The organism is Kitasatospora sp. NPDC085895 (assembly GCF_040702125.1).
GTDB classification, from domain to species: domain Bacteria; phylum Actinomycetota; class Actinomycetes; order Streptomycetales; family Streptomycetaceae; genus Kitasatospora; species Kitasatospora arboriphila.
This window is the reverse complement of sequence record NZ_JBFBJY010000018.1, coordinates 1-56,301: the sequence shown is the minus strand read 5'-3', so window position 1 is coordinate 56,301 and position 56,301 is coordinate 1. Positions and strand designations below refer to the sequence as shown.

General features: G+C 74.8%; 47 protein-coding genes (1 of these 47 only partly in view). 12 read left to right on the top strand and 35 right to left on the bottom strand.

What is annotated here, in order from left to right:
* Both AB0442_RS14380 and AB0442_RS14375 read right to left on the bottom strand, forming a co-directional pair.
* Nucleotides 1-1,983, bottom strand: the 5' portion of a protein-coding gene (locus tag AB0442_RS14380; RefSeq protein WP_366162942.1) for a DUF5682 family protein. It extends 366 nt beyond the left edge of the window; 1,983 of the gene's 2,349 nt are visible here — the first part of the coding sequence; the start codon lies at nucleotides 1,981-1,983; its stop codon lies beyond the left edge, outside the window.
* Between the two features lie 58 nt (nucleotides 1,984-2,041).
* The gene (locus AB0442_RS14375; RefSeq protein WP_344626880.1) at nucleotides 2,042-3,148 is read right to left on the bottom strand and encodes an AAA family ATPase; all 1,107 of its coding nucleotides are present in this window, start codon (nucleotides 3,146-3,148) and stop codon (nucleotides 2,042-2,044) included.
* 259 nt (nucleotides 3,149-3,407) lie between these two features.
* Here AB0442_RS14375 and AB0442_RS14370 point away from each other — a divergent pair, with 259 nt between their 5' ends.
* Entirely contained in the window at nucleotides 3,408-4,727 is a 1,320-nt protein-coding gene (locus AB0442_RS14370; RefSeq protein ID WP_366162940.1) for an SWIM zinc finger family protein, read from the top strand.
* A gap of 61 nt (nucleotides 4,728-4,788) precedes the next feature.
* Nucleotides 4,789-6,402 carry a DUF5691 domain-containing protein gene (locus AB0442_RS14365; protein WP_366162938.1) on the top strand — a complete coding sequence of 538 codons (1,614 nt, stop codon included), beginning with the start codon at nucleotides 4,789-4,791 and terminating at the stop codon, nucleotides 6,400-6,402.
* 25 nt (nucleotides 6,403-6,427) lie between these two features.
* On the opposite strand, the gene AB0442_RS14360 is transcribed toward AB0442_RS14365, so the two are convergent.
* The gene (locus AB0442_RS14360) at nucleotides 6,428-6,835 is read right to left on the bottom strand and encodes a cobalamin B12-binding domain-containing protein (protein WP_344626897.1); all 408 of its coding nucleotides are present in this window, start codon (nucleotides 6,833-6,835) and stop codon (nucleotides 6,428-6,430) included.
* A gap of 243 nt (nucleotides 6,836-7,078) precedes the next feature.
* Between AB0442_RS14360 and AB0442_RS14355 the strand changes: the two genes are divergently transcribed.
* The gene (locus AB0442_RS14355; RefSeq protein WP_344626883.1) at nucleotides 7,079-7,867 is read left to right on the top strand and encodes an alpha/beta fold hydrolase; all 789 of its coding nucleotides are present in this window, start codon (nucleotides 7,079-7,081) and stop codon (nucleotides 7,865-7,867) included.
* Between the two features lie 87 nt (nucleotides 7,868-7,954).
* Nucleotides 7,955-8,740, top strand: a complete 786-nt coding sequence (locus AB0442_RS14350) for a M23 family metallopeptidase (protein WP_366162936.1) — start codon at nucleotides 7,955-7,957, stop codon at nucleotides 8,738-8,740.
* 58 nt (nucleotides 8,741-8,798) lie between these two features.
* Here AB0442_RS14350 and pcrA read toward each other — a convergent pair whose 3' ends face one another.
* From pcrA to AB0442_RS14315, 7 genes are all read right to left on the bottom strand, one after another.
* A complete protein-coding gene (gene pcrA / locus AB0442_RS14345) occupies nucleotides 8,799-11,375 on the bottom strand; it encodes a DNA helicase PcrA (RefSeq protein ID WP_366162935.1) in 2,577 nt (858 codons plus the stop codon).
* Between the two features lie 75 nt (nucleotides 11,376-11,450).
* A complete protein-coding gene (locus AB0442_RS14340) occupies nucleotides 11,451-12,629 on the bottom strand; it encodes a glycosyltransferase family 39 protein (RefSeq protein WP_366162933.1) in 1,179 nt (392 codons plus the stop codon).
* A 144-nt stretch (nucleotides 12,630-12,773) separates the two neighbouring features.
* Nucleotides 12,774-14,291 carry a glycosyltransferase family 39 protein gene (locus AB0442_RS14335; RefSeq protein WP_366162931.1) on the bottom strand — a complete coding sequence of 506 codons (1,518 nt, stop codon included), beginning with the start codon at nucleotides 14,289-14,291 and terminating at the stop codon, nucleotides 12,774-12,776.
* 286 nt (nucleotides 14,292-14,577) lie between these two features.
* Nucleotides 14,578-15,855 (bottom strand): acyltransferase, encoded by a 1,278-nt coding sequence (locus AB0442_RS14330; protein ID WP_366162930.1) that lies wholly within the window; start codon nucleotides 15,853-15,855, stop codon nucleotides 14,578-14,580.
* Nucleotides 15,856-16,140: 285 nt separating this feature from the next.
* Nucleotides 16,141-17,406, bottom strand: a complete 1,266-nt coding sequence (locus AB0442_RS14325) for a glycosyltransferase family 87 protein (RefSeq protein ID WP_366162929.1) — start codon at nucleotides 17,404-17,406, stop codon at nucleotides 16,141-16,143.
* 212 nt (nucleotides 17,407-17,618) lie between these two features.
* Nucleotides 17,619-18,305, bottom strand: a complete 687-nt coding sequence (locus AB0442_RS14320; protein WP_366162928.1) for a response regulator transcription factor — start codon at nucleotides 18,303-18,305, stop codon at nucleotides 17,619-17,621.
* On the bottom strand, nucleotides 18,298-19,680 hold the full coding sequence (locus AB0442_RS14315; RefSeq protein ID WP_363543367.1) for a PspC domain-containing protein: 1,383 nt from the start codon (nucleotides 19,678-19,680) through the stop codon (nucleotides 18,298-18,300). Before AB0442_RS14315 ends, AB0442_RS14320 begins: the two co-directional genes overlap by 8 nt.
* A gap of 198 nt (nucleotides 19,681-19,878) precedes the next feature.
* Here AB0442_RS14315 and AB0442_RS14310 point away from each other — a divergent pair, with 198 nt between their 5' ends.
* Together AB0442_RS14310 and AB0442_RS14305 are read left to right on the top strand one after the other, a co-directional pair.
* The gene (locus tag AB0442_RS14310) at nucleotides 19,879-21,405 is read left to right on the top strand and encodes a PspC domain-containing protein (protein ID WP_366162927.1); all 1,527 of its coding nucleotides are present in this window, start codon (nucleotides 19,879-19,881) and stop codon (nucleotides 21,403-21,405) included.
* Nucleotides 21,402-21,629, top strand: a complete 228-nt coding sequence (locus AB0442_RS14305) for a hypothetical protein (RefSeq protein ID WP_366162925.1) — start codon at nucleotides 21,402-21,404, stop codon at nucleotides 21,627-21,629. Before AB0442_RS14310 ends, AB0442_RS14305 begins: the two co-directional genes overlap by 4 nt.
* Nucleotides 21,630-21,659: 30 nt before the next feature.
* Here the strand turns inward: AB0442_RS14305 and AB0442_RS14300 are convergent, their stop codons facing one another.
* The 6 genes from AB0442_RS14300 to AB0442_RS14275 all read right to left on the bottom strand — a co-directional run bounded on the left by AB0442_RS14300 (nucleotide 21,660) and on the right by AB0442_RS14275 (nucleotide 32,020).
* Nucleotides 21,660-22,703 carry a Rieske 2Fe-2S domain-containing protein gene (locus AB0442_RS14300; RefSeq protein ID WP_366162923.1) on the bottom strand — a complete coding sequence of 348 codons (1,044 nt, stop codon included), beginning with the start codon at nucleotides 22,701-22,703 and terminating at the stop codon, nucleotides 21,660-21,662.
* 171 nt (nucleotides 22,704-22,874) lie between these two features.
* Nucleotides 22,875-24,470: a glutamine-hydrolyzing GMP synthase gene (gene guaA, locus AB0442_RS14295; RefSeq protein ID WP_363543225.1), complete on the bottom strand. Its 1,596-nt coding sequence runs from the start codon at nucleotides 24,468-24,470 to the stop codon at nucleotides 22,875-22,877.
* Between the two features lie 1,007 nt (nucleotides 24,471-25,477).
* Nucleotides 25,478-27,262: a GMC family oxidoreductase gene (locus AB0442_RS14290; protein ID WP_366162921.1), complete on the bottom strand. Its 1,785-nt coding sequence runs from the start codon at nucleotides 27,260-27,262 to the stop codon at nucleotides 25,478-25,480.
* A 55-nt stretch (nucleotides 27,263-27,317) separates the two neighbouring features.
* Nucleotides 27,318-28,952 (bottom strand): succinic semialdehyde dehydrogenase, encoded by a 1,635-nt coding sequence (locus AB0442_RS14285; RefSeq protein WP_366162919.1) that lies wholly within the window; start codon nucleotides 28,950-28,952, stop codon nucleotides 27,318-27,320.
* Between the two features lie 87 nt (nucleotides 28,953-29,039).
* On the bottom strand, nucleotides 29,040-30,794 hold the full coding sequence (locus tag AB0442_RS14280; protein WP_366162918.1) for a serine/threonine-protein kinase: 1,755 nt from the start codon (nucleotides 30,792-30,794) through the stop codon (nucleotides 29,040-29,042).
* Nucleotides 30,795-30,937: 143 nt separating this feature from the next.
* Complete coding sequence (locus AB0442_RS14275) at nucleotides 30,938-32,020, bottom strand: hypothetical protein (RefSeq protein ID WP_366162916.1); 1,083 nt, start codon at nucleotides 32,018-32,020, stop codon at nucleotides 30,938-30,940.
* Nucleotides 32,021-32,076: 56 nt separating this feature from the next.
* On the opposite strand from AB0442_RS14275, the gene AB0442_RS14270 reads away from it, so the two are divergent.
* Entirely contained in the window at nucleotides 32,077-32,616 is a 540-nt protein-coding gene (locus tag AB0442_RS14270) for an SHOCT domain-containing protein (protein ID WP_366162914.1), read from the top strand.
* Between the two features lie 18 nt (nucleotides 32,617-32,634).
* On the opposite strand, the gene AB0442_RS14265 is transcribed toward AB0442_RS14270, so the two are convergent.
* The 5 genes from AB0442_RS14265 to AB0442_RS14245 form a co-directional block, all read right to left on the bottom strand.
* Nucleotides 32,635-34,584, bottom strand: coding sequence for a protein kinase (locus tag AB0442_RS14265; RefSeq protein ID WP_366162912.1), 1,950 nt, complete (start codon nucleotides 34,582-34,584; stop codon nucleotides 32,635-32,637).
* 378 nt (nucleotides 34,585-34,962) lie between these two features.
* Nucleotides 34,963-36,087 carry a GuaB3 family IMP dehydrogenase-related protein gene (locus tag AB0442_RS14260; protein ID WP_366162910.1) on the bottom strand — a complete coding sequence of 375 codons (1,125 nt, stop codon included), beginning with the start codon at nucleotides 36,085-36,087 and terminating at the stop codon, nucleotides 34,963-34,965.
* Between the two features lie 168 nt (nucleotides 36,088-36,255).
* A complete protein-coding gene (gene guaB / locus AB0442_RS14255) occupies nucleotides 36,256-37,758 on the bottom strand; it encodes an IMP dehydrogenase (protein WP_363540429.1) in 1,503 nt (500 codons plus the stop codon).
* A 280-nt stretch (nucleotides 37,759-38,038) separates the two neighbouring features.
* On the bottom strand, nucleotides 38,039-38,731 hold the full coding sequence (gene shbA, locus AB0442_RS14250) for an RNA polymerase sigma factor ShbA (protein WP_366162908.1): 693 nt from the start codon (nucleotides 38,729-38,731) through the stop codon (nucleotides 38,039-38,041).
* A 249-nt stretch (nucleotides 38,732-38,980) separates the two neighbouring features.
* Complete coding sequence (locus AB0442_RS14245) at nucleotides 38,981-39,592, bottom strand: response regulator transcription factor (RefSeq protein ID WP_014136228.1); 612 nt, start codon at nucleotides 39,590-39,592, stop codon at nucleotides 38,981-38,983.
* Nucleotides 39,593-40,169: 577 nt separating this feature from the next.
* Here AB0442_RS14245 and AB0442_RS14240 point away from each other — a divergent pair.
* The gene (locus tag AB0442_RS14240) at nucleotides 40,170-40,499 is read left to right on the top strand and encodes a WhiB family transcriptional regulator (protein ID WP_030263366.1); all 330 of its coding nucleotides are present in this window, start codon (nucleotides 40,170-40,172) and stop codon (nucleotides 40,497-40,499) included.
* A gap of 91 nt (nucleotides 40,500-40,590) precedes the next feature.
* Here AB0442_RS14240 and AB0442_RS14235 read toward each other — a convergent pair whose 3' ends face one another.
* The 3 genes from AB0442_RS14235 to groES form a co-directional block, all read right to left on the bottom strand.
* Nucleotides 40,591-41,592 carry a LysR family transcriptional regulator gene (locus AB0442_RS14235; RefSeq protein WP_344621508.1) on the bottom strand — a complete coding sequence of 334 codons (1,002 nt, stop codon included), beginning with the start codon at nucleotides 41,590-41,592 and terminating at the stop codon, nucleotides 40,591-40,593.
* 353 nt (nucleotides 41,593-41,945) lie between these two features.
* Nucleotides 41,946-43,577, bottom strand: a complete 1,632-nt coding sequence (groL, locus tag AB0442_RS14230; RefSeq protein ID WP_263104981.1) for a chaperonin GroEL — start codon at nucleotides 43,575-43,577, stop codon at nucleotides 41,946-41,948.
* 92 nt (nucleotides 43,578-43,669) lie between these two features.
* Nucleotides 43,670-43,975: a co-chaperone GroES gene (groES, locus tag AB0442_RS14225; RefSeq protein ID WP_014136232.1), complete on the bottom strand. Its 306-nt coding sequence runs from the start codon at nucleotides 43,973-43,975 to the stop codon at nucleotides 43,670-43,672.
* 248 nt (nucleotides 43,976-44,223) lie between these two features.
* Between groES and AB0442_RS14220 the strand changes: the two genes are divergently transcribed.
* Both AB0442_RS14220 and AB0442_RS14215 read left to right on the top strand, forming a co-directional pair.
* Entirely contained in the window at nucleotides 44,224-44,526 is a 303-nt protein-coding gene (locus tag AB0442_RS14220) for a hypothetical protein (protein WP_366162905.1), read from the top strand.
* 68 nt (nucleotides 44,527-44,594) lie between these two features.
* A complete protein-coding gene (locus AB0442_RS14215; protein ID WP_366162903.1) occupies nucleotides 44,595-45,764 on the top strand; it encodes a class I SAM-dependent methyltransferase in 1,170 nt (389 codons plus the stop codon).
* Here AB0442_RS14215 and AB0442_RS14210 read toward each other — a convergent pair.
* The 5 genes from AB0442_RS14210 to tsaB form a co-directional block, all read right to left on the bottom strand.
* Nucleotides 45,746-46,594: a polysaccharide deacetylase family protein gene (locus AB0442_RS14210; protein WP_366162902.1), complete on the bottom strand. Its 849-nt coding sequence runs from the start codon at nucleotides 46,592-46,594 to the stop codon at nucleotides 45,746-45,748. The genes AB0442_RS14215 and AB0442_RS14210 overlap by 19 nt on opposite strands.
* Nucleotides 46,595-46,676: 82 nt before the next feature.
* Nucleotides 46,677-46,934: a hypothetical protein gene (locus AB0442_RS14205; protein WP_359981045.1), complete on the bottom strand. Its 258-nt coding sequence runs from the start codon at nucleotides 46,932-46,934 to the stop codon at nucleotides 46,677-46,679.
* On the bottom strand, nucleotides 46,931-48,010 hold the full coding sequence (tsaD, locus tag AB0442_RS14200; protein WP_359981043.1) for a tRNA (adenosine(37)-N6)-threonylcarbamoyltransferase complex transferase subunit TsaD: 1,080 nt from the start codon (nucleotides 48,008-48,010) through the stop codon (nucleotides 46,931-46,933). The genes AB0442_RS14205 and tsaD overlap by 4 nt, the downstream gene beginning before the upstream one ends.
* Entirely contained in the window at nucleotides 48,003-48,494 is a 492-nt protein-coding gene (gene rimI, locus AB0442_RS14195) for a ribosomal protein S18-alanine N-acetyltransferase (RefSeq protein ID WP_344621502.1), read from the bottom strand. The genes tsaD and rimI overlap by 8 nt, the downstream gene beginning before the upstream one ends.
* Nucleotides 48,495-48,525: 31 nt before the next feature.
* On the bottom strand, nucleotides 48,526-49,179 hold the full coding sequence (gene tsaB, locus AB0442_RS14190) for a tRNA (adenosine(37)-N6)-threonylcarbamoyltransferase complex dimerization subunit type 1 TsaB (protein WP_366162899.1): 654 nt from the start codon (nucleotides 49,177-49,179) through the stop codon (nucleotides 48,526-48,528).
* A 178-nt stretch (nucleotides 49,180-49,357) separates the two neighbouring features.
* On the opposite strand from tsaB, the gene AB0442_RS14185 reads away from it, so the two are divergent.
* Nucleotides 49,358-49,918, top strand: a complete 561-nt coding sequence (locus tag AB0442_RS14185) for a hypothetical protein (protein ID WP_366162897.1) — start codon at nucleotides 49,358-49,360, stop codon at nucleotides 49,916-49,918.
* A gap of 105 nt (nucleotides 49,919-50,023) precedes the next feature.
* Here AB0442_RS14185 and AB0442_RS14180 read toward each other — a convergent pair whose 3' ends face one another.
* From AB0442_RS14180 to AB0442_RS14155, 6 genes are all read right to left on the bottom strand, one after another.
* A complete protein-coding gene (locus AB0442_RS14180; RefSeq protein WP_344621499.1) occupies nucleotides 50,024-50,221 on the bottom strand; it encodes a hypothetical protein in 198 nt (65 codons plus the stop codon).
* Between the two features lie 143 nt (nucleotides 50,222-50,364).
* Nucleotides 50,365-50,871: a tRNA (adenosine(37)-N6)-threonylcarbamoyltransferase complex ATPase subunit type 1 TsaE gene (tsaE, locus tag AB0442_RS14175; protein ID WP_344621498.1), complete on the bottom strand. Its 507-nt coding sequence runs from the start codon at nucleotides 50,869-50,871 to the stop codon at nucleotides 50,365-50,367.
* Between the two features lie 40 nt (nucleotides 50,872-50,911).
* Nucleotides 50,912-52,270 (bottom strand): alpha/beta hydrolase, encoded by a 1,359-nt coding sequence (locus tag AB0442_RS14170; protein ID WP_366162894.1) that lies wholly within the window; start codon nucleotides 52,268-52,270, stop codon nucleotides 50,912-50,914.
* The gene (alr, locus tag AB0442_RS14165) at nucleotides 52,270-53,460 is read right to left on the bottom strand and encodes an alanine racemase (protein ID WP_344621496.1); all 1,191 of its coding nucleotides are present in this window, start codon (nucleotides 53,458-53,460) and stop codon (nucleotides 52,270-52,272) included. Before alr ends, AB0442_RS14170 begins: the two co-directional genes overlap by 1 nt.
* Before the next feature lie 143 nt (nucleotides 53,461-53,603).
* Entirely contained in the window at nucleotides 53,604-55,061 is a 1,458-nt protein-coding gene (locus tag AB0442_RS14160; protein ID WP_366162892.1) for an NAD(P)H-hydrate dehydratase, read from the bottom strand.
* 43 nt (nucleotides 55,062-55,104) lie between these two features.
* Nucleotides 55,105-55,473 carry a holo-ACP synthase gene (locus tag AB0442_RS14155; protein WP_363540442.1) on the bottom strand — a complete coding sequence of 123 codons (369 nt, stop codon included), beginning with the start codon at nucleotides 55,471-55,473 and terminating at the stop codon, nucleotides 55,105-55,107.
* 142 nt (nucleotides 55,474-55,615) lie between these two features.
* Between AB0442_RS14155 and AB0442_RS14150 the strand changes: the two genes are divergently transcribed.
* Nucleotides 55,616-56,233: a Uma2 family endonuclease gene (locus AB0442_RS14150; protein WP_366162890.1), complete on the top strand. Its 618-nt coding sequence runs from the start codon at nucleotides 55,616-55,618 to the stop codon at nucleotides 56,231-56,233.
* The last annotated feature ends 68 nt before the right edge of the window (nucleotides 56,234-56,301 follow it).

Here is a 56,301-nt window from a genome sequence, read left to right as displayed (position 1 = left end):
CGCGTCGGCGGGGGCGCCGGCCGGGGAGAGCACCAGGCCCATCCTGCGGCCGGCCTCCGCGGAGTCGAGCCGGCCCTCGTCGAGGAGCAGTCGGACGGCTCGGCCGCGCAGCAGGCCGGGCACGCCGGTGGCGGGGCCGCCGGAGGGCTCGCGGGCGGCGAGGGAGTGCAGGGCGGCGGCCCACCGCTCGGCGGGGTGGTCGCCCGGGCCGTCACCGGCGGCGGGCGGCAGCAGGCCGACGGCGGCGTGGACGGCGTCGAGGTGGGCGCGCATGGCCGCGGCGCCGTCGGCGTCGAGCCCGGTGCAGGCGGGCGGCAGGCCGACGCCGATCCGCTCGGCGAGGCCGCGGGCGACGCCGTCGAGGGCGGTGGCGTCGGTGCCGCGGACGTCCCCGTAGCGCAGCGCGCGGACGAGGGCGGGCAGGGCGGCGGCGAGGTGCGCCACGTCGGTGTCCAGGGCGGCCCGGTCGGCGAGGGCCCGCATGACGGCGGGCAGGGCGCCGGTGAGGCCGGCGAGCAGGCACTGCTCGACGAGGCCGGTGAGGTCGGCGAGGTCGGTGGCGTCGGCGGCCTGCCGGGCGGCCTTGCCGCAGGCCGCGTCCTCGACGGTGGTGCCCCAGTGGGCGGCCTCGACGACGCGGACGGCGTACTCGGGCTCCCAGTGCAGCCGCCAGGTCTCCCGGAAGGTGCCGGTGGAGTTGACGGCGGAGCGGGCCGGGGCGCCCCAGTCGATGCCGAGCAGCCGCAGCCGGTGCAGCAGGCGGGAGCGCTCGGCGTCGAGGTCCTTGCGCAGGTCGAGGACGAGCTCCCGCTCGGCGGCCTCCGGCTTGAGGCGCAGGCTGCGCTGGAGGCGGGCGAGGTCGCGCTGGAGCGGGACGGCGGGGGCGCCGTCCGGGACCTCGCCGAGGGCCTCGCCGACCACCAGCCGGTCGTGGACGAGGGCGAGGGTGACGTCGGAGCCGTCGCACATCACGGACCGGACGGCGTCGAGGGTCTCGCCGAGGCCGGCGAGCGGGCGGCCGCGGAGCACGGCGAGCGTCTCGGCGAGCCGGACGGCCTCGATGACGTGCGCGGAGGAGACCGGGTGGTCCTCGGCGCGGAGCAGGTCGGCGATGCCGGTCATCCAGCGGGTGACCGGCCGGTCGGGGCTGGTGAAGAGGTGGTGGTACCAGCCGGGCGAGTCGATGCCGGCGCCGTAGCCGGTGTGCTGGGCGAGCCGGCGGTGCGTCCAGGGCACCCAGGTGATCCGGGTCTTCACCTTGGGCAGGCCGGCGAGCAGGGCGCGGTCGTGGGCGGCGGTGGGCATGGTCTGCAGGGCGGGGACGTGCCAGGCGCCGCAGACCACCGCGATCCGCCGGTGGCCGGCCCGGCGGGCGGCGCGGATCTGCTGGCGCATGTACGCCTCGCGCAGGTCGTCGCGGCGGGCGCGCGGCCCGGCCGGGGCGGTCTCGCGCAGCGCGGTCATGGCCTCGGCGACCGCGGCGAAGGGGGCGAGGGCGTCCCCGTCGGGGGCGCGGTGCTCGACGACGTCCTCCCACCAGCGCTCGGGGTCGTCGTGGCCGGCGGCCTCGGCGAGGGCGGCGATCGGGTCGCCGATGCCGCCCTCCGCCTCCGCCGCCTCGTCGGACGTGCCCCCCGGCACGCCCGACGGGGCTTCGGCGAGCGCGAAGGTGTGCGCCGCGGGCAGGTCGACGAAGCGGACCGGGACGTCGTGGTCGGCGGCGTACCGCAGGGCCACCCATTCGGGCGAGAACACGGCGAACGGCCAGAAGGCGGCCCTGGCCGGGTCGTCGACGACGTGGGCGAGCAGGGCGACCGGCGGCTGCATCTCCTTGTCCGCGGCGAGCGCGGCGATCGCGTCGGCCTCCGGCGGGCCCTCGATCAGCACCGCGTCGGGCTTCAGCTGCTCCAGGGCGGCGGCCACCGCGCGGGCGGAGCCGGGCCCGTGGTGGCGGACGCCGAGCAGGGTGACCTCTGCGCTCATGGTCGTGGACCTCGCTCTCGGATGGTTCTCTCGGTGGGCTGGGGCCGCGGCGGCCGGGTCAGTGCGCGTGCTCGCGGGCGGCGCGGTAGAAGTCCTTCCAGCCGTCCCGCTCGCGGAGCACGCCCTCGACGTACTCGTGCCAGACCGTGCGGTCGGCGACCGGGTCGCGGACGACGGCGCCGACGATGCCGGCCGTGACGTCACCGGCGCGGAGCATGCCGTCGCCGAAGTGGGTGGCGAGGGCGAGGCCGTTGGTGAGCACCGAGATCGCCTCGGCGGTGGAGAGCGTGCCGCTGGGCGTCTTGACCTTGGTGCGGCCGTCGGCGGTGACGCCGGAGCGCAGCTCGCGGAAGACGGTGACGACGCGGCGGATCTCCTCGGCGCCGGTGGGCAGCTCGGGCAGGTCCAGGGAGCGGCCGAGCTGGTTGACCCGGCGGCCGACGATGTCGACCTCCTCGTCGAGCGTGGCGGGCAGCGGCAGCACGACGGTGTTGAAGCGGCGGCGCAGCGCGGAGGAGAGGTCGTTGACGCCGCGGTCGCGGTCGTTGGCGGTGGCGATCAGGTTGAAGCCGCGGACGGCCTGCGTCTCGTCGCCGAGCTCCGGCACCGGCAGGGTCTTCTCGGACAGGATGGTGATCAGGCTGTCCTGGACGTCGGCCGGGATGCGGGTGAGCTCCTCGACGCGGGCGATCTTGCCGTCGGCCATCGCCCGCATGACCGGGGAGGGCACCAGGGCCTGTCGGCTGGGGCCGTTGGCGAGCAGCTGGGCGTAGTTCCAGCCGTAGCGGACGGCCTCCTCGGGAGTGCCGGCGGTGCCCTGGACGAGCAGGGTGGAGTCGCCGCTGACGGCGGCGGCGAGGTGCTCGGAGACCCAGGTCTTGGCGGTGCCGGGCACGCCGAGCAGCAGCAGGGCCCGGTCGGTGGCCAGGGTGGTGACGGCGACCTCGACCACCCGGCGCGGGCCGATGTACTTGGGGGTGATCACGGTGCCGTCGGGCAGTGTGCCGCCGAGCAGGTAGGTGGCGACGGCCCAGGGCGAGAGCCGCCAGCGGGCGGGGCGGGGGCGGTCGTCGGCGGCGGCGAGCGCGGCGAGCTCGGCGGCGAAGGCGTCCTCGGCGTGGAGGCGGAGGACTTCACTCGTACGGGTGGTCGTCTCGGTGGTCATCGACATCTCCTGGGTACGGCCGCCGGGCATGGCTGTGGCAGGGTGCGGGCAGGGCGCGGGGACGGGTGCGCGGCGGACGGGACGGCCGCGGACGGCCCGCCGGAACGCGGTGCGGCAGGGCCGGGACGGGCTTCTCCGTACACCCTTCCGGCCTGCTGGAACCACCATGCACGAGCCCACTGACAAGCCGGGACGCCACGGTGACCGGCCGTCAGTTCGATCGGACCGGATGTCAGTGGCCCGTCCTAGCGTCGTCGGCATGGAGGAACGCTGGAGCAACGAACACGTCCTGTCGCTCGCGCCGGACCAGGCGTCGCTGAAGGCGGCCGGCAAGCTGTCCGCGCCCGCGCCGTGGTCGGACGCGGGCTGGGGCGGCGGCGCGCTGTGGGGCGCCTGCAAGGGCAGCGGGAGGACGCCGTACTTCCCCTGCGTCGACTTCTCCGGGCCGGCGTACAAGTGCACCTGCCCCAGCCGGAAGTTCCCGTGCAAGCACGTGCTCGGCCTGCTGCTGCTGTGGAGCGCCGGCTCCCCGGCGGTCGCGGAGGCGGCGGCGCAGCCGGGGTGGGTGGCCGAATGGCTGGCCAGACGTCAGGGCGCCGCCGAGCAGCGGGCCGTCCGGCATCAGGAGCGCCGGGAGTCCTCCGCGGACGACCCGGCGGCGCGCAGGCGGGCCGCCCAGCGCGCCGCCCGGGTCGCCGCCGGCGCGCAGGAGCTGCGGCTGCGGCTCTCGGACGCCGTCCGGCGCGGCCTGGCCGACACCACCGCCCCCGGCGGCTGGGAGGAGGTCGCGGCCCGGATGGTCGACGCCCAGGCACCGGGCCTGGCCGCCCGCGCCCGCGAGCTCGCCCACACCCCGCAGGACTCCCTGCTGGAGGAGTACGCCCTGCTGCACCTGCTGGCCGGCGCCTACGGCCGGGTGGACGGACTGCCCGCGCCGCTCGCCGCCACGGTCCGCACCCGGGTCGGGTTCAGCACCGGCGCGGACGAGGTGCTGGCCGGCCCGACGGTGCGCGACCGCTGGCACGTCCTCGGCAGCCGCGACACCGCCGACGACCGGCTGACCACCCGCCGGATCTGGCTGCGCGGCACCAAGACCGGCCGCCCGGCCCTGCTGCTCTCCTTCGGCAGCCCCGGCCGGGCACCCGAGACCGCCCTGCCGACCGGGCAGGTGCTGGAGGCCGAGCTGGCCTTCCACCCGGCCGCCCGCCCGCTGCGCGCCGTCCTCGGCACCCGCCACGGCGAGCCGGCGGCCGCCCCGGCCGGGCCGCCCGCCGGGGTCTCCCCCGCCGAGGCGGTGGCCGGCTACGGCGAGGCCGTCGCCGACGACCCGTGGCTGGAGGCCTGGCCCGCCGTGCTGGCCGGGGTGGTGCCCGTCCTCGGCCCCGACGGCTGGCAGCTGACGGACGGCCGCAGCGCCGTCCCGCTCAAGCGCGGCGCCACGCCGGAGCCGGCGCTGTGGCGGCTGGCCGCGCTCTCGGCCGGCCACCCGGTCACGCTGTTCGGCGAGTACGGGCACGCCGGGTACGCCCCGGTCACCGCCTGGTCGGCGGACGGCCGCGCGATCGGCCTCGACCGGTGACCGCGCCCCGGACGGACACCGACCGCCATCCCCACCAGACCCACCCGACGGGAGGCCGGCCGTGACGGCACCGACCACCACCGCCCACGACAGCTGGTCCGAGCTGCAGACCACCGCCCTGCTCGGCACCGACCGACGGCCGCTGCCCGGCCCGGCCGGTTCGCCCGCGTCCGCCGCCGCGGCCGGGGCCGTCGACCGCACCGACCCGGCGACGGCCCTGCTCGACCTGGCCGCGCTGGCCACCGTCCGGCGCCGCGCCGGTGCCCGGGCCCTGCCCGCCCCGGCCCTGCCCGCCCCGGCGGAGGAGGACGGCCGGCCGGAGCTGCCGGAGCCGGCCGCCCGCCGGCTCGGCTTCCTGCTGGGCGGCCGCGGCCCGGACACCAGCCTCGCCAACCTCACCGAGCTGCTCCCCCAGTGGCTGGCCGCCGCCCGGGCGCACGGCTACCGGCTGCCGCCGGCGCACGTGCCCGCCCTGCTGGACACCGCCCGCGCCCGCAGCGAGCTGCGCCCCGACGTGGTGGCCCTGGCCGGCCCGCTCGGCCGCTGGCTGGCCGGACAGAACCCGGACTGGCGCTTCGTCGGCCGCACCGCGGGTGCGACCGGCGCGGTAGGAGCGGCAGGCGCCGCCGACGCCCGGCACGATCCGGCGGCCGGCGAGCAGATCTGGCAGGAGGGCCTGTTCGCCGAGCGGGTCACCCACCTGACCAGGCTGCGCCGCCGCGACCCGGCGGCCGGCCTCGCCCTGCTGCGCTCCACTTGGGGCACCGAGCGGGCCGAGGACCGCCTGCTCTTCCTCGACGCCCTGCAGGAGGGGCTGTCCACGGCGGACGAGGAGTTCCTGGAGGCCGCCCTCGGCGACCGCAGCAAGAACGTCCGCACCACCGCCGCGGAGCTGCTCTCCACCCTGCCCGGCTCGGCCCTCGCCGCCCGGATGGCCGAGCGCGCCCGCGCCTGCGTGCACCCGCTCGACGGCCTGCTCGCCGTCGCCCCGCCCGCCGAGTGCGACGCGGCGATGCAGCGCGACGGCATACCGCTCAAGTCGCCCACCGGGCGCGGGCAGCGCTCCTGGTGGCTCGGCGAGATCGTGGCCGCCGCCCCGCTCGCGCTGTGGACGGACGCCACCGGCCTGACCCCGCAGCAGGTGCTGCGGCTGCCCGCACGGGAGGGCGGCGAGGCCGACGGCACCGACTGGTCGGCGGACCTTCGGGAGGCCTGGGCACGGGCCGCCGTCCGGCAGCACGACGAGGCCTGGGCGCGCGCCCTGCTCGGCCCGGCGCCCCGGCCGGGCGGCGCCGAGCGGACGGCGGGCGCCCCGGCGAAGCTGCTGGCCGTCCTGCCGCCGGTGGAGCGGGCGGCCTGGACGGCGGCGTTCATCCGGGCCCACGGGCTCGGCGACGCCTTCCAGTTGCTCGGGGCCTGTGCCACCCCGTGGACGCCGCCGCTCTCCACCGCGGTCGTCGCCGCGCTGGAGCGGGCGGCCGGCTCCGGGGCCTACCCGTGGAGCCACAGCGGGGTGCTCGGCATGACGGAGCGGGCGCTCGCCCCGGAGGCCGCCCCCGCGGTGGAGGCGCTCGCCGCCGACGCCGCGCCCGACACCGCCTGGGCCGACACCTTCACCCGTCTCGCGGAGACGCTCCGGCTGCGGGCTGCCATGTTCGCCGAACTCGCGCCCTGAAGGGCCGCGTACGGCGGGCCGGTGGTCAGCCCGCGCGGCGGAGGTTCGCCTCGACCCAGTCGACCACCGACCCGGTCGTGGTGCCGGGGGTGAAGACGTCGGCGATGCCGAGCTCCTTGAGCCGGGCGATGTCCTCCTCGGGGACGATCCCGCCGCAGAAGACCGTGATGTCCTCGGCCTCGCGTTCGCGCAGCAGCTCCATCACGCGTGCGCAGAGGGTCAGGTGGGCACCGGAGAGGATGGACAGCCCGATGCCGTCGGCGTCCTCCTGGATCGCCGTGTCGACGATCTGCTCCGGGGTCTGGTGCAGGCCGGTGTAGATGACCTCCATACCGGCGTCGCGCAGCGCGCGTGCGATCACCTTCGCGCCCCGGTCGTGGCCGTCCAGCCCCGGTTTGGCGACCACCACGCGGATCGGCCCCGACACACCCATCACAGCCTCCTGGACCTCGTCGTCCACGGCCCGGCCGCCCCGCCCGGACGCGGGCGCGGTGTCCACGGCCTCCGGCGGGCCTGCTGGCAGCGTAACGCGGAGTGCACCCGTCGGCGGTTTTCGGTTGCGGACTGGCGGGGAAAATCACAGGGCTGCCCGTCAGCCACCCCTGGTACCAGCTCTTCCGTCTCCCCTGCGTCGGCCGCCGCAGGGGCCCCGCGCCGTCCTGCCGGGGAGAGCCGCATGACGATCCCGTTCCAGCGGACGGCCGCCACCGTCCGCGGCGCGGGCGCGGAAGCCGCCGCGCTCGCGCACCACTTGGTCCGCTACCCCACCGGAATCCCACCGGAGCGACGGCCCCGTCCGTGCCCGGACCGCCCGGCGCCGCCCGCCGCGCCGCCCCGGCACGACCCCGTGCTGCTGCTGCACGGATTCGTCGACAACCGGGCCGTGTTCGGGCCGCTCCGCCGTGATCTGCACCGGCACGGCTGGACGCACCTGCACGCCCTCAACTACTCGCCGCTGACCCGCGACGTGCGGGCCGCCGCCGTGCTGCTCGCCCGGCACGTCGAGTGGGCGGCACAGGCGCACGGGGGCCGCCCCGTCGCCCTGGTCGGGCACAGCCTGGGCGGCCTGATCGCCCGTTACTACGTGCAGCGCCTCGGCGGGCACGAACTCGTCCCCGAGGTGGTCACCCTGGCCACCCCGCACGAGGGGACGACGGCGGCCCTGCTGCCCAACCCCTTCCCGATCACCCGTCAGCTGCGGCCGGGCAGCGACCTGCTGGCCGAACTGCGACTGCCTGCGCCGGGCTGCACCAGCCGCTTCACGGCCGTCCGCGGCGGGCTGGACGAGGTGGTGCTGCCCCGCCGCGGCGCCCGGCTGGACCATCCCGACCTGGACGCCGCCAACGTGGCCGTGCCGGGCGCGGGCCACGTCGGACTGCCGGCCCACCCGCGGGCGGTCGCCGTCGTCCGGCTCGCCCTGGAGGCATGGGCCGCAGGACCCCTGACGGAGCGCCACGCGTGCTGAGATGCGCACTTCGTCCTGGATCGTGATCAAGGTCTACAGTCTCGACTGTTTTCTCCCGGTCACTCCCGATTCCGAGGAGGCGGCGCGATGACGGTCAGACGCTCCCCCGTCCGCATCCCGATCCGTATCCCGATCCACCGGCAGCTCCCCGGCCCGGCCGGCGGCGCCGAGCGGCCCCGCGGCCAGCACCGCGGCCCGCGGACGAGCACCACCCGGCGGGCGGTGCTCACCGTCGCCCTGCCGTCGGCGGCCACCCTCGGGGTCTTCGGGGTCGCGGCCGCGACCGTGCACGCGGACCGCACCCGGCTGCCCGGCCCGGCGCCCTCCGGCCCCTCGTTCCCCTCCCGCGGCCCCGCCGGCGAGCGGCCCGGCCCCGACCGGGCCGACCGGGAGCTGGCCCGGGCGGCGCTCGCCGCCCGCGGCCGTCCCCGGCCGGAGCAGCCCGGGGAAGCCGGGGGCACGGACATCGCGCCGCGGCCGCTGTACGTGCTGCCGGTCGAGCGGGCGGGGCTGAGCGCGGGCTTCGGCCAGGCCGGTCCGCACTGGGCGGCCCGGCACACCGGCATCGACTTCCCGGTGCCGGCCGGCACGCCCGTCCGCGCCGCGACCGACGGCACGGTGACCACCGGTTGGAGCGCCGCCTACGGGTACCTGGCGGTCGTCACCGCCGCGGACGGCACCGAGACCTGGTACGGGCACCTGCGCGGGTACCGGCTGCCCGGCGGGCCCGTCCGGGCCGGCGACGTCGTGGGATGGGCGGGGTCGACCGGGAACGCCACCGGGCCGCACCTCCACTTCGAGGTGCGGCCCGGTGGCCGGGCCCCGGTCGACCCGATGCCGTGGCTGCTGGCCCACGGGGTCGACCCGCGCTGAGCGCCCCGGGCGAGGGCCCCGGGCGCTCAGCGCGGGCCGGCCCGACGGGTTCGACGACTCAGAGCTTCTCGACCGGCGCGTAGCGCAGCAGCAGCTGCTTGCGGCCGGTGGTGCCGAAGTCGATCGTCGCCTGCGCCTTGTCGCCGACGCCCTGGGTGGCGACGACGGTGCCGAGGCCGAAGGAGTCGTGGCTGACCCGGTCGCCGACGGCCAGCGCGACCACCTCGCGCTCGGTCGCCTTCCGGGCGGACTTCGCCCAGCCCGGCTGCGGCGTCGTCGTCGAACGGGCCGAACCGCCGGAGGAGCCGTACGAGCGGGACCCCCCGGAGGACGAGGGCGAGAAGCCGCGGGCCGGGGGCACGGCCGCCGCGCCGGTGCGCTTCCAGTCGACGAGGCCGTCCGGGATCTCCTCCAGGAAGCGGGAGGCCGGGTTGTACGCGGGCTGGCCCCAGGCGCTGCGGAGCACCGAGCGGGTCAGGTAGAGCCGCCGGCGGGCGCGGGTCAGGCCGACGTAAGCGAGCCGGCGCTCCTCCTCCAGCTCCTTGACCTGGTTGAGGGCTCGCATGTGCGGGAAGATCCCGTCCTCCATGCCGGTGAGGAAGACCACCGGGAACTCCAGGCCCTTGGCGGTGTGCAGGGTCATCATCGTGATGACGCCCTGGCCGTCCTCGTCGTCCGGGATCTGGTCGGAGTCGGCGACCAGCGCGACGCGCTCCAGGAAGTCGGCGAGCGAGCCGACCGGCGGGGCGCCCTCGGCGTCCTCGCCCTCGGGGCGCTCGCCCGGGTCCTGCTCGTACTCCAGGGCGACGGAGGCGAGCTCCTGGAGGTTCTCGATCCGGGTCTCGTCCTGCGGGTCGGTGGAGGCCTGCAGCTCGGCGAGGTAGCCGGACTCCTCCAGCACGGCCTCCAGCACGGCGGCGGGGCCTGCGCCGGACTCCACGACCTGCCGCAGGCCGGCCATCATCGCGTTGAACTTCTTCACCGCGTTGGCCGAGCGCGCGGCCATTCCGTACGCCTCGTCGACCCGCTGCAGCGCCTGGGCGAAGCTGATCCGCTCGCGGGCGGCGAGGGCGTCGACCATCGCCTCGGCGCGCTCGCCGATGCCGCGCTTGGGCACGTTGAGGATCCGCCGCAGCGGGACGGTGTCCTCCGGGTTGGACAGGACGCGCAGGTAGGCCAGGATGTCCCGGACCTCCTTGCGCTCGTAGAAGCGGACGCCGCCGACGACCTTGTACGGCAGGCCGACCCGGATGAAGACCTCTTCGAAGACGCGGGACTGCGCGTTGGTGCGGTAGAAGATCGCGACGTCGCCGGGCCGGGCCTCGTCCCTGTCGGTGAGCCGGTCGATCTCGTCGGCGATGAACTGGGCCTCGCCGTGCTCGTCGTCGGCGACGTAGCCGACCACCCGCTCGCCCTGGTCGCCGGCCGTCCAGAGGTTCTTCTTGCGCCGGTTGGTGTTGCGCTCGATGACGGCGTTGGCGGCGGTGAGGATGGTCTGCGTGGAGCGGTAGTTCTGCTCCAACAGGATCGTCGTGGCGTCGGGGTAGTCCTCCTCGAACTGGAGGATGTTGCGGATCGTGGCGCCGCGGAAGGCGTAGATCGACTGGTCGGCGTCGCCGACCACGCAGAGCTCGGCCGGGGGGACCTGGGCGAGCCGGGCCGCGGTCGGGTTGACGAAGTCGCCGTCCGCGGTGAGCTTCGGCGCGTCGGAGAGGGCGCCGCCGGAGAGCTCGCGCACCAGCGTGTACTGGGCGTGGTTGGTGTCCTGGTACTCGTCGACCAGGATGTGCCGGAAGCGCCGGCGGTAGTGCTCGGCGACGTCGGGGAAGGCCTGCAGCAGGTTGACCGTGGTCATGATGATGTCGTCGAAGTCCAGCGCGTTCGCCTCGCGCAGGCGCCGCTGGTAGAGGGTGTACGCCTCGGCCAGCTTCTTCTCCATCGGGTTGGCGGCCCGGTCGGCGTAGGTCTCCTCGTCGATCAGCTCGTTCTTGAGGTTGCTGACCTTGGCGGTGAAGGACTTCGGCGGGAACTGCTTCGGGTCCAGGTCGAGGTCCCGGCAGACCAGGGACATCAGGCGCTGCGAGTCGGCCGAGTCGTAGATCGAGAACGACGAGGTGAAGCCGAGCAGCTTCGACTCGCGGCGCAGGATGCGCACGCAGGCGCTGTGGAAGGTGGAGACCCACATCGCCCGGGCGCGCGGGCCGACCAGCTGCTCGACGCGCTCGCGCATCTCGCCGGCGGCCTTGTTGGTGAAGGTGATCGCCAGGATCTCGCCGGGCTGGGCGCCGCGGGCGGCCAGCAGGTACGCGATCCGGTGGGTGAGCACCCGGGTCTTGCCGGAGCCCGCGCCGGCGACGATCAGCAGCGGGGAGCCGTGGTGCAGGACGGCCTCGCGCTGCGGGTCGTTCATGCCTTCGAGCAGCTGCTCCGGGTCGATCACGGGGCGGGCGTGGCCGTTGCGGTAGTACGCGTCGCGCTCGTCCTGGGCGGCGAGGTCGGTCTCGAACAGGCCGTCGGGGATGGCCTCCTCGTACGGCGGCTCCTCGTCCAGCGGCGGCTCGTCGTGGGCGGGGCTCGACCCGAGCGAGGGACTCTCGAAGCCGGGGAGCGGGAGGTCGTCAAAGAGGCTAGTCATGGCATTCCGAGTGTATGACCCGCCGCCGACACTCCGGCCCGGGTCGCCGGATCCGCCCCGGTGAGGGGGCGGCCGCTACGGCGCGTCCGGGTAGACGAAGGCCACGAAGCCGCCGTACGCCGCCGAGACGGCGGCGGCCGAGCCGAGCAGGAGCATCAGCGACGCGCGGCTGCGGATCCGGGCGAGCCCGGTGGCGACGGGCAGCAGCAGGGCGAAGGCGGGCAGCAGGAAGCGGGCCCTCGAGTTGAAGTAGGCGGCGTCGCCGAGCGCCAGGGTGAGCATCGCCGCGCTGTAGAGCAGCAACGGGAGCGGCTGGCGCTGGATGACGGACATGCCGAACAGGACGACCGCGCCGATCAGCACGGCCGCGACGACCACCTGGGTCAGCCAGACCTGGTCGGCGTCGGTGAGCAGGTCGCGGAAGGAGTACAGGGTGCTGCGGCCGAGGTCGAAGTGCGAGCGCCAGGCGTCCTGGACCCGGAAGTAGCCGTCCCAGCGGCCCTTCACGGCGCCGACCCAGGCGAGGAACCCGAGGAAGCCGAGCGGGGCGAGCAGCATGCCGAGCGCGGTGCGCAGCGTGCCGCGCCCCCGCAGGACCTCCCAGAGCGCGGCCGTTCCCACCGCCGCGGCGAGCGCGACCCCGGTGGGCCGGGTCAGCCCCGCGAGCAGGCAGAGCGTTCCGCCCCAGACCCAGCGGCGGGTGATCACGGCGTACAGCGACCAGGCGGCGAACGCCGTGAACAGCGGCTCGGAGTAGGCGGAGCTCTCCACGACGGCGTAGGGGGTGATCCCCCAGAGCACGGCGGCGATGACGCCGACCCGCTGTCCGTGGAGCCGGGCGGCGACCGCGTAGACGCCCCAGGCGGCGGCCAACGAAGCCGTCCAGGCCACGAGCAGCGCCGCCTGGTGCGCCGGCAGCGGCAGCACGGTGTGCACCAGCCGCACCAGCGCGGGGTAGGCGGGGAAGAACGCGTACGGCTCGTAGGGGCCGTACGGGCCGGGCACCGGGGTGGTGCCCGCATAGCCGTGCAGCGCGATCTCGCGGTACCAGTACGCGTCCCACAGGGTGCTGAGCCGGCCGAGGCCGGGGGTGCCCCGGTGGGAGCCCCAGAGCACGAGCACCAGGACGCCGAGGGCCCGCACGGCGGCGTAGCCGATCAGCGCGGGGGCGGCCGCTCGCAGCAGGCCGGCCGGGCGCGAGGACCACCCCGCGGGTGCCGGGCGGGAGACGCGGACGGCTGTTTCCGCGGACAAGAGCACCTCATCGTCGGAGGCGACACCGGTGCCGGCGGTCGGCGTCTCCGCCCGGCGCCGGAACCGCAGCGGATTGCGCGACACCTCATGATGACAGCCCGATCGGCCCCCGGATGCAAACGCAACGTCAACCCATGATGACGATCAGCTCGTTGTCCGCTCGAACAGGGCGACGGTGAGCCCACGAACGTGCATCACCTCGGTCTGCCGGTAGGACGCGCGGAGCGCCTCGGATTCCGCGGCCGGGAACCGCTTCAGCGTGTCGCTGTCGCTGCCCATGGTCACGACCCAGATCCGGGGCGTGCCCAGGCAGGCGGACGGCACCGGGCAGGCCGATGCGAACAGGTCACCGCGCTGGACGGCGTTCTTCGCGACCAGGACGTCCTGGAGGTGGACCCGCTCGGGCAGGTAGTAGCGGACCTCCAGGTCGATCATCATCCACTTGTCCTCGCCGCGGACCGGGGCGAAGCCGTCCCCCGGCCGGTACCGGTCGGCGATGAACTGCGCGGCACGCCGGCCGTCGGTGTGCTCGTGGGAGGTGGAGGTCCGGAGCTTCTGCTGGTCCGGGACGCCGATCGCCGCCACCAGCACCAGCCCGACCACTCCGAGCAGCCGGGGCCGCAGGGAGTTGAGCCCCGCCGCGGCGAGGATGCACCAGGCCGGCACGGTGTAGAGCTGGTACCGCTCGAAGAAGTAGACGCTGGGGCCGTGCGAGAGGACCCAGCTGATGGCGATCGGCAGGACCGCGACCGCGCCGATCTCGAAGACCCGCTGACGGCGGCGCGTCCAGCCGCCCGGTATCGCGATCAGGACCAGGAAGCAGCCGCTGACCAGCGCCGAGCCGAACAGGTTGTGCCAGTAGTCGATGTAGGTCTGCAGCCACGGGGTCTGCAGCCAGGAGATCTGCCGGCCGACCTGGCGCTGGCCCAGCAGCACGAGCGGGACCACGGGCAGGAGGCCGATCAGCACCGATGCGCCGAAGCCCAGGAGCGTTCCGCGGTTGCGGTCCCGCCGCCACTGGAAGAACACGATCACGGCGTGGCCGGACAGGAAGAGCAGCGACACCATGTGGAACAGGCCCGCCGCGGCGACCGCGGCCGCGTACGGCAGCCAGCGTCGCGGAGCCGGCCGCTCCAGGGCCCTCAGCAGGAGCCACGTGGCGCAGGAGACGGCCAGCACCACGAATCCGTAGGTCCGGGCCTCCTGGGCGTACCTGGAGATCGACGGCACGGCGGCGAAGAGCAGGCCGGCGAAGAGCGCGGTGCGGGTGTCGAACATCTTGCGCGCGGTCAGCGCCACGAACACCGCCGCACCCGTCATCGCCAGGGCCGACGGGAGCCGCATCACCGCGGGGGAGTCGCCGAGGACGGCGATCCAGTAGTGCATGAACAGGTAGTAGGCCCCGGAGACGGCGTCGACGTGCTGGAGCATGTCGAACAGCTCGCCGGTACTGCGGGTGGCGGCGCTCCAGGTCGCGTACTCGTCGCGCCACAGCTGCGGCCGGGCGCTGCCGCGCACCCCGAGGGCGAGCGTCAGCAGTGCGGGCCAGAGCCAGAAGGTGCGGCCGGCCAGTGCCGTGAGGCCCGCGGTCCGTCCGGTCCGCGTTCCGTTGCTGCCGCCCCCCGGGCCACTGCGAACGGGAGCCGTGGCGCTGGATGTCATGTCGTCCAAACCCTCCGGGCCGTGCCTGCACGGCGAGACTGGGTGCACCTGCACGGCTCCGCGGGACGTCCCCCGGCCGCGCGGTCCGCTCTCCCGACGGAACCGTGGCACCGCGTCGATCGTCACGCGGCGCCCGACCGCTCCGGGGCCGAACCGGCCACGGAGCCCGAGCCATGCTACCCAGACCCGGGGATCCGACGGTGCGTCGGGGAGCTGTGCGGCCGCGGTCGTACAGGGCGGCACGTCCGCGGCCGGCGTTCCGGAGGAGGGTCGGCCCGGACCGCCGTCAGCGGTGGTCGGCCGTCCGCGGGTCGGGGAGCTCGTCGCGGCTGATGCCGCCCGGCGTCGGCCCGAGCATCGGCTCCGGGGCCACGGGCCGGTGGTCGGCATCGGCAGCGGCCCGCGGCACCACCGGCGGGTCCGTCCTGGGCAGCGGGCGGGTCCGCCCGTCGAAGAGGCGCTGCAGGCGGGCCGAGAGCGGGCGCTCCGCGAACCGGTGGACGCTCCACGACAGCAGCAGCAGGACGGCCAGGCAGATCAGGAGCAGCGGCTCGGGACGGACGTGCAGGTCGCGGCCGTAGCGGATGAGGGCCCAGCCGATCTCCTGGTGGAGCAGGTAGAGCGGGTAGGTGAGGGCGCCCGCCACCGTCAGCCACTTCCAGCGGACCCACCCGAACTTCCCGGTGGCGACGGCCAGCATGGTGAGGAACGCCACACCGGAGACGACCGCCATGACCGGCCACGACAGGGAGTGGCCGACCTCCCACTCGTAGCCGCCCACGGTGATGTGGAGCCGGTTCTGCGCGAGCAGCCAGGAGAAGCCGACCACGCCGAGCAGCAGGGGGCTCACCCCGAAGCGGTAGATCAGGTACATCGCGACACCGGCGACGAAGTACGGCGCGTCCTGCGGCATGAACACCACGTCCATGAGCTTGCTGCCGGTGGACGGTGTGATGACGGCGAGGATCGTCCAGATGCCGCAGAAGGCGAGGACCCTGCGGTAGGTGAGCCCGAGGACGGCGACCACGGCGAAGAGCAGGTAGAAGCGGAGCTCGATCCAGAGCGTCCAGTAGACGCCGTCGACCTCGGTGACGCCCAGCGGGCGCTCCAGCATCGTGAGATTGGTGAGGATCTCGCTGATGCTCAGCGGGTGCCGGTCGGAGCGGACGGTGGAGGCGTGGTTCACCACCAGCGCGGTGAGCAGGATGCCGACCCAGTAGGCGGGGTAGAGCCTGACCACCCGGGAGACGAAGTACTGCCGCGGGGTCTTGCCCCAGCAGGACATGCAGATGACGAACCCGCTGATCAGGAAGAAGAGCTGGACGCCCATCCAGCCGTAGGCACCGAAGCGGTGCAGACCGGGCATCAGGTGCCGCGGGGTGCCGCCCCACACCTCGGGGTGGCGGTCCACGCCCGTCCAGTGGAAGAACACCACGCTGAGCGCGGCCATCAGCCGCAGCGCGTCGATGACGTGGAGCCGCTGCCTGCGCACGGGGCCCGGCGCGGCGGGAACGGGGGTCACGGCAGGACGGCGCAGCCGGACGGGGAGGGTGACGAACGGCATGACGGGGCTCTCATGTCGTGGATTCGCACGCCGCGGGGGTCGGCGCGCCGCAATTCCTGCCGGGGACATGGCAGAAATCGGTGCGACTATACATAAGTCCCCTAATCGGACATAGCACGCCAGGTGAGAGCGGGGTGACCCCGTGATGAGAGCCGGGTGAGAAGTCGGCCGCGGCCGAGCGGACCTCGCGGTCCACGGCGGACCCCGCCGATCGCCGACGCGCGGCACGCCGGCGGTGGTTCGGCCGCGGAGCTTGCGGGAGCTTCCGCACTGCGGCCTGCAGGGTCACGGACGGGACCCGGCCGGCCGCGGCCGGAGGACCGTCGTGGCCCTCCACAACGCGGCGCACGACAGGAGCGCGGCGGCCAGCAGCACCAGGTTGCGGGCCACCAGGACGGCCGTGATCAGTGCGTCGCCGCGCACCGCCTCCTCGAAGAAGAGCGGGAACTCCACGGTGGTCAGGGCGGTGGCGAGCACCACGAGGTACACGACGGTCCTCTGGGTGGTGGCCCGCCGGGTCAGGCAGACGGCTCCGACGGCCAGCAGCCAGACGAAGTACTGGGGGCTGATCACCCTGCTGGTCACGGTGAACACGAGAACCGCGGCGAGGGCGGCGTCGGCGGGGGTCGAGACGGTGAAGACCCTGGCCCTGAGCCGCCACACCAGGAGCCAGCAGAAGCCCAGCACGCTGAGGAGCACGAGCACCGCGGCGATCGTGTCGACGTGCGGGCCGACGAACTCCATCGATCCGTAGCGGTACTCGATGTGGCCCGGGTAGCCGAAGAACCGCCAGACCAGCAGGACCGTGCCGCCCAACGACTCGAACTCCACGCCGCGACCGCCCTGGGCGTCGAGGAAGGCGAAGGCGCCGTCGAACAGGAAGCACATCACACCGGTCAGCGCGGCGGCCGAGGCGACGAAGCCCGCCACCGCGGGGCCGAGGCTCCGGCCGCGGGGGGCGCCGAAGACGGCGAAGGCCGGCCAGACCTTGACCAGTGCTCCGACGGCCGCCAGACCCCCGCCCAGCCACGGCATCCGCCGGAGGGCCAGCAGCGCCGCCACGGCGAACGCGGCGACGACGACGTCGTACCTCGCGTAGGGGACGAACGTCAGCAGCGGCAGACCCACGATCCACAGCCACGGGCCGGCCGTGCTGCGGTCCTCGCCGTCGGAGGCCCGGAGCAGTGCGGCCGTGACGGCGAGATCGGCCGCCAGGACCACCACGACGAAGGCCGGGACGTAGGCCAGCCCCGGCAGGAGTTCGGGTGCGAGGACCACTGCGGCCGCACCGGGCGGGTACTGCCAGGTGACGTCCCCGACCGGGAAGGAGCCGTTCAGCAGCCCTTCGGCCCACTTCTGGTAGTAGTGGTGGACCTCGCCGGTGACGTTCTCGCGCCGCGAGAACATCGTCGTGATCATGACCATGCGGGTGCAGGCCCAGTACCCGAGGGCGGCGCCCGTCCGCGGCGACCACCACCGCCGGAATAAGCCGGCCTGCTGCGCCCGCGTCCGCGTCCGCCGGTCGGGAGCGTCGATGAAGGTGTCGGACATCACGCTCCGTGGACGGATCGCAGTGCGGCACTCGGAATCCGTCCGAGCAGCTCCTGAGCCGCCCCATTATGGCCTGTTGCCGCCCTCCCCCCGGTCCATCGACCGGCGGACGGCGTGGCTCCGGCGGACGGCCACGGGCCGCAGGACGACAGGGGGGGTGCCCCGGTGCGACCGCCCGCCGGAACGACCGGGCGGACGCACCTGCATCCGCCTCAGACCAGCCGGCGGGCCGTCGCCCAGCGGGTCAGCTCGTGCCGGTTGCTGAGCTGGAGCTTGCGCAGCACCGCGGAGACGTGGCTCTCCACCGTCTTCACCGAGATGAACAGCTGCTTGGCGATCTCCTTGTAGGCGTAGCCGCGGGCGATCAGCCGCAGCACCTCCCGCTCGCGCTGGGTGAGCCGGTCGAGGTCCTCGTCGACCGGCGGGGTGTCGGTGGCCGCGAAGGCGTCCAGCACGAAGCCGGCGAGCCGCGGGGAGAACACCGCGTCGCCGTCGGCGATCCGGAAGATCGCGTTGACCAGGTCGGTGCCGGTGATCGTCTTGGTGACGTAGCCGCGGGCGCCGCCGCGGATGACGCCGATGACGTCCTCGGCCGCGTCCGAGACGGAGAGCGCGAGGAAGCGCACCCCGCCCTGCTCGCCCATCAGCGGCGCCGAGCGGCGCAGCACCTCGGCCCCGCCCCCGCCGGGCAGGTGGACGTCGAGCAGCACGACGTCCGGCCGGGTCTCGGCGACCACCCGCACCGCCGACTCGACGTCGTCGGCCTCGCCGACCACGTCGATCCCGGTCGTCTCGGTGCGGCCGATCTCGGCGCGCACCCCGGTGCGGAACATCCGGTGGTCGTCCACCAGGACGACCCGCGCGACGCGCTCCGGCGCGCTTCCCCCTGCGTCAGTCATCTGCCCTCTCCATCTCCAGCTCGACCTCCGTGCCGCCGCCGGCCGCCGGCCGCACCCGTGCGGTGCCGCCGTTGCGCCGCATCCGGCCGACGATCGACTCCCGCACGCCCATCCGGTCCTCGGGCACCGCGTCGGGGTCGAAGCCGGGGCCGTGGTCGCGCACGAACACCGACACCGTCCTCCCCTCCACCTCGGCGTACACCTGGACCGGTCCCCCGCCACCGTACTTGGCCGCGTTGACCATCGCCTCCCTCGCGGCCTGCATCTGCGCCGCGATCCGCTCGTCCATCGGGCAGTCGCCGACGCAGACCAGCTCGACCGGGACGCCGTGCCGGTCCTCGACCTCGGCGACGACGGCCCGGACGTGCTCGGCGAGGGTGTCCGGAGCGGCCTCGGCGACGGCCTCCGGGCGGTAGAGCCACAGCCGCAGCTCGCGCTCCTGGGCGCGGGCGAGGCGCAGCACCTCCTTCGGGTCCTCGGCACGGCGCTGGATCAGGGTGAGGGTGTGCAGCACGGAGTCGTGCACGTGGGCGGCGATCTCGGCGCGCTCCTGGGCGCGGATGCGGGCGGTGCGCTCGGCGCCGAGGTCCTGCCACATCCGCAGCGCGTACGGACCGACGAGCACCAGCATGCCGGCGAGCACCGCGAGCGAGGCCTCGACGATCGAGGCCAGGGTGGAGCCGCTGCCCTGCAGCACCAGGAAGCCGACGATGCCGGCCACCACCAGCAGCACGCCGGCGGCGACCCGGACGAACGCGCTGCGCCGCTTCGACCCCTCCTCCAGGCCGAACCAGCGCTGCCAGCGGGAGTCGTCGGCCTGGCGCCAGACCAGGGCGACGCCGACGCCGATGGTGAGCAGCGGCCAGACGTACGGCTTGGCGGTCTGGATGTGCAGCGCGTTGAGCAGGGCGATGACGCCGACGACCAGCATCAGCAGGGCGATCAGCTGGCCGAGGCCGCCGCCGGTGCGGCCGGCCGCGGCGGGGGCCGCCGTGCCCGGGGCGCCGGTGGCGGGGGCGTCGGCGGGCAGGCCGTGGAAGGTGCGCTGGAGCAGGTCGCGCAGCCGGCCGAGGCCGCGCCGTCCGCCCTTGACCGGTCCGCCGGAGGGGCGGGTGCCGGCGCCGACGCGGACGAAGGCGCCGTCCACGTAGGCCCACTGCGTGGGTGCCCCGGGGGCGGGTTCGCCGATGCCGATCGGCACCACGAACCAGAAGGCCGCGTACAGCAGCGCGCCGATGCCCTGGGCGAAGAAGAGGAGCACGAAGGCGCCGCGGACCCAGCTGACGGGCAGCCCGAGGTGGACGGCCAGGCCGTGCGCGACGCCGCCGAGCATCCGTCCGTGCGGGCTGCGGTAGAGCCTGCGGTACGGCTCCACCGGGCCGCCGGGGGCGGTCGGGGCTTCGGGTTCGGGCTGTTGGGTCTCGCTGCCGGGTGCTGCCACGCCACAGACGGTCTCATGTCAAGCGGTACCGGTGCATCAGGGTCGGCCCCGGAAGTCCCTCAGGGACAGATCAGGGTCCGTCCGGGGCCGCAGGCGGTTGGGCGGGGGCCCGGCAGCCACCAGGATGGTGCCATGACCGACGAGCAGAGCACGGCCGGGCGGGCCGGCGGCAGCGCCGACGCCGCGCCCGAGGACGTCCCGCAGGCGGCCCAGCGCCCGCCGCTGGCCCGCAGCGGGCAGCACCGGGTGGTGGCCGGCGTGTGCGGCGGGCTCGGCCGCCACCTGGACATCGACCCGGTGGTGTTCCGGGTGGTGGTAGCGGTGCTGTGCCTGTCGGGCGGCCTCGGCCTGTTCCTGTACGGGCTGGCGTGGCTGATCGTGCCGCGCGAGCCGGTCGACGGCCGGCCGGGCCGCACCGAGCTGCAGCGGGTGCTGACCGGCCGGGTGGACGGGCAGTCCATCGGTGCGGTGCTGCTGACGGTGATCGGCACGGGGGTCTTCTTCTCGTCCATGGGCGACGGGGGTCAGCTCTTCCCGCTGCTGCTGCTCGGCGGCCTGGTGTTCCTGGCGGTCCGCTACGACCCGGAGCGCCGCCGCCGGGCGCGCGGCAAGGCGGCGCCGGCCGGGCCGGACGGCCCCTACGACCGGCTGGAGGAGCCCGTCGAGCAGCTGGACTGGAAGACCTGGCAGCACCGGGTCCACCAGGACTTCCGCACGGAGTGGCGGGCCCGCAAGGCGGAGATGCACGAGCGGCTGCGGGCCGCCCGCGAGGAGTCCGCGGCACAGCACGCCGCGGACCGCGCGGCGGGCCGGGTGCCGCAGGACACGCCACCGCCCGGGCCGAGCGGCTACCTGTGGGACCCGCGGCACCCGGAGCGCAATCCGTACGGCTCGCACACCCCGCCGGGGGTGCCGGCGCAGGCGTGGTGGAAGCGGACGGACCTGCCGGAGGGCGATCCGCTGCGCAAGTCGGGGCCGTCGGCGTCCCCGGCGGGCGCCGACGCGCCGGGGACGCCGGCGGTGCCGCGGCCGACCGGGGTGGTCCGGCACGGCGGCTCGGGTCTCGGCGGGGTCGGGGTGCTGCTGGCGCTCGGCGCGGGGGCGCTGGCCTGGTGGCTGACCGACCGGCAGGGGCAACCGTTGCACATCGCGACGGTGCTGGCGGCGGCGCTGCTGGCGATCGGCCTGGTGATGCTGGTCGGCGCCCGGTACGGGCGGGCCCGCGGGCTGGCCGTCCCGGCGCTGCTGCTGACGCTGGTGCTGGCCGCGGCGGGCGGGTCGAACGCGGCGCTGCACGCCGGGGTGGGCGACCGCCTGTGGGCGCCGGCGACGGCGGCGGGCCTGCAGGAGCACTACGACCTGGGGGCGGGCGACGCGACCCTGGACCTGACCGGGCTGGACCCGGCGGGCGCCGCCCTGACGAGTTCGGTGCGGCTCGGCGCGGGTGACCTGAAGGTGCTGCTGCCGAAGGACGCGGACGTCGAACTGACCGTGCACAACCTGGCCGGCGACATCCGGCTGCCGAACGGGGAGCACCTCTCCGGCACCAACAACAACCACACGTACACGCTGCACCCGCCGGCCGGAACGGTCTCGCGCGGGTCGCTCGACCTCACGCTGACGGTCGGGCTCGGAGACATCAAGGTGGTCCAGTCATGAGGAAGCACCGGCTCGACCCGTTCTCGCTGATCTCGGGGGTGCTGTTCACCGTGGTCGCCGCGGTGTACCTGGTGGCCTCGCTGAACGACCGCACGGTCAACGGACGGATCGTCATCCCCCTGACGCTGATCGGTCTGGGGACGGCGGGGCTGGCCGGGGCGGTGGCCGCGGTCGCCCGCCGCGGGCGGGGCGGCGAGCTGCCGCAGCCGCCCGGGGAGCGCTGACGCCGCTCCCCGGGCCCCGGCGGCCGGCCCTCAGCTCTGCCGGCCGCCGAGCTCCAGGTCGCCGCCGTTCCTGGTGACGGTGTACTTCGGCAGCGGCTTGGTGGCCGGACCGTTGACCACCGCGCCGGTCTTCGCGTCGAAGCGGGAGCCGTGGCAGGGGCAGTACATCTTCCCGTCGCGCGGTGCGTCGACGGTGCAGCCGGAGTGGGTGCAGATCGCGGAGAAGCCGCAGTACTGGCCGGCGGAGGGCTGCACGATGTAGATCGCGTCCCCGGTGGCCGGGTCCTTGACCTGGGCCGAGCCGCCGACCGGGACGCTGGCGGCGGCCACGGTGACCTTGTCGCCGGTCGCGGGCGCGGGGTTGGTGGACCCGGGGGTCGGGTCGCCCTGGGTGCCTGTCGTGCCCGCCGTGCCGGAGGCGGCCGGGGTGGCGACGGCCTTGCGGTCGCGGCCGAAGGTGGCGGTGAGCGAGCCGGAGAGCAGCCCGGCGCCGCCGAGGGCGACCGCGGCGATCCCGCCGTCGAGCAGGGACCGCCGGCGGACGGCGCCCTCGGGCAGGCCGCGCAGCCGGTCGCGTTCGGCGCGGCGGGCGAGGTAGCCGTCGATCGAGAGGTACGGGGTGCCGGCCAGCACCAGCGGCGTCCAGGCCATCAGGTAGGCGAGGTCGTTGCCGAGGTAGTACGGCGAGACGTTCCAGCTGACGGTGAGGAAGAGGGTCAGGTTGATCGCGGCGCCGCCGGCCGCGGCGAGCCGGCCCCAGAGCCCGAAGAGCGTGCCGAGGCCGACGGCGAGCTCGCCGAAGGCAATCAGCAGGGCGAAGAAGGTCGGCGCGTGCAGCGCCGGTCCGAGGGCCCAGCCGATCGGGCTGCCGTCCTCGGCGGCCTGGGTCTGCGAGACGAAGGAGGCGGCGTCCCCGGCCCCGGCCAGGTAGTGGGAGTCGGAGAGCTTGTCGAAGGCGGCGTAGACGAAGGTGACGCCGAGGAAGAGCCGCAGCGGCAGGGTCGCGTACTGGGTGGCGGTGCGCTTCCACGCCTCGCGCCGGGAGGGGGTGTGTCCGTCGTGCGCCCCGGTCATGCCGTCGCCCTTCCCTCACGGCCTGTCAACTGCTGACAGGTCCGGTCCGATTCTGCCCGTTGCCGTGCGTGTTCTGTTGCAGGTCCGGCGGCGCACACGGCCGCGCCGCCACTTCCTGGTACGGAAGCGGCGGCGCGGTTGTTCAATCGGCCGTGCGATCGGCCGGCGGGATCACTCCCACTCGATGGTGCCCGGCGGCTTGCTGGTGACGTCCAGCACCACGCGGTTCACGTCGCGGACCTCGTTGGTGATCCGGGTGGAGATCTTCGCCAGCACGTCGTAGGGCAGGCGCGACCAGTCGGCCGTCATGGCGTCCTCGGAGGAGACCGGGCGCAGCACGATCGGGTGGCCGTAGGTGCGGCCGTCGCCCTGGACGCCGACCGAGCGGACGTCGGCCAGCAGCACCACCGGGCACTGCCAGATCTGGTTGTCCAGGCCGGCCGCGGTGAGCTCCTCGCGGGCGATGGCGTCGGCCTCGCGGAGCAGGTCCAGGCGCTCCTCGGTGACCTCGCCGACGATCCGGATGCCGAGGCCCGGGCCGGGGAAGGGCTGGCGCTGGACGATCTCCTCGGGCAGGCCGAGCTCCTGGCCGACCATCCGGACCTCGTCCTTGAACAGCTTGCGCAGCGGCTCGACCAGCTGGAACTGGAGGTCCTCCGGCAGGCCGCCGACGTTGTGGTGCGACTTGATGTTGGCGGTGCCGGTGCCGCCGCCGGACTCCACCACGTCCGGGTACAGGGTGCCCTGGACGAGGAACTCCACCGACTCGCCGTGCTCGCCGGCCTCGGCGACGATCTCCGCCTGCGCCTGCTCGAAGACCCGGATGAACTCCCGGCCGATGATCTTGCGCTTCTGCTCCGGGTCGCTGACGCCGGCCAGCGCGGTCAGGAAGCGCTCCTTGGCGTCGACGACCTTCAGCTGGACGCCGGTGGCGGCCACGAAGTCCTTCTCGACCTGCTCGGTCTCGCCCTTGCGCATCAGGCCGTGGTCGACGTAGACGCAGGTCAGCCGGTCGCCGATGGCCTTGTTGACCAGGGCGGCGGCGACCGCGGAGTCCACGCCGCCGGACAGGCCGCAGATGGCGCGCTTGTCGCCGACCTGCTCGCGGATCAGCGCGACCTGCTCGTCGACCACGTTGTGGGTCGTCCAGGTCGGCGCGATGCCGGCGCCGCGGTAGAGGAAGTGCTCCAGGATCTGCTGGCCGTGGTCGGAGTGCAGCACCTCGGGGTGGTACTGGACGCCGTACAGCTTGAGGTCGTCGTTCTCGAAGGCGGCGACCGGGACCACGTCGGTGGAGGCGGTCACGGTGAAGCCCTCGGGCGCGGCGGAGCAGGCGTCGCCGTGCGACATCCACACCGAGTGCTGCGCCGGGACGCCCTCGAACAGGGTCGAGCCGGTGCGGCTGACGCTCAGCGGGGTGCGGCCGTACTCGCGGGCGCCGGTGTTGTCGACGGTGCCGCCGAGCGTGATCGCCATCAGCTGGAAGCCGTAGCACATGCCGAAGACCGGCACGCCGGCCTCGAAGAGCGCCCGGTCGAGCCGGGGCGCGCCCTCCTCGTAGACCGAGGACGGCCCGCCGGAGAGGATGATCGCCTTCGGGTTCTTGGCGAGCATCTCGGCGACCGGCATGGTGCTCGGCACGATCTCGCTGTAGACCCGGGCCTCACGCACCCGACGGGCGATGAGCTGGGCGTACTGGGCACCGAAGTCGACGACCAGGACGGTGTCGTTCTCGGTTGCGGACTGGTCCGGGGAAGCAGAGGACACGGACGGCCTTCCGGCGGGTGTGGGGAGGGTCTGCACCCGAGTCTACCGGGGCGGGTCGAACGCTCGGACCGCCCGGCCGTCCCGGGGCGGGCGCGGGCGGCCGCCGGACCGTTCACCCGCTTGCCGGACCTCCGGGCCGTGACCGCCGGCGGCGGCGGATCGTTGCACCGCTTGACCGCGGCGATCGCGCCGGGCCCACCAGGTCCGGGCGGTCACGACGGTCGGCAGGACCACGCGTGGATCCGAATCCGGTCCACTCCCGCGCGTGGCGGGCGGACGCCCGCCGTGGGACCGCGCGGGGGTGCGGCGACCGGGCAGCAGGGGACAGCGACCCCGGCCGCGACCGGACGGACCGTAGGGGCGGGGAGGCCGGCGCCGGCCTCCCCGCCCCCCGGCCGTACCGCACACCCGGGCACCGCGCCCACGGGCCCGTTCCACTCCTCGGCCGCCCCCGTCCCACCCTTCGGCCGCCCCGCGCACTCCCCCGTGCGCCCCTGCTTGCAACTACTACGCTGAGTAGTCGACACCGGCGGCCGTTCCCCCGGCCGACCGGAGTCGCACCGTCCCCGCAGAGCCGTGAACGGAGGGATCACCACCGGGAAACGGACTGTGCCGAACTGCGCCGAACCGGTTGCACAGGACGGCTGCCGTCCCTCACGATGCTGGTTGTGGGGGTTGGCCGACCGCCCGGTGGGGGCGGCGCGGACCGGCGGAGCGGAGCGTCCGCGGGCCGGTGGCGACAACGGTTATCACCTCACGCTCCGTGAGGGCCGACCCGGCCCGTGCACGCGACGGGGCCCGGACACCCACGGGCGACCCGCCGCCCCGAACCATTCCGAACGACGGCGCACTTCCCCCGGTGCCGTCACCCCAGCACCCGGCGCTGCCCTGACGCCGCGTGCTGAACGACAAAGGGCCCCGTTCCCCCGCGGGGCCCTTTGCCCTGTCCGCTTGCCCTGTCCGCCGCCGGCACACCCGTCCCCGGCGCGCGCCCGCCGTCGGCGGGCTCAGTCCTGCGGCTCGCGGGCGGGCACCACCGGCACGGGCAGCAGCGGCAGCCGCAGGGCGCCGAAGGCCCCGGCGGGCACCGCCGGCTGCTTCGGCTCGACCGCGGCGATCCGCCGGTAGCCCTCGCCCTGCGCGGGCCGCGGGTCCGCCTCGCCCTTGTTCGGCCACAGCGACATCGCCCGCTCGGCCTGCGCGGTGATCGTCAGCGACGGGTTGACGCCCAGGTTGGCGGAGACGGCGGCGCCGTCCACCACGTGGATGCCCGGGTGCCCGTACAGCCGGTGGTACGGGTCGATGACGCCGTGCTCGGCGTCCTCGCCGATCGGGCAGCCGCCGAGGAAGTGCGCCGTCATCGGCATCCGCATCAGCTCGCCCACGTTGGTGCCGGCGAAGCCGTTGATCTCGTCGGCGAGGATCCGCGCGGCCTCCTCGCCCTCAGGGATGTGCTCCGGGTTGGGCGCGCCGTGGCCCTGCCGCGCGGTGAGCAGGCCCCGGCCGATCCCCTTCGGCTTGCGGAAGGTGGTCAGCGAGTTGTCCAGCGACTGCATGACCAGGCCGATGATCGTCCGCTCCGACCAGCGGTACTTGGAGACGTTCCGGGCCGACAGCACCGGGTGGCGCACCGTGGTGGCCAGGTACGAGAGCAGGTTGGAGCGGCGGTGCGGGAACTGCAGGATGGTCATCAGGCCCATCGCGTTCGAGCCCTTGCCGTACCGGACCGGCTCGATGTGGGTGTTGTCGTTCGGGTGGATCGAGGACGTGATCGCCACGCCGCGGCTGAAGTCCGCCCGGGGCGCACCGGTCTTGCGCCGGTAGCGGCGGTTGTCGGTGAGCGCGCCGACCAGCGACTCCGAGTTGGTGCGGGTGAGGAAGCCCAGCTTGGCGGAGATCCTCGGCAGGGCGCCCTCGTCCCGCATGGTGTGCAGCAGCGTCTGGGTGCCGTAGGTGCCGGCCGCGACGACCACCTGGCGGGCCCTCAGCACCGTGCGCGGGCCCTTGCGGCGCCGGTCGGTGGGCACCGTGGTGACGGCGTAGCCGCCGTCCGCCTCCTCGGCGAGGCCGACCACGGTGGTCAGCGGCCGCACCTCGGCGCCGGCCTGCTCGGCCAGGTAGAGGTAGTTCTCGACGAGCATGTTCTTGGCGCCGTGCCGGCAGCCGGTCATGCACTCGCCGCACTCGGTGCAGGCGCGGCGGGCCGGGCCCGCGCCGCCGAAGTACGGGTCGGGGACCTCGCTGCCGGGTGCGCCCTTCGCCGTGCCGTCGGCGTCCTTGCCGTCGCCGAAGAACACGCCGACCGGGGCCAGGTGGAAGGTGTCGCCGACGCCCATCCGCTCGGCGGTGGCCCTCAGGTGGGTGTCGGCGGCGGTCACCGTCGGGTTGAGCCGCACGCCGAGCATCCGCTGCGCCTGGTCGTAGTACGGGGCGAGCTCCTCCTGCCAGTCGGTGATGCCGCCCCACTGGCGGTCCTCGAAGAAGGCCTTCGGCGGCACGTACAGGGTGTTGGCGTAGTTGAGCGAGCCGCCGCCGACGCCCGCGCCGGCCAGCACCAGCACGTTGCTCAGCAGGTGGATGCGCTGGATGCCGTACAGGCCGAGGGCGGGCGCCCACAGGTAGTTGCGCAGGTCCCAGGAGTTCTTCGGCAGGCTGTCGGCCGACCAGCGGCGGCCGGCCTCCAGGACGGCGACCCGGTAGCCCTTCTCGGTGAGGCGCAGGGCGGAGACCGAGCCGCCGAAGCCCGAGCCGATCACCACCACGTCGTAGTCGAATCCGCCGTTGTCCGCCATGGTGCCGCTGCTCCTTCGAGGGTGGGGGTGGCCGCGGGGGCGACCGGGTGCGGGCCTACCGGAAGCCGAGGGCCTTCATCGCCCGGAGCCCGGTGGTCAGCAGCGCCGCGAAGCGCTCGTCGTCCAGCCCGTGCGAGGGGCCGATCGGCAGCAGCCGTTGGGTGGCGACGGTCTGTGCCTCGGTGAAGCGCAGGATGCCCTCGGCACCGTGCCGCCGGCCGAGGCCGGAGTCGCCCATGCCGCCCATCGGGGAGGCGACGGAGCCGTAGGCGGCGGCGTACGCCTCGTTGACGTTGACGGTGCCGGTGTGCAGCCGGGCGGCGACGGCGCGGCCGCGGCGGGAGTCCTTCGTCCACACGCTGGAGTTCAGGCCGTAGGGGGTCGAGTTGGCGATCTCGACGGCCTCGTCCTCGCTGTCGAAGCGGTAGACGGAGACGACCGGGCCGAAGGTCTCCTCGGTGCAGACCGCCATGCCGGGGGTGACGCCGTCGAGGACGGTGGGCTCGTAGAAGAGCGGGCCGAGGTCGGGGCGGGGGCGGCCGCCGGCCAGCACGGTGGCGCCGGCCTTGACGGCCTCGTCGACGTGCCGGGTGACGGTCTCCAGCTGCCGGTCGGAGACCAGCGAGCCCATGTCGGCGCCGTAGGCGAGGCCGCCGCCGAGGCGCAGTGCCTTCGTCCGGGCGGTGAAGCGGGCGAGGAACTCGTCGGCGACCGAGCGGTGCACCAGCAGCCGCTCGATGGAGATGCACAGCTGGCCGGCCGAGGAGAAGCAGGCCCGCACGGCGCCCTCGGCGGCCCGGTCGAGGTCGGCGTCGGCGAGGACGAGCAGGGCGTTCTTGCCGCCGAGTTCGAGGGAGGCGCCGACCAGCCGGCCGGCGGCCTGCTGGGCGACCTGCCGTCCGGTGCGGGTGGAGCCGGTGAAGGAGACGTAGTCGGCGTGCTCGACCACGGCCGGGCCGACCACCGGGCCGTCGCCGACCACGATCTGCCAGGCGTCGGCGGGCAGGCCGGCCTCGACGAGCAGCTCGCGGGCCCACAGCGCGGTGAGCGCGGTCTGCGTGTCCGGCTTGTTGACCACGGCGTTGCCGGCCGCGAAGGCGGGCAGCGCGTCACTGACGGACAGCTCCAGCGGGTAGTTCCACGGCGAGATCTGGCCGATCACGCCCTTGGGGCGTCGGCCCTCCAAGGTGTGGGTGAGCACCGGCAGGGCGCCGCCGCGGCGGCGGTCGCGCAGGTAGGAGGCGGCCTTGCGGCCGTAGTGCCGGGCGGCGGAGGCGGCGGCCAGCACCTCCTCGAAGGCGTGCAGGCGGGTCTTGCCGGTCTCGGCCTGGATCAGGTCGAGCACCTCGTCCTGCCGGGCCAGCAGCAGGTCGTGGAAGCGCAGCAGGACGGCGGCGCGGCGGCGGACGGGCAGCGCGGCCCAGGCCTGCTGGGCGCGGCGGGCCCGGCGGTAGGCCTCCTCGACGTCGGCCGGGGTGGACTGCGGCAGGCTCGCCAGCGGCTCGCCGGTGAGCGGGGCCGCGGTGACCACCGGCTCGGCGCCCTCGCCTGCGGTGATGCCGTGGGCGAGCCGTTCGACCAGGGCGGGCGTGACGGCCGAGGCGACCGTGCGGGCGCCGCCCGGGGCCGCGGGGTTGCGTCCGGCCTCGTCGGTGGCCGGGGCCTGTGCGTCTGCCGTGGTGTCCGTCATGCAGCGCAGCCTAGGCGTTCGCGGCCCGGATGTGTACCCGCCGGTAACACCCAATTTCCGTGACCGGGCGGACACTCCCGGCGACGGTCAGCCCTCCACGGAGAAGTTGTTCAGCACGACGGTGAAGCGGCGCAGCGCGTCCTGCCAGTCCTTCTCGGGGGAGGCCACCAGCACGTCGTAGGAGGTGCCGTCCTCGGTGCGGAACTCCACCTCCTTGAGGTGGCGCCGGCCGGTGCCGTCCAGCGACTGGTAACTGAACTCCCAGACCGCCGCCTCCTGACCGTTCACCTTGATCCCGGTGAGGCTCTCCCGGCGGTAGGCCGGACGGTTCTTGGTGATGCTCTCCTCCATCTGCTCGAAGTGCTGGAGCGGAGTGAGCGGCTGACCGACCGTCACGGCGAACTGCAGGTAGTGCACCTTGTTGTCGGGGCTGTAGTAGATCTCGTTGTTGTCGGTGGTGCGCACCCACGCCTTGCCGCCGGTGGCGGCCGGCATCGGGAAGCGGAAGCCGGCCGGGTCCTGCTTCCAGCTGTAGCCGCTGGGCGCGGGGCCGGGGGTGTCGGACGGGCGGGTGGTCGGCACGGTGATCGGCGCCGTGCCGCTGGCGACGGGGTCCGGCTCCTCGCCGCCCCCGGGGTCGGAGTGCGTCTGCAGCACGTACGCGGTGACGGCCGCGGCGGCCAGCAGCAGGGCCAGGCCGGCCAGCAGCAGCGGGCGCAGCCGTCGCCGGCGGGCGGGCGCGGCCGGCGCGGCGGGCAGCGGCTCGGCGGCGGATACGGCCGGCCGGTGCGCGGTCGGGGCCGGGCCGGCCGGAGCGTGCGGGGCCGGGACCTGCGGCAGCGGGCCGTGCGGCGCGGGCTCGGGGACGGGCAGGGTGGGCGCGGTCGGCGGGTGCTCGGCGGTGCGCGCGGGCTTGTCGGTGCGGTCGACCACCGGCACGTGCTGGGTGGGCACCCGGTGCGCCGAGGCGGCCGGCCGGGCCTTCATGCCGAGGGTGTGCCCGGCGGTGACCTCGCGCAGCATCCGGGCGGCCTCGTCGGCGGTGGGCCGCTCGGCCGCGTCCTTGGCCATCAGCGCGGCCAGCACCGGGCCGAGCGCGCCGGCCCGGCGGGGCTCCGGCAGCGGGTCGCCGACCACCGCGGCCAGCGTGGTGAGCGGGGAGGTGCGGCGGAACGGCGACTCGCCCTCCACCGCGGCGTACAGCGTGGCCCCGAGGCCCCACAGGTCGGAGGCCGGGCCGGGGCGTTCGCCCTGGGCCCGCTCGGGCGCGAGGTAGTCCGGCGAGCCGACCAGGTCGCCGGGGCGGGTGAGTTCGGTGGAGCCCTCGAAGGTGGCGATGCCGAAGTCGAGCAGGACGACGCGGCCGGTGCCCTTCTCCAGCAGCACGTTGGCGGGCTTGACGTCGCGGTGCAGCACGCCGAGCTGGTGGCCGCGGTGCAGGGCGGCCAGCACCTGCAGGCCGACCTCGGCGGCCTCGCGCGGCGCGAGGGTGCCGTCCTGGCTTATCACGTCGGCCAGCGACCGGCCGTCGACCAGCTCCATCACGATCCAGGGACGGCCGTCGTCCTCCAGCACGTCGTGGATGGTGATGACGCCGGGGTGCTTGATCCTGGCGGCGGCCCTGGCCTCCCGCTTCATGCGGGACTGCAGGATCTCCAGCTCCTCCTCGGGGAGGTGGTTGACGGTCAGCTCCTTGACCGCGACCTCGCGGTCGAGCATCTCGTCGCGGGCCCGCCAGACCGTGCCCATGCCGCCGCGGCCGAGCCGGTCCCCCAGGACGTACCGTCCGGCCAGTACCCGGCCGGTGTCCATGCCTTCCGACGACCGGTCCTGCACGCCCATGGCGACCGTTCCCCCATCCTCAGTCCACCGTCACCGTGACGGAGGTATCGGTGCACCGCAGACTCACCGCACGGACATCTTCTCAACCACACCGGGCCGGGTTGCGCCGGGGCCCGAAATGCACCGCTGCGCGCCCGGCACGGTCAGCCCGCCGCCAGGACGACCGCGGCGAGGGCCGCGACCAGCGCCAGCAGCACCCCGCCGACCAGCAGCGGGCCGAGCAGCGCGGGAGGCACCCGGGAGGGACCGCGGGGCACCGGCAGGTGTCCGTCGCCGTGCCGCCGCCCGCGCGGGTGCGGCACCACCGGGCCGGCCGGCCGCACCACCGGCAGCAGCGGTGCCTCCTCCTCGCCGGGGCCGAACGGCTCGGGCGCGCCGGCGAGCAGGGCGCGCGCCCTGCGCTGGACGTCCTCGGCGGTGGGGCGCGCGGCCGGGCCGAGGTCGAGCAGTTCCTCGACGAGGCCGCGCAGCGGACCGCAGCCGTCGGCGGGGTAGCGCCGGCCGTCGCGGACGGCGGCGAGCAGCGTCGGCAGGTCGTCCTCGGGGTAGGGGCCGTGGCCGGTGAGCAGCCGGTAGAGCAGGACGCCGAGGGCCCAGCAGTCGCCGGGCGGGCCGGCGTCGGCGGGCCAGCGTTCGGCCAGCGGGCCGAGCAGGTCGGCGCGGGCCTCGTAGCGGCGGCGCGGCACCGGCCCGGCGAGCTGGGCGCAGACCGCCTCCTGGGCGGCGCCGAGGAGCAGTCCGCCGAGCAGCGCGGCGCCGTCCTCGCAGACCAGCACCGCCCCGGCGGTGACGTTGCCGTGGACCAGTCCGGCGCCGTGCAGGGCGCGCAGCGCCCCGGCGAGGTCGGCGGCCAGTTCGGCCACCCGGTACGGCGGCACCGGGCCGGTGTCGGCGAGTTCGTCGAGCGGTGCGCCGGCGACGCGCTCGACGGCCACCCACAGCAGGTCGCCCTCGGCGGCCGCGCCGGTCTCGACGAGCAGCCGCGGGTGGCGCGGCGCGCGGTCGGCCAGCGCGGCGACGGGTCCGGCGAGCCGGTCGCCGCGGCGGTGGTCGGGCTCCTCGTACAGGTCGCCCGGTTCGCCGGCGACGAGCAGTTCGGGCAGGTCGAGGGCGTGCAGCAGGACCGGCGCGCCCGTGTGCACGTCCTGCGCGGGCAGGCCGGCTCCCGTCGGACGGTCCGTCACCCGGTACCGTCCGGCCACCAGCTGACCGGGGGCCGCTCGCATGTCCGACTTCCTCTCGCCCCGGCCAGGGTACGTCGCCGCGGCCGTAGGCTCGCGCTATGGACTGGACGGATCTGATCGATGTGGCCTTCGACGTGCTCGGCGGCGGCCACGGCCGGGAGGCCAGGAACGCCGCCGTGCGCACCGTGGAGGCCGTCGCGGTGCCCGGCGAGGAGCCGGTGGCGGCGACCGCCGGACGGCACCCGGACCACTTCCGCAGGGGCGCGCTGGTGCTGACCAGCCATCGGCTGCTCTTCCTCAAGGACGGCAAGCCGCCGCTGCCGGTTGCGCTGGGCGCGGTGACGGACGTGACGGTCGTCCGGACCCGGATCAACGGCGAGGTCCTGAAGGTGGTCGCGCTGACCGGGGCGCACCGCTTCGAGGACGTGGTGAAGGCGGAGCCGTTCGCCGAGCGGATCCGTGCCGTGGCGGCGGAGGCCCGCCGGCGGGAGGCCGGGGCAGCCGCGCCCGCCGCGGCGCCGCCCCCGGCGGACCTGCTGGACCAGCTGGAGCGGCTGGAGCGGCTGGCGGCGCTGCACGGCGCGGGCGCCCTGACCGACGAGGAGTTCGCCCGGGCCAAGCGGCGGCTGATCGGCTGACGGCCCGGGCGGGGCGCGTCAGGGCGCGGGCTGGAAGGTGGCGAAGCCGATGCTGCGGGCCGCCGTGTTCGCCGCCGAGTTCCAGTCCGCGTCGGTGCTCGTCCAGTAGAGGGCGTAGCCGTACTTGCCGTTGCCGGTGACGAAGCCCCGGTTGAGCGAGTGGGAGGTGGTGCCGCTGCCGTGGGTCCACTCCCAGTCGGCCGCGTTGGTCCACTCCCGGTAGGTGATCGCCTTCAGCTGGACGCGCTTGTAGTTGGCCCAGTTCTGCGAGCGCTCCTGGTCCTGCCAGTCGGCGAGGGCGCTGTCGTTGGCGCCGACCGTCCAGTCGACCATCAGCTTCAGCCCGTTGCCCTGGAACTGACGGCTGGTCTCGTCGTAGTCATGGCCCTTGTCGGCCATCCAGTCGGGCAGCACGATCGAGAAGCCGGAGGCGTCGTGGACGGTCCGGTAGCCGGCCGGGACGGCGCCGTCCTTGCCGCCGGGCTCCGGGGTGCCGGGGGCAGGGTTCCCGGGGGCGGGAGTGTTCGAGGACTGGGTGCTCGGGGCGGCGGACGGCGTCCCCGGGGACGCCGACGCGGCGGCGGACGGCGTGCCGGCGGCGGGCGAGCCCTTGCCGCCGAGGGCGGGCGCGGCGGCGGAGGCCGCGGAGTCGATGGACTTCCCGGTGTGCTTGCCGGCGTTCTTGCCGGACTCGCCGCCGCCGTCCTGCAGCAGCGCGATCGCGCCGACCAGAACGAGCACCAGCAGCAGCGCTCCGCCGGCCAGCAGCGCGGTGCGCGGGTTGCGCCGCTCGCGGGGCACGACCGGGAGGGCTTCGGTGGGCGGCGCCGGCGGCAGCGCGGCCGCGGCCGTCGCCGCCGCGGTGCCGGCCCCGGCGGGTATCGCCTCGGCCGAACGGCTGCCGACCCGGACGGTGCCGACCCCGCCGCGCTGCGGCGGCGCGGACCGGTCGGCGCCACCCGCCGCGGCCGCGCCGGCGGGTGCGGAGGCCGGCGGGGCGGTGGGCTCGGCTGTGGGCTTCCCGGACGGCTTCGCGGTGCCGGCGGCGGCCGCAGCGGCAGCGGCCGCCGCCGCCGTGGTGCGCTCGGCACCGGCCAGCGGGACGGCCTGCTGGGTGGTGGCCTCGGCCCGGGCGGTGGACTCGGCGACGATCCGACGCAGCTTGGCACGGGTCGCCGAGGCGTCCAGGCGCCGGTCCGGGTCCTTCTCCAGCAGCCCCTCGATGACCGGTCGCAGCGGGCCGGCGTTGAGCGGCGGGGCGAGGTCCTCGGTCATCACGGCGGTGAGCGTGGCGAGCGCCGATCCGCGGTCGTACGGGGGCTTGCCCTCGACCATGGAGTAGAGCGTGCCGCCGAGCGACCACATGTCGGCCGGCGGGCCGGGCTTCCTGCCCTTGGCCCGCTCCGGCGAGATGTACGAGGGAGCGCCGACCAGCATGCCGGTGGAGGTGACGGAGGTGTCGCCCTCGACGCTCGCGATGCCGAAGTCGGTGAGCACCACCCGGCCGTCGTCGCCGATCAGCACGTTGGACGGCTTGACGTCGCGGTGCAGGATGCCGTGCTCGTGGGCGGCGCAGAGCACGCCCAGCACGTCGAGGGCGATCGCGGCGGCGCGGGCGGGCTCCAGCGGGCCGTCGTCCTTGATGACGTCGGCGAGGGAGCGGGACTCGACCAGCTCCATGACGATCCAGGGCCGCTCGTCCTCCTCGACCACGTCGAAGACGGTGACGGCGGCGGTGTGCCGGATCCGCGCGGTGGCCTTGGCCTCGCGCAGGGTCCGGACGATCAGGCGGTGCTTCTCGTCCTCGTCGACGGCGTCGGTCATCCGCAGTTCCTTGACCGCGACGATCCGGCCGAGCATCTCGTCCTCGGCCCGCCAGACCGTGCCCATCCCGCCACGGCCGAGGACGTCGTTCAAGCGGTACCGGCCGGCGAGCAGACGGCCGGTGGGCTCCTGCGGCTGCGTCATCGGTGCGCTCCCCCATGTGTTGCTGGCCGTGTGGTCATGACGGCGCGTCCGGCCGCAGCGGGCGGCGCACCCGGGGCTCAGAACGCCAAGTGCCCATCATCCCCTGTCGCTTCGGCCCGGGACCAATCGGCCCCACGCCCTTCGGACGGTCCGCGGCAGGCCCGCGTCCCGTTCGTGGCCGAAAAAGCACTGGTGCACGCGGATCGATCGTCCCACCCGCTCGAACATGTTCACGAATTCTCCCACTCCAGCGCACGATCACTCCACGCGGAACGCCGTGCTGACACGCCGTCACCACGTCCCGACGACCGCAGGCCGGCACACCGGAGCCCCCGGCCGGGGACGGCCGGGGGCTCCGGGGGCAGCAGCAGCGGCGGATCAGCCGTGCAGCGCCGGGTTGACGGTGACCTCGACCCGCTGGAACTCCTTGAGCTCCGAGTAGCCGGTGGTGGCCATGGCCCGGCGCAGCGCGCCGAAGAGGTTCATGGTGCCGTCCGGGGTGTGCGACGGGCCGGTGAGGATCTCCGCGGTGGTGCCCACGGTGCCCAGGTCGACCTTCTTGCCGCGCGGGACGTCGTCGTGCACGGCCTCCATGCCCCAGTGGTGGCCCTTGCCGGGCGCGTCGGTGGCACGGGCCAGCGCCGCGCCGATCATCACCGCGTCCGCGCCGCAGGCGACGGCCTTGGCGATGTCGCCGCTGTAGCCGACGCCGCCGTCCGCGATGACGTGCACGTAGCGGCCGCCGGACTCGTCCATGTAGTCGCGGCGGGCCGCCGCCACGTCGGCGACCGCCGTGGCCATGGGCACCTGGATGCCCAGCACGTTGCGGGTGGTGTGGGCGGCGCCGCCGCCGAAGCCGACCAGCACGCCGGCCGCGCCGGTGCGCATCAGGTGCAGCGCCGCGGTGTAGGTGGCGCAGCCGCCGACGATGACCGGCACGTCGAGCTCGTAGATGAACTGCTTGAGGTTGAGCGGCTCGGCGGCCGAGGAGACGTGCTCGGCGGAGACGGTCGTGCCGCGGATCACGAACACGTCCACACCGGCGTCGACGACGGCCTTGGAGAACTCGGCGGTGCGCTGCGGCGAGAGGGCGGCGGCGGTGACCACGCCGGAGTCGCGGACCTCCTTGATCCGCTGCCCGATCAGCTCGGCCTTGATCGGCTCGGCGTAGATCTCCTGCAGGCGGCGGGTGGCGTCGGCCTCGTCGGAGATGCCGGCGATCTCCTCCAGCAGCGGCTGCGGGTCCTCGTAACGGGTCCAGAGGCCTTCGAGGTTGAGCACGCCGAGGCCGCCGAGCCTGCCGATGGCGATGGCCTGCTGCGGCGAGACCACGCTGTCCATCGGGGCCGCCAGGAAGGGCAGCTCGAAGCGGTAGGCGTCGATCTGCCAGGCGATCGAGACCTCCTTCGGGTCCCGCGTACGGCGGCTGGGGACGACGGCGATGTCGTCGAAGGCGTACGCCCGGCGGCCGCGCTTGCCTCGCCCGATCTCGATCTCAGTCACTTCGAGCCCTTCTGCTGCTGTGCATCTGCCGGCCGGGTCACCCCGGCCGCCCCCCAGTATCCCGCACCGGTCCCGGCGGCCGCCCCACCGTCCGCGACACGGGCACGCGCGAGGGACGCGCGGGGAGACCTCCCCGCGCGCCCCTGGGGGTGCGGCCGTACCGGTCGCTCAGCGGCTGCTGTAGTTCGGCGCCTCGACGGTCATCTGGATGTCGTGCGGGTGGCTCTCCTTGAGGCCGGCCGCGGTGATCCGGACGAACCGACCCTTGCTCTCCATCTCGGCGACGGTGGCCGCGCCGACGTAGCCCATGGTCTGCCGCAGGCCGCCGACCAGCTGGTGCAGCACCGCGGACAGCGGGCCGCGGTAGGGCACCTGACCCTCGATGCCCTCGGGCACGAGCTTGTCGTCCGAGGCGACCTCGGCCTGGAAGTAGCGGTCCTTGGAGTAGGAGCGGCCCTGGCCGCGGGACTGCATCGCGCCGAGCGAGCCCATGCCGCGGTAGGACTTGTACTGCTTGCCGTTGATGAACTGCAGCTCGCCGGGCGACTCCTCGCAGCCGGCCAGCAGCGAGCCGAGCATCACGGTGTCGGCGCCGGCGGCGAGCGCCTTGCCGATGTCGCCGGAGTACTGCAGGCCGCCGTCGCCGATCACCGGCACGCCGGCCGCGCGGCAGGCGAGGGCGGCCTCGTAGATGGCGGTGATCTGCGGCACGCCGATGCCGGCGACCACGCGGGTGGTGCAGATGGAGCCGGGGCCGACGCCGACCTTGACGCCGTCGACACCGGCGTCGATCAGCGCCTGGGCGCCGTCGCGGGTGGCGACGTTGCCGCCGATGACGTCGACCTTGACCGCGGCCTTGATCTTGGCGATCCAGGCGAGGGCGTTGTGGCTGTGGCCGTGCGAGGTGTCGACGACCAGGAAGTCGACGCCGGCGCCGACCAGGGCCTGGGCGCGGTCGAAGGCCTCGGCGGAGGCGCCGACGGCGGCGCCGACCAGCAGGCGGCCCTCGGAGTCCTTGGCGGCGTTCGGGTACTGCTCGGCCTTGACGAAGTCCTTGACCGTGATGAGGCCCTTGATCCGGCCGTCCTCGTCGACCAGGGGCAGCTTCTCGATCTTGTGGCGGCGGAGCAGCGCCATGGCGTCCTCGCCGGAGATGCCGACCTTGCCGGTGATCAGCGGCATCGGGGTCATGATCTCGCGGACCTGGCGGGTGCGGTCCGACTCGAAGGCCATGTCGCGGTTGGTGACGATGCCCAGCAGGCGGCCCTCGGGGTCGGCCACCGGCACGCCGCTGATCCGGAACCGCGCGCAGAGGGCGTCGGCCTCGGCGAGGGTGGCCTCCGGGCCGACGGTGATCGGGTCGGCGACCATGCCGGACTCGGAGCGCTTGACGAGGTCGACCTGGCCGACCTGGTCCTCGATCGACAGGTTGCGGTGGAGCACGCCGACGCCGCCCTGGCGGGCCATGGCGATGGCCATCCGGGACTCGGTGACCTTGTCCATCGCCGCCGAGAGCAGCGGGATGTTCACCCGGACGTTGCGGGAGACCCGCGAGGAGGTGTCGACCTGGTTCGGCAGCACCTCGGAGGCCCCGGGCAGCAGCAGGACGTCGTCGTACGTGAGTCCGAGCATCGCGAACTTCTCGGGTACGCCTGCGGCGTTGTAAGACATCGTGTGGGGACCTTCCGTGGCGGCCGTTGATCTGATCGCTTCCGGCTGAGGGTGTCCGGAGCATTGGTCTCAGGAGGGCGGGGCGTCGGCCTGGGTCAGGACCGTCGCCGCACCCGCGCGCACCGGCACGGGCGGACCGCCAAGACGCCGCAATGCTCGGAGGTTCCTCCAAGGGAACCCCGGTCGCACCCACGAAACTTTGGCGACCTGCCCAGGCGCCGATACCTCATGGTACTGGTGTCCGGAGTGTCGGTTGGCGCTCTCCTTGACAACGCAGAAGTCAGGAGGACTCTTCCGCGAGCGCGCGAAGTCGGCTGAGTGCGCGGTGCTGGGCGACCCGGACGGCGCCCGGGGACATCCCGAGCACCTCGCCGGTCTCCTCCGCGGACAACCCGGCGGCCACCCTCAGCAGCACGAGTTCGCGCTGGCGGGCCGGCAGGTTGGAGAGCAGTTCCTTGATCCAGGCGGCGTCGCTGCTGAGCAGGGCGCGCTCCTCCGGGCCGAGCGACTCGTCCGGGGTCTCCGGCAGGTCGTCGGGCGGGATCACGGTGGAACCGGGGCCGCGCATCGCGGCCCGCTGCAGGTCGGCGATCTTGTGCGCGGCGATGCCGTACACGAAGGCCTCGAACGGCCGGCCCTCGTCGCGGTAGCGCGGCAGTGCGCAGAGCACCGCCACGCAGACCTCCTGCACCACGTCGTCCACGTGGTGCCGGGCGCCGCCGGGCAGCCGGACGAGCCGGCCCCGGCAGTAGCGCAGCGCCAGCGGGTGGACGTAGGCGAGCAGGGCGTCCACGGCCGGGCCCTCGCCCGCGACGGCAGCCGCCACGACCTCGTTCAGCTGGGGCGACGCCCCACTGCCGAGCACGGGTCGGCGCGGTGCGCCGGTGTCCGCGTACGACGCATCGCCCGGACCGCCGGGCGGAGCCGGGTCGGGCCGGGCCTCGCCGGGGGCGGCGGCCTCGTCGTCACGCATCGGTCCATGGTGCCTGGTCGTTCCGGCGAACGCGGCACCGCGTCCGGAGTTGTGCATCGGAACGTTATGCGTGATCGCCGTACCCACCGCACCGCCTCCCGCCCCTGTGCCCGTCGTTCCTGCTGCGGCTGCACTCGTCTCCGCAGTACCCGTCCGCTGGTTCCCGAGGTGCTCCACTCCTCCATGGTGCAGCCTCGGGACCACGACGTCACACGTCCGGGCCCGGGGAGCCGCGGCGCGGCCGCCCCGTCAGCGGACCAGGCCCCAGCGGAAGCCGAGCGCCACGGCGTGCGCGCGGTCCGACGCGCCGAGCTTCTTGAACAGGCGCCGGGCGTGCGTCTTGACCGTGTCCTCGGAGAGGAACAGCTCGCGCCCGATCTCCGCGTTGCTCCGGCCGTGGCTCATGCCCTCCAGCACCTGGATCTCACGGGCCGTCAGCGTCGGCGCCGCCCCCATGTCGGGGCTGCGCAGCCGGCGCGGCGCGAGCCGCCACGTCGGGTCCGCGAGCGCCTGGGTGACGGTGGCCCGCAGTTCGGCGCGCGAGGCGTCCTTGTGCAGGTAGCCGCGGGCGCCGGCGGCGACCGCGAGCGCCACGCCGTCCAGGTCCTCGGCGACGGTGAGCATGATGATGCGGGCGCCCGGGTCGGCGGACAGCAGCCGCCTGACCGTCTCCACCCCGCCGAGGCCGGGCATCCGGACGTCCATCAGAACGAGATCGGAGCGGTCGGCCACCCAGCGGCGGAGGACCTCCTCACCGTTCGTCGCAGTGGTCACCCGGTCGACGCCGGGCACGGTCGCGACCGCTCGGCGAAGCGCCTCCCGGGCGAGCGGGGAATCGTCGCAGACGAGTACGGATGTCATGACCGTCCTCCGCAGCTGATCCGCGTCACGTTGAGCCTCCTGGCTGGTACGAAACCTCTCCGACACGGCCGACTGGCGACGGACCCCGTTCTGATCGCCGATGCCACCGCGATCGTTCCCGACGTCCAGCGCTTGCTAACCGCCTCCGTACATCCAACGACCGTCACTCGAATGAGTTACGGCCTTCGGGGCCATCGCCACCACTGTACGTGGCCGACCCATCACGGATCATGCGCCTCGCGGTGCACGCGCCGCAGATTCGTGCAGCGGACGCGCGGTCCGCGTGGCGCGCACCCGGCGTCCGGGCCCGCACCCGGGGACGGCCGGCGCACTGCCACCCGATTGCCACGCGGAGCCTGACCACCACCATGCCCTGTTTGTCCGTTTTTATAGCTTCTATACGGTCATTGACTGTTGTGTCGGTGTGTGGGTGACTTGTCCTGTTGGGAGCCGTAAGTCATATTTCCAGGTGTCCGTACCGGCCCCGAGCAGCCTCGCCGCAGCGGGCGGGCCCCGAGACCTTTTTGCAACCGCGTCGATCCGAGCCCGAGTCCTGAGTCATTGAAGGGAATGAGCCATGGCAGATTTCTCCCGCCTCCCCGGCCCCAACGCAGACCTCTGGGACTGGCAGCTCTCCGCCGCCTGCCGCGGCGTCGACAGTTCTCTCTTCTTCCACCCCGAGGGCGAGCGCGGGGCCGCGCGCAGCTCGCGCGAGGCCAGTGCCAAGGAGGTCTGCATGCGGTGCCCCGTGCGGGCCGAGTGCGCGGCACACGCCCTGGCCGTCCGGGAGCCGTACGGCGTGTGGGGCGGACTGACCGAGGACGAGCGCGAGGAGCTGCTGGGCCGCTCGCGGAACAGGCAGCTGGCCGAGGTGCCGCTGGCGATGCCGGCGAACGTCCGGCAGTGACGCGCGGCCAGGGCTCGGCGCAGCGGGATCCGGCCGGACCGGCCATGAAGAAACGTTTCAGCGGCGACCAGGACGGACGGCCGCCGACCGATCAGCGGGCGGCGGCCGCTGCCGCCAGCTGATCCAGCATCAGCCCCACCGCGGGCACCCCCGCCAGGTCCGGCAGGGTCAGCGCGACCACCTCCCGGCGCACCGGCTCGCCCGCGGCCGTCTCCAGCGGCACCACCGCCACCCCGTCGCGCCGCACCGCGTCCAGCGCCATGCCCGGCAGCACCGCCACCCCCAGTCCGGCCGCCACCAGGCCCACCACCGCGGGGTAGTCGTCGGTCGCGAAGTCGATCCGGGGCTGGAAGCCGGCACCCGCACACAGCTCCACCAGGTGGCCCCGGCACTGCGGACAGCCCGCGATCCACTGCTCGTCCGCCAGCTCGCCCACCCCCACCGGGACGCCGTCCCGGCCCGCGAGCCGGTGCCCGGCCGGCACCAGCACCACCATCGGGTCGTCCAGCAGCGGCTGCACCACCAGGTCGGACCAGTCGGTCGCGGCCGCGGACGCCGCGGCCTCCAGCGCCGCCTCGGCCCTGGCCTCGCGGGCCGAGGCGTGCGGGGACGGCACCACCGCGGCACCGCCCTGCGAGTCCGGGTAGCGGAACGCCAGCGCCACCTCGCACTCCCCCGCCCGCACCATCGCCGGGGACTCCGGCGGCTCGGCCTCGACCAGCGACACGCGCATGCCCGGGCGCGCCGCCCGGAGCTGGGCCACCGCCTTCGGCACCAGCGTGGAGCTCGCCGTCGGGAAGGACACCAGGCGCACCCGGCCCGAGCGGAGGCCGGCGATCGCCGCGACCTCCTCCTCCGCGGCCGACAGGCCCGCCAGGATGCCGGAGGCGTGCTTCAGCAGCACCTCGCCGGCCTCGCTGAGCTGCATGCCCTTGCCGGAGCGGACCACCAGCGGGGTGGCCACCGACTTCTCCAGGGCCTTCATCTGCTGGCTCACGGCGGGCTGGGTGCAGCCCAGCTCGCGCGCGGCGGCGGAGAAGGAACCGGTGCGGGCGACAGCGCGGAGCACTCGGAGGTGGCGGGCCTCGATCATGGCTCAGTTATAAGCCACCCTTCGACCCGGCCGGAACCGGATGCCGCGGTCCGAACCCGCCCGGGCAACCGCAGCAGGGGCGCGGGGAACTGCGCGGGGCGGAAGGGGCGGCACCGTGGCCGGCCCTCCCGTGCGGTGCCACGGCCCTCGGCGAGGACGTCCGGGCAAGGGTCCTCCCGTTTCGCGCAGTTCCCCGCGTCCCTGTTCCCTCGCCCGCCAGCGCCCGGTGAACCGGTTCCGGGCCCGGGCGGTTCCTCCCGGTGCAGCTTCCCCGCGGTTCCGCGGAACGCCGGAGGCCCGGCTCCTCCCGCCGGGTGGGCGGGAGGAGCCGGGCCTCCGGGGAGCGACTCGCGTCAGTGGGAGTGGCCGTGGCCGCCGTGCGAGTGGCCGTGACCGTTGTCGGCCTCCTCCTCCTTCTTCTCCACCACGAGGGTCTCGGTGGTGAGGAGCAGGGAGGCGATGGAGGCGGCGTTCTCCAGGGCCGAGCGGGTGACCTTGACCGGGTCGATGACGCCGGCCTTCACCAGGTCGCCGTACTCGCCGGTGGCGGCGTTGTAGCCGTGGCCGGTCTCCAGGTCGGCGACCTTGGAGGTGATGACGTAGCCCTCCAGGCCGGCGTTCTGGGCGATCCAGCGCAGCGGCTCGGCCAGCGCCTTGCGGACGACCGCGACACCGGTGGCCTCGTCGCCGGACAGGCCGAGGCCGCCGTCGAGGACCTTGGCTGCGTGCACGAGGGAGGCGCCGCCACCGGCGACGATGCCCTCCTCGACCGCGGCGCGGGTCGCCGAGATGGCGTCCTCGAGGCGGTGCTTGCGCTCCTTCAGCTCCACCTCGGTGGCGGCGCCGACCTTGATGACGCAGACGCCGCCGGCCAGCTTGGCCAGGCGCTCCTGCAGCTTCTCGCGGTCCCAGTCGGAGTCGGTGGAGGCGATCTCGGCCTTGATCTGGCCGACGCGGCCGGCCACGGCCTCGGAGTCGCCGGCACCGTCGACGAGGATCGTCTCGTCCTTGGTGACGGTGATGCGGCGGGCGGTGCCGAGCACGTCCAGGCCGGCCTGGTCGAGCTTGAGGCCGACCTCCTCGGAGATGACGGTCGCGCCGGTGAGGACGGCGATGTCGCCGAGGATCGCCTTGCGGCGGTCGCCGAAGCCGGGGGCCTTGACGGCCACCGCGTTGAAGGTGCCGCGGATCTTGTTGACCACCAGGGTGGACAGCGCCTCGCCGTCGACGTCCTCGGCGATGATCAGCAGCGGGCGGGAGCCGCCCTGCAGGATCTTCTCCAGCAGCGGCAGGAGCTCCTGGATGGAGGAGATCTTGCCCTGGTTGATCAGGATGTACGGGTCGTCGAGGACCGCCTCCTGGCGCTCCGCGTCGGTCACGAAGTACGGCGACAGGTAGCCCTTGTCGAACTGCATGCCCTCGGTGAACTCGAGCTCGACGCCGAAGGTGTTGGACTCCTCGACGGTGATGACACCGTCCTTGCCGACCTTGTCGATCGCCTCGGCGATGAGCTCGCCGACCTGGGTGTCCTGGGCGGAGAGGGACGCGACGGCGGCGACGTCGTCCTTGCCCTCGATCTCGCGGGCCACCGAGAGCAGGTGCTCGGAGACGGCGGCGACGGCCTTGTCGATGCCCTTCTTCAGGGCGGCCGGGCCGGCGCCGGCGGCGACGTTGCGCAGGCCCTCGTTGACCAGGGCCTGGGCGAGCACGGTGGCGGTGGTGGTGCCGTCGCCCGCGACGTCGTTGGTCTTGGTGGCGACCTCCTTGACCAGCTGCGCGCCGAGGTTCTCGTACGGGTCGTCGAGCTCGACCTCGCGGGCGATGGTCACACCGTCGTTGGTGATGGTGGGGGCGCCGAACTTCTTGTCGATGACGACGTTGCGGCCCTTGGGGCCGATGGTCACCTTGACCGTGTCGGCCAGCTTGTTGACACCGCGCTCCAGCGAGCGGCGGGCGTCCTCGTCGAACTGCAGGATCTTCGCCATGTTCCCGTTTCCTCAGGGTCTTACGGATGGACCAACAAGCACGCCCCGGCCCGGGTCAGTGCTGACGCGGTTCCGGGGCGGGCCGTTACGGCTTACTTCTCGATGATGGCGAGAACGTCGCGGGCCGAGAGGACGAGGTACTCCTCGCCCTGGTACTTGACCTCGGTGCCGCCGTACTTGGAGTACAGGACGATGTCACCGACGGCGACGTCGAGCGGCAGGCGCTGGCCGTCCTCGAAGCGGCCCGGGCCGACGGCCAGGACGACGCCCTCCTGGGGCTTCTCCTTGGCGGTGTCCGGGATAACCAGGCCGGAGGCCGTGGTGGTCTCGGCGTCGAGCGGCTGGACCACGATGCGGTCCTCGAGCGGCTTGATGGCAACCTTGCTGCTGGTGGTCACGTCCGAGCTCCCCTTCGGAGATTACGGGGTTGTCTAACAGGGAAGGGCGATGTCCGCAGGCCTGCCGTCGCGGGGGTCAGGCGCGCTCCGTCGCGTTGGCACTCCCCCGGGGGGAGTGCCAGGAACGACCATAGGCCGCCGTTAGCACTCAGTCAACCAGAGTGCCAACGCCAGTCGCCCGGTGTCCCCGGGTGCGGGTGAGTAGCCGTACTCATGTGCGACGCCGGCGCGGCCGGGACGATGGCTGCATGACCGCGACCCGACCCTCCGTCACCCGGGACCTCCTGCACACCGCCTGGCTGCTCGCCGTCGAGACGGCGCTCGGCACCGGAGCGGTGTACGCCCTGATCGTCCTGCTGTTCGCGCTGGCCACCCCGGGCAGCGGCATCGGCGTGTTGGCGGCGTGCATCGGCGTGTTGGCCGCCGCGGTGGCCGTGCCGCTCACCGCGGTCGCGGTGAGCGTGCGCCGCGGGTACCGGATCGCACCGGTGGCCCTGGTGGTCGTCGGACCGGCGCTGGTCTCCGGCGCGCTGTCCGTGCTCGGCCGCTGAGCGGCGGCCGCGCCCCGGACCCGGCGGGACCCGGGGAGACCCGGCGAGAGCCGGGAGAGAATGGCCGGGTGGAGATCGAATCGTTCCGGGCACTGCTGACCGACGAGGGACGGGCGCTGCTCGCCGAACTGCGGGAGTTCACCCCCGACCGGGAGCTGGCGCTGGCCACCCGGCTGCGCCGGGACCACCCGGCGGAGCTGGTGCGGGCCGCCTTCGAACAGGCGCGGCTGCGGCAGCGTGCGCGGGCCAAGTTCGGCGCGGACGCCGACCTCATGTTCTTCACCCCGAACGGCGTCGAGCAGGCGACCCGGCGCAGCGTCGCCGAGTGGCGGGCGGCCCGGTTCGCGGGTCTGGGCGTGCGGCGGCTGGCGGACCTGTGCTGCGGCATCGGCGGTGACGCGATCGCGCTGGCCCGGGCCGGGGTGTCGGTGCTGGCGGTGGACCGGGACCCGCTGACCTGCGCGGTGGCCGCGGCCAACGCGGCGGCGCTCGGCCTCGCCGGGCTGGTGGAGGTGCGCTGCGCGGACGTCACGGAGGTGGACACCGACGGCTTCGACGCGGTGTTCACCGATCCGGCGCGGCGCACCGCGCGCGGGCGGGTCTTCGACCCGGAGGCCTACTCGCCGCCGCTGTCCTGGGCGTTGGAGGCGGCGCGGCGGACGCCGTTCGGGGCGCTGAAGGTCGCCCCGGGGATCCCGCACGAGCTGGTGCCCAAGGGCGCGGAGGCGGAGTGGGTCTCCGACCACGGCGAGGTGAAGGAGGCGGTGATCTGGTTCGGCACGGCGGCGGCGGCGCCGTACCGGGCGACGGTGCTGCCGGGCGGCGGCAGCCTCTCGGGCACCGGCGACCGGGCCGAGGCCGGCCCGGTCGGCCGCTACCTGTACGAGCCGGACGGCGCGGTGATCCGGGCCGGCCTGGTGGCGGACGTGGCACGCAGCGTGGGCGGCCGGCTGGTCGACCCGCAGATCGCGTACGTGACGGCGGACGAGCTGGTGCCGACCCCCTTCGCCCACGCGTACGAGATCGGCGAGGTGCAGCCGTACAACGTGAAGCGGCTGAAGGCGCTGCTGCGCGAGCGCGGCGCCGGCACGGTCGTGATCAAGAAGCGCGGGATCGCCGTCACCCCGGAGGAGCTGCGCCGGCAGTTGAAGCCGAGCGGCCCGCACGAGGTGACGGTGATCCTCAGCCGGACGGACGACGGCCCGCTGATGATGCTGGGTCAGCCGGCCGCGATGTAGTCCTCCAGGCGGCCGACGGCGAAGCCCTGCTCCTGGATGCGGGCCAGCAGTTCGCCGAACATCGTGGTCATCGTCTCGCCCTTGAGGTCCTTGGGGCCGCGGAAGTGGGCGAGGATGATGTCGCCGGGGCGGAGCTTCTTGTCGGCGGCCTGGTACTGCATGTCGTGGATCTGCATGGACTCGCGCCAGAGCACCACGGCGCGCGGCCCGCAGGCGCGGACGGCGGCGCCCAGCGACGGGGTGTGCGCGCCGTCGCCGTACGGCGGGCGGAAGAGCGTCGGGGCGGTGCCGTACTGCTCGGTGAGCGCGGTCTGGGCCTCGCAGACCTCGGACTTCTGCCGCTCGGGCGAGAGCCGGCTCATCGCGGGGTGGTCGACGGAGTGGTTGTGGATGCGGTTGCCGAGGGCCTGCAGCGGCTTGAAGTAGCCGTAGTCGCCGCGGACGATGTCCCGGGTCAGGAACATCGAGAACGGCACCTTGAGGTCGGTGGCCATCTCGACGAACTTCGGGTCCTTCTCGGCGCCGTCGTCGATGGTGATGAAGACGACCTTGTCGGTGGTCCGCACCTCGCTGAAGACCGGGACGGGCCCGGTGGCGGTCAGTTTGACCGGCTTGTCGGCGGGGGCGGCCGGGGCCGCGGGCAGCGGCTTGAGGCCCCACTTGGCCCACGCGGCCGGCCGGTCCCGGGCGGCGGGCGCGGCCGCGGCGGTGGTGCCGGGTGCGGAGGAGGCGGGCCGTGAGGGCGGCGCCTGGGCCCCCCGGTGCCGTGCGCCGCTGCCGCAGGCGGTGAGCGCCACCAGCAGGACGGCCGCCCCCGCGGCACAGGACATGGACCTCTTCGGCAACGTGCGCTCCCCCCACCCGGCCCGGCGGCGGTGCGCGCCGGGTCCAGCGTTCTCTCAGGAGGGCACGCTACTCGACGTGCGCACGGGTGAACGACCAGCGGTGGACGGGTCGCGCGGTCAACCCGTCCGGCGGATCGGGGAGGTGCGCCGGCTCGCCCGTCCACCAGGTGATGAGCAGCACCCGGTCGCCCTCGGCGGTGAGCAGTTCGAGGCGCTCGGGGGCGGCGGCGCGCAGGCCGGGCAGCACCTCCTCGCGCACCCACCGCTCCAGTTCGGCGGCCCGCCCCTCGGCGGCGCGGGCCTCCCACATGAGGGCGCGGGTCACCGCAGCGACTCGTGCGCGTGCGCGTGGAACTCGGTGTGCGGGACGTGCACCTCGGTGACCGGCAGCGAGGAGTCCGCGGACAGGTCGAAGGCGGAGGGGGTGCGGCCCCGGCGGACCATCTCGGAGCCGAGCGCGGCGACCATGGCGCCGTTGTCGGTGCACAGGCCCGGGCGGGGCACCCGGAGCACGATGCCGGCCCGGTCGCAGCGCTGCTGGGCCATCTCCCGCAGCCGGGAGTTGGCGGCGACGCCGCCGCCGATCATGAGGTGGTCGACGCCGTTGTCCTTGCAGGCGCGGACGGCCTTGCGGGTGAGCACGTCGGTGACGGCCTCCTGGAAGGACGCGGCGACGTCGGCGACCGGGACCTCCTCGCCGGCCCGGCGCTTGGCCTCGACCCAGCGGGCGACGGCGGTCTTCAGACCGGAGAAGGAGAAGTCGTAGGCGGGGTCGTTCGAGGCGCTGAGGCCGCGCGGGAAGGCGATGGCCTTCCCGTCGCCGTCGCGGGCGGTGCGGTCGACGTGCGGGCCGCCGGGGAAGCCGAGGCCGAGCACCCGGGCGACCTTGTCGAAGGCCTCGCCGGCGGCGTCGTCGATGGTGGCGCCGAGCGGGCGGACGTCGCTGGTGATGTCGGAGGAGAGCAGCAGCGAGGAGTGGCCGCCGGAGACCAGCAGCGCCATGGTCGGCTCGGGCAGCCGGCCGTGCTCCAGCTGGTCCACGCAGATGTGCGAGGCGAGGTGGTTGACGCCGTACAGCGGCTTGTCGAGGGCCCAGGCGTAGGCCTTGGCGGCGGAGACGCCGACGAGCAGGGCGCCGGCGAGGCCGGGGCCGGCGGTGACGGCGATACCGTCGAGGTCGGTGGCCTTGATCCCGGCGGTGTCGAGGGCCCGCTGGATGGTCGGGACCATCGCCTCCAGGTGCGCGCGGCTGGCGATCTCGGGGACGACGCCGCCGTAGCGGGCGTGGTCGTTGACGCTGGAGGCGACCGCGTCGGCGAGCAGGGTGGTGCCGTGGACGATGCCGACGCCGGTCTCGTCGCAGGAGGTCTCGATGCCGAGGACGAGCGGTTCGTCAGCCATTCTTCGGGTCCTTCGAATCGTGCGTGGGATGGTCGAGGCGCATGACGAGCGCGTCGACGTTCGCGGGCTGGTAGTAGCCGCGGCGGACGCCGACCGGCTGGAAGCCGAACCGCTCGTACAGCCGCTGGGCGCGCAGGTTGTCGACCCGGACCTCCAGCAGCAGTTCGGCGCAGCCGCGGCGGGCGGACTCCTCGACGAGGTCGGTGAGCAGCGCGGTGCCGAGGCCGGCGCCCTGCAGGCGCTCGTCGACGGCGATGGTCTGGACGTCGCCCTCGGTGCCGACGGCCATCAGGCCGGCGTAGCCGACGATGCGGTCGTCCTCGGTGGTGGCGACGGTGTAGTGGCGGGTGCCGCCGGGGTGGGCCTCGGCCAGTTCGGACCAGTACATGGCGGGCGACCAGGCGTCCTCGGGGAACAGCCGCAGTTCGAGGTCCATGACCGGTTCGATGTCCCACCACCGCATCGGGCGGAGGATCACGTCCATCCGGCGCCCCTCTCCGCGGCGGGCCGGCGGGTCATGCGGGGAGCACCGCCTTGTACCCGGCCGGGACCTGGGCGTCGGGGCGGCGCAGGTAGAGCGGGGCGTTGGGCAGCAGGTCGCGGCCGGCGGCGAGTTCGGTGGCGGCGAAGTCGGCGAGGGCGCCGGCCGAGACGTGCTCGGGGCCGGTCGCGCCGGGGAAGGTGTCGGGGTAGAGCAGGGCGCCGGCGCCGACCGAGCACTGCGGCGGGGTCAGGTCGCCGGGACGGTCGACGGCGGGGCCCTGTGTCCGGGTGCCGTCCTCGTCGTAGGCGGCCCAGTAGACCTCCTTGCGGCGGGCGTCGGTGGCTGCGGTGAACGGGCCGGTCAGCCCCTCGCGGCGGGCCTGGTGGGCGATCGCGTCGAGGGTGCAGACGCCGTGCACGGGCAGGCCGAGCGCGTGGCCGAGGGCGGCGGCGGTGACCAGGCCGACCCGCAGGCCGGTGTACGGGCCGGGGCCCACGCCGACCGCGATCGCGGTGAGCTCGCGCTTGTCGACGCCGGCCGTGCGCAGCACGTGGCCGATGGTGGGCAGGAGCAGCTCGCCGTGCCGTCTGGCGTCGACCTCGTAGGACTCGGCGAGGACGGCCGTGCCGTCGTGGACGGCGGCGGTGACGGCGGGGGTTGCGGTGTCGAACGCGAGCAGCAGCACGGCATCAAGGTTAGAGGGTCGGCCGGGGCCGTCGCCCCTGCGGTGCGCGGTGGACGGCCGTGGCGGCGGCTGCGGCGGTGTCCGGGGGTGGGAACACACCATCGGATCGCGCCATCGGGCGGGCGCGGACCTGGCACGATGGGGCGGACACGGGCAGCGAGCGGTGGGAGCGTGCGTGGTGAGGACGGTTCCGGGTGTGGTGGTCGCCGGGCTGACGGCGGGGGCCGTGGCGGTGGTGGCGCTCCTGGCCGTCCAGGCGGAGGGGGCGCAGTCGCGGGCCGAGGAGGCCCGGGCGGCGGCCGGCGCGACCGCCGACCCGTCGCCGACCGCGCCGGCCCCGACCGCGTCGATGCCGGCGCTGCCCGCCTCGTCGGGGACGGGCTACCGGGTGGTGTACTCGGTCTCGCAGCACCGGGTGTGGCTGGTCGACCCGCGCAAGGACCCGCAGCTGCAGGCCTCGTTCGCGGTGACGCCGGGCTCGGTGGAGCCCACCCCGGGCAGCTACAGCGTGTACAGCCGGACGGCGACCGGGAAGGGCACCGACCACCGGCAGATCGAGCACGTGGTGCGGTTCACCGAGCAGGGCGGGGTGGTGTTCGGCTTCGGTTCGGCGGTGGACGGCTCGACGGCGCCGCCGGACGCGGGCCTGCGCACCGGCGGGATCCGCTCGTCCCGGGCGGACGGGCAGGTGCTGTGGGACTTCGCGCCGACCGGTACCCGGGTCTTCGTCGCGGAGTAGCAGCCCTCACGGAGCAGCGGCCCTCGCCGAGCAGCCGCCGTCGGGGAGCAGCCGCCCGGGCCGGGGCTCCGGCCGGTGCCGTCCCGCGCGGGCTGCGGTGCGGTGTCAGGCCGCGCGCGGCGGCGCGGTGGGCTCCGGGTGGTCCTGCGCCGCGGGCTGCGGGCGCGCGGGCGGGGTGGAGACGGCGGCCGCGGACGCGCAGGAGGCCAGCAGGGCGCGCATCGGGACCTCGCCGGGCCGGGCCGCGGTGTCGTCGGGACGGTCCTGCGGCGTGGGTGCCGCAGCGGGGGTGGTGCTCGCCATCGGGGCGCCTCCCTAGTTAGGCAGACCTAACCGCAGTTCCCATCCCATCACGAGGGCGGGCCGGCCCGCAACACCTTCCCGACGCCGTGTCGGGAAGTGTCGGGGTGTCGCGGGCGGGGAGGTGCCGGGGCGCGCCGGCGGGATCAGCCCCGGTCGAGGACGGCGAGGTCGACGCCGTCCCAGCGGCCGCCGAGGCCGGTCACGGTGACCCGGCGCGGGTCGAGGTCGTCGGCCTCCTCCGCGGCGCCGCCGATCGCCCGGTGGATCCGGACCTCCAGGCGGTCCTCGCTGAGCTGCTCGACCTTGCCCTCGCCCCACTCGACGACGACCACCGACTCGGGCAAGGACACGTCCAGGTCGAGGTCCTCCATCTCGTCCAGGCCGCCGCCGAGCCGGTAGGCGTCCACGTGGACGAGGGCCGGGCCGCCGCCGAGCGGCGGGTGGACGCGGGCGATCACGAAGGTCGGCGAGGTGACCGCGCCGCGCACGCCGAGGCCCTCGCCGAGGCCCCGGGTGAGCGTGGTCTTGCCCGCGCCGAGCTCCCCGTGCAGCAGTACCAGGTCTCCGGGGCGCAGCAGCGCGGCGAGGCCCTTCCCGAGCCGGCCCATCCGCTCGGGGGTGGCGACGGTGAGGGTGAGCTGGTTGCCCATGGGGATGTCGGTGTCCTTCCGGGTGGCGGCGGGGCCGCGGTCAGGGGTGGGGGCTCGGGTCGGGCGGGGCGGGGACGCCGGCGTGTCCGGCGGCGCGCCGCAGCAGCCCGGCCAGGTACCGGTCGACCTCGGCGGGCCGTTCCAGCATCAGCAGGTGTCCGGTCTCGGGGAGGACGACCAGCTCGGCGCCGGGCAGTGCCCGGGCGATCTCCTCGCTGTGCGCGGGCGGGGTGAGCAGGTCCTCCGTCCCGGCCAGGACGAGGACGGGGACGCCGTCGAGGGCGGCCAGCGCGGCCTTCTTGTCGTGCAGGCCGAAGGCCGGGTAGAACTCGGCGACCACGTCGATCGGGGTGGCGTCGAGGAGCTGTTCGGCGAACCGGACGACCTGCGGGTCGACGTCCTTGGAGCCGAAGGAGAAGCGGCGGTAGAAGACCGCGGCGACGTCGGCGCCGATCCGGCGGGTGGCCTCGACGAGTTCGACCTGGCGGCCGAGCAGCCGGACGGTGGCGGGGGCGAGCTTGCGCAGCAGCCGGGCGCCGGCCGCGGGCAGGCCGAGTGTGACGGAGTTCCAGTCGCCGGCCAGGGTGCCGACCAGGCCGACCCCGGCGACCCGTTCGCGGAACAGCTCCGGGTGCTGGTCGGCGAGGGCCATCACGGTCATGCCGCCCATGGAGTGGCCGACCAGCACGACCGGGCCCTCGGGGGCGACGGCGTCGAGGACGGCCTTGAGGTCGCCGCCGAGCTGGTCGATGGAGGCGGGCTCGCCGGCCAGGTAGGAGCGGGAGCGCTCGGAGCGGCCGTGGCTGCGCTGGTCCCAGAAGACCAGCCGCAGGCCCTCGCGGAACGCGGCGCGCTGGAAGTGCCAGCTGTCCTGGTTGAGGCAGTAGCCGTGGCAGAAGACGACGGTCAGCGGTGTCGGGGTGTCGGCGGGGGCCGCCTCGGCGGGCCGGCCGGCCCGGGCCAGGGCGCCGGTGCCGCCGAGCAGGCCGGGCAGTCCGGTGCGGTCGACGCCGGCGGTGCCGCGGCGCCGGGTGAACCAGGCGCGGCGGCGCTGGCCCTCGTCCTCGGGCTGCTCGGGCCGCCCGGCCGGTCCGGGCACCGCCTCGTCCCAGCCGGTGCCGTCGAGCTCGACGTACAGCTCGGTGCCGTCGGGGGCGGTGACGGTGCGCGGGCGGCCGCGCAGCGAGCCGTACGGGGCGGCGGCGTCCAGCTCCTCGCGGGCGCGGCGGCGCATCGAGCGGCCGACGGTGAGGCGCTCGACGGCGACGCCGGCGGCGGCACCGGCCGCGACCACGCCGAGCGATATGCCGATCAGGCCGGCCCTGCTCACGCCGCCGGAGGCCGCCCCGGCGGCCTTGGCCACCGCGGCGACCGGATTCCCGTCGGCGCCCTCCGCCATCAGAGGCCCGACCCGTCCCCCGCGCCCACGTAGCGGCGCGGCACCCGGGAGCCGATCCGGGTGACGATCTCGTACGAGAGGGTGCCGCAGGCGCGGCCCCAGTCCTCGGCGGTGGGCTCGCCTCGCTCGCCGCTGCCGAAGAGCAGGACCTCTTCGCCGACCGGCGGGGTGTCGCCGCCGAGGTCGACGACGAACTGGTCCATCGCGACCCGGCCCGCGACGGTGTGCCACTTGCCGGAGATCTGGACGGGGCCGGTGTTGGAGGCGTGCCGCGGGATGCCGTCCGCGTAGCCGACCGGGACGAGGCCGAGGGTGGTGTCGCCGGGCGTCGTGTAGTGGTGGCCGTAGCTGACCCCGTGCCCGCCGGGGACGGTCTTGACCAGGGCGAGCCGGGCCGTGAGCGACATCACGGGGCGCAGCCCGAAGTCGGCAGGGGTGCCGATGTCCGGCACCGGGGAGAGGCCGTACATGGCGAGGCCGGGCCGGACGAGGTCGTAGTGCGACTGCGGCAGCAGCAGGGTGGCCGGCGAGTTCGCCAGGTGCCGGACCTCGGGCCGCACGCCCTGCGCCTCGGCGTGCGCGACGGCGGAGGCGAAGCCGTCCAGCTGGACCTGGACGGAGGGGTGGCCGGGCTCGTCGGCGGCGGCGAAGTGCGACCAGAGGCCGACGACCTCGATCAGGCCCTCGGCCTGGGCGCGCAGGGCGGCGGCGACCAGCTCGGGCCAGTCGTGCGGCTGGCAGCCGTTGCGGCCGAGGCCGGTGTCGGCCTTGAGGTGGACGCGGCCGGGCACGCCCGTCTCGCGGACGGCGGCGAGCAGTTCGTCGAGCGCCCAGCGGCCGCTGACGGAGACGTCGACGTGCGAGCGCAGCGCCTGGGCCCAGGGGCCGCCCGGGGTCCACAGCCAGCACAGGATGCGGGCCTGCTCGGGGCGGATGCCCGCGGCGCGCAGGGCGAGCGCCTCCTCGGGGGTGGCGGTGCCCAGCCAGCGCACGCCCGCGGCGACCGCCTCGCGGGCGCACGGCAGCGCGCCGTGGCCGTAGGCGTCCGCCTTGACCACGGCCATCAGCGCGGCATCGGTGCGGGCCCCCAGCGCGGCGAGGTTCTCCCGCAGGGCGGCCAGGTCGATGGCCGCCTCGGCGCGGACCCCGTGGGTGAGGGCGGGAGTTCCGGTCGTCTTCGCAGTTGTCATCGCCTATCAGTCTCCCAGACCGGCGCCGCTGCCCGGCTCACGACCCCGGCCGGGCCCGGCGGTCGTCAGTGGGAGACGCATGAAACGGAGCATTTGGTTCCGCGGAACGGTACCCTCCCGCCGCCCGGGCGGCGCGGCCGGTGTCAGCGCCCGGCGGCCGCCGAACGCACCGTCCGCCAGGCCTCGGGCAGCGCCTCCGCGACGTCCAGCGCGGCGGCCGGGGCCCCCGCGGCGGCCGTCCGGCCGGCCAGCCCGTGCAGGTGGGCGGCGACGGCGCCGGCGTCCAGCGGGCCGAGGCCGGCGGCCATGAGCGATCCCGCGAGACCGGACAGCACGTCGCCGCTGCCCGCCGTGGCCAGCCAGGAAGTGCCGGTCGGATTCACCCGGACGGCGCCGTCCGGCCCGGCGACCACCGTGGTGGAGCCCTTGAGCAGCACCGTCGCCCGGTAGGCCGCGGCGAGCCGCCGCGCGGTCGCCAGCCGGGCCGACGCGAGGCCGTCCGCGGCGGGCGGCGCACCGCCCTCCGCGCCGGCCAGCAGCCGGGCCGCCTCCCCGGTGTGCGGGGTGAGCAGGGTGGGCGCGGACCGGCCGGCCAGCGCGTCCGGGCCGAGCCGGGCGAGCTCGGTCAGCCCGTCCGCGTCGACCAGCACCGGCACGTCCGCCGCCAGCACCTCGGGCAGCAGCTCCCGCACGCCCTCGCCGGAGCCGGGGCCGACCACCCAGGCCTGCACCCGGCCGGCCTCCGCGGGCCCGCCGGCGGTCACCAGCGCCTCCGGGAATCGCCGCACCACCTCGGCCGCGGCCGTCCCCGCGTAGCGGACGGCGCCCGCGCCGCCGCGCAGCGCCCCGGCCACGGCCAGCACCGCCGCCCCCGGGTAGCGCGCCGAGCCGGCCGCGACGCCGACCACGCCGCGCCGGTACTTGTCGCTCTCCGCGCCGGGCAGCGGCAGCAGCGCCGCCGCGTCCGCGTGCTGCAGCACGGCGACCGGCGCCGGGGGCAGCTCCAGGCCGATCCCGACCAGCTGCAGCACCCCCGCGTACGACGCGCCGGGGTCGATCAGCAGCCCGGGCTTGTAGGTGCCGAAGCAGACCGTCACGTCCGCCCGCAGGGCCGTGCCGGGCACCTCGCCGGTGTCCGGGTCGACGCCGCTCGGCACGTCCACCGCGACCACCCGGCCGCGCCGCGGCAGCGCCGCGTACGGCTGCGCCTCGGGCCGCAGCCCGCCGCGGCCGCCGATCCCCACGATGCCGTCCAGCACCAGGTCGGCCCGCTCGAACTCGCCCTGATCCGCCGTCACCCGGCCACCGGCGGCGAGCAGCGCGGCGAGACCGGCGGCGTGCGCCTTCTCCGGCGAGAGCAGCACCGCGGACACCCGGGCGCCGCGGCGGGCCAGCCGGGCCGCGGCGTACAGGGCGTCACCACCGTTGTCCCCGCTGCCCGCCAGCACCAGCACCCGGCTGCCGTACACCCGCGGGAGCAGCCGCGCGCAGGTCGCGGCGAGGCCGGCGGCGGCGCGCTGCATCAGCGTGCCCTCCGGCAGCCGGGCCATCAGGTCGGCCTCGGCGGACCGGACCTGTTCGACGGTGTGTGCGCGGCGCATCGGCGGCCTCCCGTGGCGTTGGGGCGTCCCGGGGCCGCTCGCGCTAGCCCTCGGCGATCACTACCGCCGACGCTACGCCCGCGTCGTGGCTCAGCGACACGTGCCACGACCGGACGCCGAGGGCGGCGGCCCGCTCGGCGACCGTGCCGGTGACCTTCAGCACCGGCCGGCCGGAGTCCTCGGTGTGCACCTCGGCGTCCGTCCAGCGCAGCCCGGGCGGCGCGCCCAGCGCCTTGGCCAGCGCCTCCTTGGCGGCGAACCGCGCCGCGAGCGAGGCGGTGCCGCGGCGCGCCCCGGACGGCAGCGTCAGCTCGGCCCCGGTGAAGAGCCGGTCCGCGAGGTGCGGGGTGCGTTCCAGCGACTCCCCGAACCGCGCGATCTCCGCGACGTCGATCCCGACCCCGATGATCACCTGTGGACTCCTTCTCCGACACCGGCCGCTGCCGGGGACTGTACGGCACACTTTCGAGTGAGAACCGCTTCGAGCCCCCTCCGGTACCGATCCGTACGCCTACCGTGTGCCCCGGCGCCGATCGTCAGGAGGGAGAAGGGCCATGGTTGCCATGCCGGCTGTCGAACGACCCCTGTCCTCGGAGGACGAGCAGGTCCTCGAGTCGTTCTTGGAGTTGGACACCCCAGCAGGCTTCAGGGCCGAGCTGATCGAAGGGGAGATCGTCGTGACCCCACCGCCGAGCGGATCCCACGAGTCGGCCTTCGCTCTGCTCAACAGGCAGTTCATCCGCAATTCGACGATCGAGCTCGACCTCGCCGGCAACAAGGGCCTGATCGTGCCCGATGGCCGTTACATCCCCGACGGCACGATCAGCCACGTCGGCCACTTCGAGGACACCGACTCCTGGGCATCGCCGGAAGAGGTCCTGCTGGTGTTCGAGATCACCTCCAGCAACCCGGCCAAGGACCGCGAGGCCAAACGCCGCGGCTACGCCGCTGCCGGCATCCCCTGCTACCTGCTGATCGACCGGAGCGACGGAAGCGCCACCTTGTTCACCGACCCGGCCGATCGCGACTACACCGCCCACGTCCGGGTGCCCTTCGGCAAGCCTCTCGACCTGCCCGCCCCGTTCTCGTTCGCGCTCGACACGGAGCCCCTGCGACAACGCACGGTCGTCACAGGGGCTCCGGGCGGAGCGGGTCCGGCTACTCGACGGTGACCGACTTCGCCAGGTTGCGCGGCTGGTCGACCTCGTGGCCCTTGGCGGTGGCCAGCTCGCAGGCGAAG

What these genes read in the sequence shown, in the direction of transcription:
- AB0442_RS14375 (WP_344626880.1), bottom strand. Translation starts at nt 3,148, where the DNA reads ATGACCACCGAGACGACCACCCGTACGAGTGAAGTCCTCCGCCTCCAC.
- AB0442_RS14370 (WP_366162940.1), top strand. Translation starts at nt 3,408, where the DNA reads ATGGAGGAACGCTGGAGCAACGAACACGTCCTGTCGCTCGCGCCGGAC.
- AB0442_RS14360 (WP_344626897.1), bottom strand. Translation starts at nt 6,835, where the DNA reads ATGGGTGTGTCGGGGCCGATCCGCGTGGTGGTCGCCAAACCGGGGCTG.
- AB0442_RS14355 (WP_344626883.1), top strand. Translation starts at nt 7,079, where the DNA reads ATGACGATCCCGTTCCAGCGGACGGCCGCCACCGTCCGCGGCGCGGGC.
- AB0442_RS14350 (WP_366162936.1), top strand. Translation starts at nt 7,955, where the DNA reads ATGACGGTCAGACGCTCCCCCGTCCGCATCCCGATCCGTATCCCGATC.
- pcrA (WP_366162935.1), bottom strand. Translation starts at nt 11,375, where the DNA reads ATGACTAGCCTCTTTGACGACCTCCCGCTCCCCGGCTTCGAGAGTCCC.
- AB0442_RS14335 (WP_366162931.1), bottom strand. Translation starts at nt 14,291, where the DNA reads ATGACATCCAGCGCCACGGCTCCCGTTCGCAGTGGCCCGGGGGGCGGC.
- AB0442_RS14330 (WP_366162930.1), bottom strand. Translation starts at nt 15,855, where the DNA reads ATGCCGTTCGTCACCCTCCCCGTCCGGCTGCGCCGTCCTGCCGTGACC.
- AB0442_RS14325 (WP_366162929.1), bottom strand. Translation starts at nt 17,406, where the DNA reads ATGTCCGACACCTTCATCGACGCTCCCGACCGGCGGACGCGGACGCGG.
- AB0442_RS14320 (WP_366162928.1), bottom strand. Translation starts at nt 18,305, where the DNA reads ATGACTGACGCAGGGGGAAGCGCGCCGGAGCGCGTCGCGCGGGTCGTC.
- AB0442_RS14310 (WP_366162927.1), top strand. Translation starts at nt 19,879, where the DNA reads ATGACCGACGAGCAGAGCACGGCCGGGCGGGCCGGCGGCAGCGCCGAC.
- AB0442_RS14305 (WP_366162925.1), top strand. Translation starts at nt 21,402, where the DNA reads ATGAGGAAGCACCGGCTCGACCCGTTCTCGCTGATCTCGGGGGTGCTG.
- AB0442_RS14300 (WP_366162923.1), bottom strand. Translation starts at nt 22,703, where the DNA reads ATGACCGGGGCGCACGACGGACACACCCCCTCCCGGCGCGAGGCGTGG.
- AB0442_RS14290 (WP_366162921.1), bottom strand. Translation starts at nt 27,262, where the DNA reads ATGGCGGACAACGGCGGATTCGACTACGACGTGGTGGTGATCGGCTCG.
- AB0442_RS14285 (WP_366162919.1), bottom strand. Translation starts at nt 28,952, where the DNA reads ATGACGGACACCACGGCAGACGCACAGGCCCCGGCCACCGACGAGGCC.
- AB0442_RS14280 (WP_366162918.1), bottom strand. Translation starts at nt 30,794, where the DNA reads ATGGGCGTGCAGGACCGGTCGTCGGAAGGCATGGACACCGGCCGGGTA.
- AB0442_RS14275 (WP_366162916.1), bottom strand. Translation starts at nt 32,020, where the DNA reads ATGCGAGCGGCCCCCGGTCAGCTGGTGGCCGGACGGTACCGGGTGACG.
- AB0442_RS14270 (WP_366162914.1), top strand. Translation starts at nt 32,077, where the DNA reads ATGGACTGGACGGATCTGATCGATGTGGCCTTCGACGTGCTCGGCGGC.
- AB0442_RS14265 (WP_366162912.1), bottom strand. Translation starts at nt 34,584, where the DNA reads ATGACGCAGCCGCAGGAGCCCACCGGCCGTCTGCTCGCCGGCCGGTAC.
- guaB (WP_363540429.1), bottom strand. Translation starts at nt 37,758, where the DNA reads ATGTCTTACAACGCCGCAGGCGTACCCGAGAAGTTCGCGATGCTCGGA.
- shbA (WP_366162908.1), bottom strand. Translation starts at nt 38,731, where the DNA reads ATGCGTGACGACGAGGCCGCCGCCCCCGGCGAGGCCCGGCCCGACCCG.
- AB0442_RS14245 (WP_014136228.1), bottom strand. Translation starts at nt 39,592, where the DNA reads ATGACATCCGTACTCGTCTGCGACGATTCCCCGCTCGCCCGGGAGGCG.
- AB0442_RS14240 (WP_030263366.1), top strand. Translation starts at nt 40,170, where the DNA reads ATGGCAGATTTCTCCCGCCTCCCCGGCCCCAACGCAGACCTCTGGGAC.
- AB0442_RS14235 (WP_344621508.1), bottom strand. Translation starts at nt 41,592, where the DNA reads ATGATCGAGGCCCGCCACCTCCGAGTGCTCCGCGCTGTCGCCCGCACC.
- groL (WP_263104981.1), bottom strand. Translation starts at nt 43,577, where the DNA reads ATGGCGAAGATCCTGCAGTTCGACGAGGACGCCCGCCGCTCGCTGGAG.
- AB0442_RS14220 (WP_366162905.1), top strand. Translation starts at nt 44,224, where the DNA reads ATGACCGCGACCCGACCCTCCGTCACCCGGGACCTCCTGCACACCGCC.
- AB0442_RS14210 (WP_366162902.1), bottom strand. Translation starts at nt 46,594, where the DNA reads ATGTCCTGTGCCGCGGGGGCGGCCGTCCTGCTGGTGGCGCTCACCGCC.
- tsaD (WP_359981043.1), bottom strand. Translation starts at nt 48,010, where the DNA reads ATGGCTGACGAACCGCTCGTCCTCGGCATCGAGACCTCCTGCGACGAG.
- rimI (WP_344621502.1), bottom strand. Translation starts at nt 48,494, where the DNA reads ATGGACGTGATCCTCCGCCCGATGCGGTGGTGGGACATCGAACCGGTC.
- AB0442_RS14180 (WP_344621499.1), bottom strand. Translation starts at nt 50,221, where the DNA reads ATGGCGAGCACCACCCCCGCTGCGGCACCCACGCCGCAGGACCGTCCC.
- tsaE (WP_344621498.1), bottom strand. Translation starts at nt 50,871, where the DNA reads ATGGGCAACCAGCTCACCCTCACCGTCGCCACCCCCGAGCGGATGGGC.
- AB0442_RS14170 (WP_366162894.1), bottom strand. Translation starts at nt 52,270, where the DNA reads ATGGCGGAGGGCGCCGACGGGAATCCGGTCGCCGCGGTGGCCAAGGCC.
- alr (WP_344621496.1), bottom strand. Translation starts at nt 53,460, where the DNA reads ATGACAACTGCGAAGACGACCGGAACTCCCGCCCTCACCCACGGGGTC.
- AB0442_RS14160 (WP_366162892.1), bottom strand. Translation starts at nt 55,061, where the DNA reads ATGCGCCGCGCACACACCGTCGAACAGGTCCGGTCCGCCGAGGCCGAC.
- AB0442_RS14150 (WP_366162890.1), top strand. Translation starts at nt 55,616, where the DNA reads ATGGTTGCCATGCCGGCTGTCGAACGACCCCTGTCCTCGGAGGACGAG.